The organism is Paeniglutamicibacter terrestris, assembly GCF_012271785.1.
GTDB lineage: Bacteria > Actinomycetota > Actinomycetes > Actinomycetales > Micrococcaceae > Paeniglutamicibacter > Paeniglutamicibacter terrestris.
In genome coordinates, this window is record NZ_JAAWVT010000003.1 from 1 (window position 1) to 56,599 (window position 56,599).

Below are 56,599 nucleotides of genomic sequence, written 5' to 3' on the forward strand. Positions count from 1 at the left end.
TGGGTAGATCCCACCAAAGCCCGAGGTTAAAGCAGTAGGCCGTGTGATTTTTACAAATCACACGGCCTGCAAATTGGAGTGGACAACGAGGTTCGAACTCGCGACCTCGACCTTGGCAAGGTCGCGCTCTACCAGCTGAGCTATGTCCACGTGAATAATCAATACCTAAGTATAGACTCTTCGTGGGCGATACTGGGTTCGAACCAGTGACCTCTTCCGTGTCAGGGAAGCGCGCTACCGCTGCGCCAATCGCCCATAAGGGGTACTACTTTATGCTTTCCAAAAGAAAACACAAGAATAAGGACCCCATTTCCATGGAATCGGGATCCATTTTCTAGAGTGGACAACGAGGTTCGAACTCGCGACCTCGACCTTGGCAAGGTCGCGCTCTACCAGCTGAGCTATGTCCACGTGAAAAGCTAATACCCATAGATACTAACCTATCGTGGGCGATACTGGGTTCGAACCAGTGACCTCTTCCGTGTCAGGGAAGCGCGCTACCGCTGCGCCAATCGCCCATACTTCTTACTACATTTACTACGAGGTGGGGACGGGATTCGAACCCGCGTAAACGGCTTTGCAGGCCGGTGCCTCGCCTCTCGGCCACCCCACCATAACCAAAAGGTAAAATACCTCTCGGATAGATCGGCAAGCCGATCCGGTGAATCTAATGCGAGTGGACAACGAGGTTCGAACTCGCGACCTCGACCTTGGCAAGGTCGCGCTCTACCAGCTGAGCTATGTCCACATATTAGAAGCGCAATCCCCGGAATGTTTTCGTTCCGTTTGTCTGCGTTCCAACGAGTAAAAACTCTATACGACGATTCCCCAAAGTTCCAAATCGGGGCGTTCTTTTATCCAAATTTGGCGTAGATCCTTGTGATCTCGCGGTTTTCGAAATGCTCACGGACAGCTAGAAGAGCCAAAACGTCGCTGGAACGTGGAAAAATCATGTTCATGACTTCACCAGCACTGGCCCATCAGACGGACTTTGGACGCATGTATGCCCGGAAAATCGGCGGACTTCCGCAGGTTCCATCCATTACCAACGTCATCGGACAGGAAAAAATGGACCTCGACGGTTGGGTAGGTCACATGGCCGCCACCGCCGTGGTGCAGGACCCGAGACTGAGCGAGGCTGTAGGAAACTCGGCAAAGCTCAAAGCCCTAGCCCGGCAATCATCAAAGGCCGCGGCTGATTACCGTGACGCGGCAGCCGCGCGGGGGGACCGCGTGCACCAGTACTGCGAACAAATTGCGCTGCGGGCCATGGGCAAGAATCATCAAGCGGCAGCTGCGCGTGAGGCATTGGTCAGCAACAACGAGGAAGGATTTGCCGGACGATTCGATGAGTGGTGGGACACCTACCAGGTTCAGCCACTCGCCGCTGAAGTCACCGTCTGGAACGAAAGTATTGGCTATGCCGGAACACTGGACCTCGTGGCCACGATTGGTGGTCGACTCTGTCTGATCGACTACAAAACCCGAGGCACCGGTCGAGACGGACGAGTGAAGCCGCTAGATCCGAAGGTCATTATGCAGCTGGCTGCCGGAGCCAAGGCCGAAGAAATGGTGGTTGACCCGGCCATTGGCACCTGGGAACCGTGGAAATACTCACAAGACCCGATGCTGTTGGGTGTGGCCATCGGTGAAACCGAGGTGCAGACCGTCATGGCGAATCCCGACGTGCTGCCCGCGTATTGGTCGAAGTTTTGGTCGCTGCGTCAGGTCTGGGGCGCCACCCTTAAGGTCGGTGAAGCAGGGGTTGCTCTGCGTGAGGTCGGCCCTCCACCGCCACTAGTGCCCTGAGCCGGTCGGTAGACTGGTAGTCAGGGGGCGCTGGTACACCGCTTTGGCGTACTTGACACCACACCTCCTCCATCCACAGCACATTGCCGGTACAGCAGCCGGCCGAAGGGAGAGCCGATCTCATGGCCGTCTTAGGTATTCGCATTGTTGGCGACCCAATCCTCCGAACCCGCGCAGACGAGGTCACTGATTTCGGTCCCGAACTGCGTAAGCTCGTCGCAGACATGGACGAAACAATGGAGAACGTAGAAGGTGCCGGTCTAGCAGCACCACAGGTCGGGGTCTCCCTACGGGTGTTCACCTACCAGATCGCTGGCGAACGAGGACACCTGATCAACCCGGTGCTCGAACTGGGCGATGAGTACCAAGACGACGTGAACGAAGGGTGCCTATCCATTCCGGGACTTGGCTACCCGGTACGCCGCCGCAGCTGGACCCGGGCCACCGGCGTAGACGTCGAAGGAAATCCCGTAGTGGTCGAGGGCGAAGGCTTCCTGGCTCGCTGCTTGCAGCACGAAACCGATCACCTTGACGGGATTCTGTACATCGATCGGCTCACCGGCGAAACTAAAAAAGACGCCTTCCGCAAGCTGCGCGACACCAGCTACAACTCCGTCGCCGCAAGCACCGTGTCCAAGCGCAGCGCTGCACTGGGATCCAGCTTCGGCGCCGGCGCCAGTTTTGGGCAGCAAGCATGAGAGTACTTTTCGCCGGAACCCCACAGGTTGCCGTTGCATCCCTCGATCAGCTCGTTAACGACGGATTTAACGTCGTGGCGGTCCTGACCCGTGAAGATGCCCCCATTGGACGCAAACGTGTGCTGACGCCTTCCCCGGTTGCCGCGCGTGCGGCAGAACTGGGGATCGAGATCATTCATGCCAACAAGATCGATGCACCAGTTCAAGAGAGAATCTCCGCACTGGAAACCGACATCGCAGCGATTGTTGCCTACGGTGGCCTCGTCCCCGAGAAAGCGCTGGGGATTCCCCGTCTGGGGTGGGTCAACCTGCACTTCTCGCTGCTTCCGGCGTGGCGCGGTGCCGCGCCCGTGCAGCATTCCATCATGGCCGGGGACGACATTACCGGCGCAGTGACCTTCCAATTGGAAAAAGGCCTAGACACCGGTCCCGTCTTTGGCACCTTGACCGAAACCATTGATCCTGCCGATACCGCCGGGGACCTTTTGGGCCGTCTCGCCGTCTCCGGATCCGTTTTGCTCTCGCAAACTCTTTCTGGCCTTGATGCCGGCGCCGTGGTTGGTCTCCCGCAAATGGGTGAAGGATCCTACGCTCACAAGTTGACCTTGGTTGACGGACGAATCGATTGGAACGCTCCTGCGTTAGCTATTCGCCGGCGCATTAATGGAACCACGCCCGATCCGGGAGCCTGGACCGAGTCGGAGGGGCAACGCTTTAAGATCGGCCCGCTGCTCCCGGCCGTTGATGTTATTGATTTGGCCCCGGGGCAGGTGATGATCACTGGCGGCAAGAAGCCACGGGTGGTCGTGGGCACCGGTTCTCACGGTGTGGAATTGGCCCTGGTGCAACCACCGGGCAAAAAAATGATGAATGCAGCAGATTGGGCGCGGGGGATTCTCGCGTCAGGAACCGTGGATGAGGTGAAATTCGCATGAGCGAATTTGGACAGGGACGTTCCGACCGTCCGCGACGCAATGAATCCAATCGGGGCGGTGAGTCGCCGCGCCGTAACGACGCGGGCCGTACTCGCAACCGCGGCGGCAGCGGAAATGGGGCACGCCAATTCAGCGCCTCCGCACCGTCAGCACGCAACCGACGTGCCGATCAGGCTCGGTTGACGGCATTTGAGGTACTCCGGGCGGTTGATGAGCACGACGCCTATGCCAACTTGGTACTTCCGGCTCGCATTCGTGAGCACCACTTGGACCGCCGAGATGCAGGTTTTGCTACGGAACTAACCTATGGGGCACTGCGCGGACAGGGGCTTTATGACGCGATCCTGGCTCGCTGCGTTGACCGTCCACTGGACCAGCTGGATCCGGCCGTTCTGGATGCACTGCGCTTGGGTGCCCACCAGCTGCTGGCCATGCGCGTTCCCAGCCATGCCGCCCTGGATGAGACAGTCTCGCTGGCCCGCATGGTCATCGGTGCAGGTGCCTCCGGGCTGATCAATGCTGTGCTGCGCAAGGTCTCACTCAAGGACATTGAGACCTGGAGCAGTGAACTGGTTGAAGGTATTGACGATGAAAACGCGGCGGCAGCGCTGGTCCACTCGCACCCCGAGTGGATTGTTCGCGCCTTGCGCCAGGCGTTGGTGGCCCACGGTCGTGACGCCTCGGAGCTCACCGATCTGCTGGCCGCGGATAACCTTGCTCCAGTCGTGAACCTGGTTGCTCTTCCGGGCGTCGGTTTTCTGGATGAAGCACTTGACCAAGGAGCCGAATACGGGACACTGGTTGCCGATTCTGCCTACTACCAGGGCGGGGACATCGCTCGACTGGCGTCCGTGCGCGAAGGTAGTACCCGAGTTCAAGATGCCGGCTCTCAACTGGTAGCCCGAGCCTTGGCGGGAATCGCGCTGCCCGATGGTGGGGAAGACAGCTACTGGCTGGATCTGTGTGCAGGTCCCGGTGGTAAGGCGGCTCTGCTGGCAGCATTGGCCACCATTCACGGAGCCCGGCTCACCGCCAACGAACCTGCTGAACACCGCGCCGAGCTGGTCTCCAAGGCATTAGTAGCAATCGATCCGGACACCTGGATGATCTCGGTGCGCGACGGCCGCGAATACGGAGACGAAGAATTCTCGGGCGGATATGACCGAGTCATGGTTGATGCCCCCTGTTCAGGTCTTGGCGCGCTGCGCCGGCGCCCCGAGTCCCGATGGCGCAAGACCCCCAAGGATGTTGCTGAACTGACCGTCTTGCAGGGTCAGCTGCTGGATGCTGCACTCAGCGCCGTGCGTGTTGGTGGGGTCGTTGCCTACGTGACCTGTTCACCGCACCCGGCCGAAACTGTTGCCGTGGTTGATGACCTGTTGGCCCGCAACAAGAACGCACGATTGCTTGATACCGGCGCAGCCCTCGAAGCGGCAGCGCTTCCCGGTCTTACCGGTGCCACTCGCACCGTGGGCACCGGCAGCACCATTCAGCTGTGGCCGCACATTCACCGCACCGATGCCATGTTTATGGCGCTCTTTACCCGCACCGCATAAGCCCGCCGTTCCCCAGCCAGGAGCAAGAAGATCACCATGCGTAACTGCCAAATCAACCCGTCAATCCTCTCGGCCGACTTCACTAATCTGGAGCGTGAACTCCATCGGATCCACACCGCCGATGCCGTACATGTGGATGTCATGGACAACCATTTTGTCCCGAACTTGACTATTGGGCTCCCGGTGGTCAAGCGGTTGGGCGAGGTTAGCGATTTGCCGCTGGATGTGCACCTGATGATTAACGATGTTGACCGTTGGGGACCCGACTATGCTCGGGCCGGTGCCGCCTCGGTGACCTTCCATGCCGAGGCATCGGCCGCGCCGATCAAGCTGGCTCGGGATCTGCGATCGGCCGGGGCGCGAGCCTCGATGGCGCTGCGTCCGGCGACGCCCATCGAGCCGTACCTGGATATGCTTCCGGAACTGGACATGGTGCTGCTGATGACGGTGGAACCTGGCTTCGGGGGACAAGCATTCTTGGACATTGTGCTTCCCAAGATTCGCCGGGCGCGGCGGGCCATCGACGGAACTGGTCTGCCCATCGCCTTGCAAGTTGATGGTGGGGTCACCAGCGAAACCATCTTGCGCGCCGCCGAGGCCGGCGCCGACGTCTTCGTGGCCGGGTCCTCCGTTTACGGAACCGAGGACCCCGCTGCGGCGGTAGTCACATTAAGAAATCTCGCAGCCCAGACACCACTTTCCGTGTAATACTGATAGCTACAACTACACAACGTGCTCCGGGGTCGGTGTAAGTCCGAACCGGCGGTTATAGTCCGCGACCCATGCCAAAGAGGCTTCTCACAAGAAGCCTTCGCCGCTTGGTTGAACTGGTGAAATTCCGGTACCGACAGTTAAAGTCTGGATGGGAGAAGCACGTACACGCAACACCAATGCCTTCGCTAGTATGCAAGGTCTAGGAACCGCGAATCCAAAAAATTCGCCATTGCCTAGTCCTCCAACTGCGAGCCGGCCATCAGGTGGAACCGTCGTATTGAACCCCCGGAGCCATCGCGGCTTGACAGGAGGACGATGGATTTTCTGCGGTGGCTCATTGAAGCTTTCAACTCTTACATCACGGTAGGCAGCAGCGCGCTGCTGGTACGTGAAGTGGTCGGCAACGTCTTTGGACTTGCCTCCGCCCTTGGCGGTATTCGTCGCAAGGTCTGGGCTTGGCCCGTTGGCATCATCGGCAATGCCCTGTTGCTCACGGTTTTCCTAGGCAGTATCTTCGGCAACGACCAAACCGCCAATCTGCTCGGCCAAGCAGGCCGGCAAATCATGTTCATAGCGGTGTCCTTCTATGGATGGCGCCGCTGGAAAGCTACCCAGCAATCCGGCGGAAGCGCCGTGACCCCACGCTGGGCCACGACCACCGAACGGCTGAGCTTGGCCGGCATCTTGATTGTCGGCACCGTCGCGCTCACCCCCCTCTTTGGTGCCCTAGGCTCCTACGCGCCGGTCTGGGCAGATGCCTGGACCTTCGTGGGTTCGCTGCTGGCCACCTACGGCATGGCCAAGGGGCTCGTCGAATTTTGGCTGATCTGGGTGCTCGTCGACATCGTCGGGGTTCCCCTGCTCTTTAGCGCCGGATACTACGCTAGCGCCTTTATGTATCTGTTCTATGGGTGCTTTACCCTGGTCGGATTCTTCATCTGGTGGAAAGCAAAAAACGGTTCGAAGCCAAGCATCGAAACCGAAATGCCTGATCCCACGGTGAAGGTGAGCAACTGATGCAAACAACACGCGAAACAGCCGCCATGCGTCTGTCCTTAGAACTGGCACGCCGAGGTATCCGCGGCGCCAACCCCTTGGTGGGTGCGGTCATCGTGGATGCCACCGGGGCCATTCTGTCCACCGGATACCACCGGGGAGCTGGCACCGCCCATGCCGAGGCCGACGCGCTGAATAGGCTCGGAAACATCGATGCCGCTGCCGCACGCTCTGCGACCATGCTGGTCACCTTGGAACCGTGTAACCACACCGGCCGCACCGGCCCCTGCTCGCAGGCCATCATCGATTCGGGAATCGGCAACGTCATTTACGCAGTAGCTGATGACGGTGAAGCCGCGTCCGGGGGAGGCGCAGCGCTACGCGCAGCGGGCGTGAATGTGTCCAATGGACTGCTGGAGGCCGAAGCCACCGAGCTGAACCACCGTTGGTTTGCCGCCCGTGCGGCGGGGCGTCCCTTCACCACCTTGCATCTGGCCCAAACCCTTGACGGGCGGATCGCCGCTGCCGATGGAACCAGCCAATGGATCACTTCCCCTCAGTCATTGCTCCATGCTCACGAGGTGCGTTCACGTGTCGGTGCAATCGTGGTGGGTACCGGAACCGTGAAGGCCGATAACCCACGGCTAAACGCCCGGGATGAGAACGGGGCACCCTTCGCCTCTCAGCCCCGTCGCATTGTGATGGGACACAGCGAAGTTCTAGCCAACGCCGCCTTGCGCGGTGATGGAAACTGGGAGCAAGTTTTTTCCCACGATCCACTCACGGTCCTCAAAACGATCACCGCCCGCGGCATCGATCATGTGCTCATCGAGGGTGGGGCCTCCATTGCCACGGCCTTCCTCGCCGCAGATCTTGTTGATGAGGTATTCCTTTACCAGGCGCCTATCTTCCTCGGCGCAGGCTGCGGATCCGTCGGAGAGCTAGGGATCGGAACCTTGGACGCGGCTCTGCGCTTCCGCCTGGATGCCGTCGATGGGGACGCAGTGCGCGTCATCGGTACGGACATTCTCACTCACCTTGAACCACTTCCGGCCTCCACCGGAATTTCCTAAGGAAACACATTATGTTTACCGGAATTATCAGCGGCATGGGCCGCATCGAAGGCATTGAAGCCACACCGGAAACGGACTCGGTGGTGTTGCGCATCAGCGCTCCAGAACACACCGAGAACCTCGAACTGGGTGGTTCCATCGCCGTGAACGGCGTCTGCCTCACGGCCACCAGCATCACCGGAGACATCCTGTCCCTCGATGTCATGGGTGAAACTCTGCGTCACACCACCATCGGCGAACTCGCCCTGGGTGAGGGCATCAACCTCGAACGCTGTGTTAAAGCCGGCGGGCGGCTTGATGGTCACGTGGTTCAGGGGCACGTTGATGGGGTCGGTCAGCTGCTCGAGCATGAATCACTCGGCGACTGGGACCGTTTCCGTTTTGCGATTCCTTTCGAATTGGCCAGGTACGTAGCGAAGAAGGGTTCCATTGCGATCGACGGGATTTCCCTGACGGTCACCGATGTTTCCGCAGCAACCGAAAAAACGCAGTGGTTTGAGGTCGGAATCATTCCGACCACTCTGCGCGAAACCACCTTGGGCCAACGCATTCCCGGCTCCTCGGTCAATCTTGAGGTGGACGTCATGGCGAAGTACGCCGAGCGTCTAGCATCCTTTGGCACCAGCGAAAGTAGCGCATCATGAATAACGAGCCCATCCGCTTAGACTCCATCGACGCTGCCATCAGCGCCATGGCAGCCGGCCAGGCCGTCGTGGTTGTTGATGATGCCGACCGCGAAAACGAAGGCGACATCATCTTTGCCGCGGAATTGGCCACTCCCGAACTCATGGGATGGACCATCCGACACTCCTCCGGCGTGGTGTGCACCCCGATGACGGGGGAGCGGGCAGATGCCATGGGTCTTCCTCCCATGGTGGAGAACAACCAGGACGCCAAGGGCACCGCTTACACGGTGTCCTGCGACGCCGCCCACGGCGTGAGCACCGGAATCAGCGCAGCTGACCGCGCCCTGACCTCGCGGATCTTGGCCGACCCGGCTTCGGGCCCGGACCTCATCACCCGTCCCGGACACATCTTCCCGCTACGCGCGGTCGACGGCGGGGTGCTGGTGCGCCGGGGACACACCGAAGCATCGGTGGACCTCTGTGTCGCAGCAGGCCTGGAACCTGTGGGTGTCATAGCCGAGCTCGTCCACGACGACGGCTCGATGATGCGCCTACCTGCCTTGCGCGAATTCGCCGATCTGTGGAATATCCCGCTGATCAGCATCGAGGACCTGGCCGCCTGGCGTGCAGCCTCGGATGCCGAACCAGTGGTGGGCACCAGCTCCGCCGCGGTGCAGGGAGGACCCGAGGTACGAGTGCCTACCCCGTACGGCGAGTTCAACGTCCGTGCCTGGCGCGAGCGTAATAGCGGAACCGAACACCTCTCACTCAGTGCACCAGGACCCGACGGCACCATGCCAGCCGAGCCGCTGGTGCGGGTGCACTCCGAATGCCTCACCGGCGACGTTTTCGGCTCATACCGCTGTGACTGCGGTGAACAACTGGCCGCCGGTCTAGAAGCCATCAACGAATTTGGTGGTGTGCTGATCTACCTGCGCGGCCATGAGGGTCGAGGCATCGGCCTGGCCAATAAGATTCGTGCCTATGCCCTGCAAGATGGTGGCGCCAATACCGTTGCCGCCAACGAGCAGCTGGGCCTGCCGGTTGATGCGCGCACCTACGATGGTGCAGCTGCCATCCTCCACGCCATGGCCATCGACACGATCCGGTTGATCACCAACAACCCGTTGAAGGAAGAATGGCTGGATCAGGCGGGCATCACCGTCGCTGAGCGTGTCCCCACGCGGGTTGCCGCGCGGCCGGAAAACCTTGAGTACCTTCGCACCAAGCAAGAGCTGTTGCATCACACCTTGCAGTTGCCAACAAATGAGACCACCACCAATCCAGGAGCACAATCATGAGCGGACACGGAGCACCGATCGTCGGAGCCAACGAACTAGCTGTAGCAGGCAAGACCGGTTTACGGGCAGTGATCGTCGCCGCCAGCTGGCACACGGAAATTATGAACGGACTCGTTGACGGAGCACTCCGGGCCGCAGCCGACGCTGGGATTGCCACGCCCGAGGTCATCCGCGTTCCCGGAACCTTTGAGCTGCCGGTCGCCGCGGCGCGTCTGGCGCATGCCTACGACACCGTCATCGCCTTGGGCGTGGTCATCCGCGGTGGTACCCCGCACTTCGACTTCGTCTGCCAAGGAGCGACCATGGGACTGACCGATGTTTCTGTGCGCACCGGTGTTCCTGTCGGATTCGGCGTCTTGACCTGTGACAACGAAGAACAAGCAATTGCTCGTGCGGGTCTCGAGGGCTCCGTTGAGGACAAGGGCTACGAGGCAATGAGCGCCGGTCTGCAGACCGCTGTTGCGCTGGCTCGCCGCTAGATCCCACCTGCATGATGCCGTGCGCATCCGTGCCCCAGACACTGGGGGCACGGATGCGCACGGCATTCTTGTTTGTTGACGATTCGCCTCGGTACTATGAGCACCCGATAACAAAGGAGTACCCCGTGGGCAAGGTGGTCATGTACGGTTCGGTGTCGGTGGACGGCTTCATCGCGGACGAGATCGACCAACCCGGACCGCTGTTCGACTTGTTGACCAGCGGGGATGTCCCGTTGGACGAGAGCGGCGTGCTGAAGGTGTCGCAGGGCTCCTACGATTACACCCGGGCGTACTGGGACCAGATCGGGGTGAGCATCGTCGGCCGCCACGTCTTCGACATGACGGACGGCTGGGACGGGATTCCTCCGAGCGGGGTTGAGCACGTCGGTGTCGTGACGCACCGGCCTCAACCGGCGGGCTGGGACCCCGAGGCGCCGTTTCACTTCGTTGACGGAATTGACGCAGCCGTGATCATGGCGCAGGAGCTCGCGGGGGAGCGCATCGTTGAGGTCGCCGCTGGCGAAGTTGGTGGCCAGGTGCTGGCCGCTGGCCTGGTCGATGAGGTGCGTATGGACGTCGCCCCCGTCGTGTTCGGATCCGGCAAGCGCTACTTCGGGTTGGTCCACGCACAGCACCTGTTGGAGGATCCCGACGTGGTGATTCAGGGCAACCGGGTGCTTCACCTGCGCTATCGGGTGCGCCGTTGAGCGGTCTTGGCCCCTTTGTATGGACGTCCGCTGCGAGCGGCAGGCACTGGGATCAAGTCGCCAACCACCATTGAGGCGGCGATTGCCCCTCTGACCTAAAGCGTGCAGGTAATGCCCTGAACTTCCCTGCCGTCTCCTGTCGGAGGATGAGCTGTGAGGGTTATTGCTGAATCAATCTAGATTTTCAGAAGGTGCATGGCGATCACCAGTAGTGTTGAGACGTGTTTAGATCTCGCCAGCTTAATGAAGAAGTTCACCTGCGCTTGCTGCGTCCACACGATTCCGCGATGCTTGCCGCCGCATACGTTCGCAATCGTGAGTATCTCTCGCCCTGGGAGCCGGTACGCCCCGAGGAGTACTACACCGAGAGCTGGCAGGCGGAAGACATCGTCAGGCGGCTTAAGATGACCGAATCCGGAGAAGGCTACCCACTGGGATTGTTTGCGGGGGACACTCTCGTGGGTCGTTTTAATCTGGCCGGCATCGTGCGTGGACCATTCCAAAGCGCGGGTCTGGGCTACTGGGTGGATGGTAAATACGCCGGCCGCGGACTGGCATCAGCCGCGGTCCGTCTGATCGTTGAGACGGCCCGTGTAGACCTCGGGTTACATCGCCTGGAAGCGAGTACTCTGCTGCACAATATTGGTTCCCAGCGAGTGTTGCTCAAGGCCGGATTCGAACACATTGGGGTGGCTCCACGTTACCTACATATCGCCGGTAAATGGCAGGACCATAATCTCTACCAGGTATTGCTGCACGATGAGGACTCATCAGAGGTTTTAGGCAACTAGCACCATGATTCAGGTTGCCTTGCGCCGTTGGGGGCGTTGTTAGCTGGCCTCATGCTGGTGCGGTCGCCGGGGTAGCCGAATCATCGGCGATTGCCTAGCGGAATGTTGTGAGCGACTGAGTCCGCATGATCGGGAGTGCTGCGGCACCGGCAAGTCCTGCCCAGGCAAAGAGCAGTGGCACCGGCCCGGTAAGTATCGCGAGGCCTCCGCCGAGTAGCGCAACGATGGGCATAATGCCTAGCGTGATGGTCCGTTGGGCCGATCCCACGGTCGCCAGTTCCTTCGGCGAAACACTACGTGGAAGGACTTCTGCCCCGGCGACGGAGGATATCGACACCAGGAAGCTCCAGCCCGCGGATTGGGCCGAGAGCCAGATCAGCTCGGGTCCCGGGAGTTCTTGACAGGCGATGGCCAGGGACACCGCTGGCACCGAGAGGATTGCCGCTGCACTTCGCAGGGACTTGAGCCCGAATTTCGCGGAAAGTCGCGGAGCGAGTCCCGCGCCAAGGATGGCGCCGATTGCCGAGATGATTCCTAGACCGGTGAACAAGGCCGGGGCAATGTCGAGATCACGCAGCAGGAAGACCGGCAAGACGGTGTTGCCCACCATGGCTCCGGCGTTAGTCAGTGCTGCGGACAGCGTCAGCGCCCGTAGGGCAGGAATGCGATACAAGGTATGGAAGCCGTCTCGACGTTTCCCCTTGGCACGGTTGGAAGGGCCGCGCGTGGGACGCTGTCGGTCGATCCTTATTCCTCGTTGGAACAAGAGTGATCCCGCGTAGGAACATACCGACGCCCACATCATGCCCGGCACACCGAGCCATCCCAGCATGAGGCTCCCCGTCGCTGCGGCAACGGTGGAGGCCGATTGGTTGACGATGGTTAGCCGGGAATACGCGATCTTCAGCCGCTCGTCTGGCGCGATCCTCGGGACAACGGTGCTTTGTGCGGTCGTGAAAGCGACATCGGCAAGACCGAGGACTACCGCGACGCCAATCAACACGTTCGCCGTGTCGCCTACGACGCGGGATTCCTTGATGGTTTCCCGGTGCGCCGGAGGACAGTCTGCAAGGTGCTTCACCTCATGGGTGAGACGTGCGTCTAAAACGGTGAGTTCGAATGTGGCCTGCGCCGGAATCGTGGGGCATCCCTGAATCTTAGAACCGGTGGTGAGGGCGGAGGGCGGTTGTCCCGCAGACCTGCATCAACGTGTAGGGCTGACGATCCACGTAACATCCGTGGCCGCTGGCAGGCTCCGCGGCAGGTCAATCAACGCATCGGGCCATATACAGGGTCATGAGTCGTAACCGCGTCACGTTCGGTACCCAGTCGATACCGTTCGTCACATTGGGGGTGCCGTTGCGAATGTCGACAATCGGCCAAGCTACCCTTAGTATGTGAAAACTTTTGACACTCTCTTCGAGGAGCTCTCCGCGAAGGCCAAGGCCCGTCCCGAAGGTTCGCGTACCATCACCGAACTGGATTCCGGCGTTCATGGCATCGGCAAGAAGGTCGTAGAGGAAGCCGCCGAAGTTTGGATGGCTGCCGAATACGAATCCGACGAGGCTACCTCCGAAGAAATCTCCCAGCTGCTCTACCACCTCCAGGTGATGATGATCGCCAAAGGTCTGACTCTGCAGGACGTTTACAAGCATCTCTAGCCGCCGCATTCGGGATGTTTTCCTCTCCCGTGCAGCGGTGGCCAACAAGCACCAATTTGTTGTCCTTATGCCGTAATACCCCCACACAGTCTGAAAAGAGAACCGCACTATGTTGCGAGTAGCACTTCCCAATAAGGGAGCCCTGTCCGAAATTGCCTCGACCATGTTGTCGGAGGCCGGATACGTCCAGCGCCGCGACAGCCGTGAATTGGTCATGGTTGATCCCGAGAACGAGGTGGAATTCTTCTACCTTCGCCCCCGTGACATCGCCGTGTATGTTGGCGGCGGCATCCTTGACGTTGGCATCACCGGTCGCGACCTGTACCTTGACGCCGAGGTTAATGACCACGTTGATGAGGTCCTGCCGTTGGGCATTGGTGCCTCCACATTCCGCTTTGCCGGTCCCGCAGGAACCTTCGCCTCCGCGCAGGAACTTTCGGGCAAGCGGATCGCCACCAGCTATGACGCGCTGCTGCGCGAGTACCTGGCCACAAACAACATCGATGCCTCGGTGGTCCGCCTTGACGGTGCCGTGGAATCCTCGGTGCGCCTTGGCGTGGCTGATGCCATCGCCGATGTGGTGGAAACCGGAAACACGCTGAAGGCAGCCGGCATGGAGGTCTTCGGAGCTCCCATCCTGAAGTCGGAAGCCGTCCTCATTGGCCGCACCGGTCGCACCCCCGCCGGACTTGAGGTTCTCAAGCGCCGTCTGATGGGTGTGCTGGTGGCACGCCGCTACGTCATGCTCGACTACGACGTGCGGAAGAACCTGGTTGAAGAGGCCACCGCCTTGACTCCGGGCCTGGAATCACCGACCGTCTCTCCGCTGCAGGACTCGGATTGGGTCGCCGTGCGTGCCATGGTGCTCAAGAACCAGACCAACAACATCATGGACGAGCTCTACGATCTGGGCGCTCGCGCGATCTTGGTCAGCCAAATCCACGCCTGCCGCATCTAGTGTGGTGGGGCTTTGCCTCGCGAAGCCCCACCATTCTCGGCACCAAACACCCCATCCTCTGTAGTGACATTTCCAGGAGTTGAGCACCTCTCATGACCGTTGCGATCCGCGTGATCCCCTGCCTCGATGTTGATGCCGGACGAGTCGTTAAAGGCGTGAACTTCGAGGGTCTTCGGGACGCCGGTGACCCCGTGGAACTGGCCAAGCGTTATAACGCCGCCGGCGCCGATGAAATCACCTTCCTCGATGTCACAGCGTCCTCGGGCAACCGCGAGACCACCTACGACGTGGTCGCCAAGACCGCCGAGGAAATTTTCATCCCACTCACCGTTGGTGGCGGTGTGCGTGCCGTAGAAGACGTGGATCGTCTGCTGCGTGCCGGAGCGGATAAGGCCTCCATTAACACCGCGGCCGTTGATCGCCCCGAGGTGATCAACGAAATCACTCAACGTTTCGGGTCCCAGGTGCTTGTGCTCTCCTTGGATGCCAAGCGCACCGATGACCCCAACGTTGCTTCCGGTTTTGAGGTCACCACCCATGGTGGCCGTAAGGGCACCGGCCGCTGTGCCGTGGCCTGGGCCAAGGAAGCGGCGGAGCGCGGTGTCGGGGAAATCCTGCTGAACTCCATCGACGCCGACGGCACGAAGGACGGCTTCGATCTGGAAATGATCCGTGCCGTCCGCGCCGCAGTGAGCGTCCCGTTGATCGCCTCCGGAGGTGCCGGTGGCCCCGAGCACTTCCCGCCGGCCATCGAAGCGGGCGCCAACGCCGTCCTAGCTGCCTCAATTTTCCACTTCGGCCCCGATGACATGATCAAGCAGGTCAAGGACGCCATCCGTGAAGCCGGTTTCCCGGTTCGCTAAACCTGCTGCCCTGGACGAGATCATGTCCAGGGGCTGGCGGGCGCTGGAAGAAGAAGCGCTTGACGGTTGGGTCGCCCGCTATTCCGGGGGAATGACCAAACGGGCTAACTCCGTATTACCGCTCCTGGCGCCCGAGGATACTCGGCTGGCCATCGAGGCCATCGAGGAACGTTACTCAAGCCGAGGCCTGCCCGCGATATTTCAAATCAGCCCGGATGCGAAGCCAGTGGACCTCGACCTGTTGCTCGCCGAGCTCGGCTATGTAAAAGATTCCCCCACGGTGGTCCAATACTTGGCACTTAGTGAGCCCGGCCCCGGTACGAGCTCAGAATCAGATCCTCGTATCCACCATGCCGATGAACCCAGCCAGCAATGGTTGGAGACCTTGTGGTCCGTCGAAGGACCGCACGACCTTGCCGGCCAGACGCTGAGCCGGAGCATCTTGGCCCGCACCCCGTCCAGTTACGTATCCCTAGTCGTCGCTGGCCGCATCGAAGCCGTTGCGCGGCTCGCTCGAGTCGGTACCATCGGCGGAATCTATGCGGTGGCCACCCGGGAAGAATCCCGATCCCGTGGCCACGGCCGGGCCATCGTTCAAGCCGTGCTGATCGAGGCCGCTGCTCGTGGGCTTGACGGTGTTTGGCTGCAGGTCGTTGAATCAAATGCCGTGGCGCGAAAACTTTATGAATCCTTGGGCTTCGAAACGATCTCTCGCTATCACTACCGGGTGGAGCCGCTCTCAGGCAGCTGAGTCAGGTTTTTGCTGTGATGGACCGGCCGTTGTGGCCGATTCAGTTCCTTGCGGGAGCGCCTCACGCTGAAACTCGCCAGCCTGTTGGCGAAAACCGCTCAATAGGATTTCCAGACCGTATTCGAAGGTTTTCTCCGCCCGGTTTTCTACTCCTTGTCCCGCATCGATGGCCGCACGCCAGGCCTCGGAACGTTCTTCGGTGGATTCCCACACCTGCGCAGGGGCGGCTGCATCCAGTGCGGAACCGAGGACAAAGGAATCCAGTACGGTGATGGCGGCCAAAGAATCTCCGGGAGTAAATCCACCGTTGCGGAAGGCCTCGGCCAGCAGGTCGTAGACCCGTAGGGTCCCTTCGTCACGTACGGTGTGGGCGGTCAGCAGGGGAATCAATTTCGGATGTTTGGCATACGACCGCATGTACCCCCGAGCGATTTGCCTCAGTGTGTCGATCCAATCGCCGTCGGACCCTGGCAGCTCGATTTCCCCCATGGCCCGGCCGCGCATCAATTCAACGATGTCGTCCTTGGACGAAACATGGTTGTAGAGCGAGGACGGGCTAACGGCCATGGCCTTAGCCAGAGCCGGAATGGTGAACTCGCCGTGAGTATCTACCAGCGCTAACGCTGATGCGGCAATGGCCGGCGCTGACAGTTTTGGAGTGCTGGGGCGTGCCATCTGATGCTGCTCCTAGAGTCAACGGGGAACTTACTGCGATTAGTCTAACGAATGAAATTCGGTTTACCCCTTGCGCCGCGTGATGCAAGACACCATAATAAAACGAACGACATTCATTTAATGTGACTACGGTCTCGCATCCACGTGTTCGAGGCCGCCTCATCGGCCCGGCCGAGAGTTTGTTAGCACATCACGAATTTGCAGGAGATCACTCCCATGAGCTGGATTATGCCCGCCGAAACCTCGGCACAGAAGCGTGTCTGGATGGCCTTTCCCCACGAGGGGTACACCCTAGGAACCACCGAAGACGCCGCCCATGCTGCCCGATCAACCTGGGCAAACGTGGCTCATGCTGTGGCAGAATTTGCACCCGTCACCATGGTGGTGGACCCGGCTGACACCCATATCGCAGCACGCTATCTGGATGACCGGATTACGCTCCGCAGCGCGGAGCTCAACGACGCTTGGATGCGTGACATCGGGCCCACCTTCGTCACTAACGATGCGGGGGAGCGTGGTGCGATCGACTGGGTGTTTAACGGTTGGGGTGCCCAGTCCTGGGCCACCTGGGACAAAGATGCTCAGATCGGGGCCGCCGTCGCCGCGTGGGCCGGAGTTGAACGCATCGAATCTTCGCTGGTCAACGAGGGAGGTGGTTTCCACGTCGACGGCGAAGGAACGGTGCTAGCGACCGAAACCGTTCAGCTGGATCCACGACGCAACCCCGGCATGACCAAGGCCGAGGTTGAAGCGGAATTCGCCCGCACCATCGGCGCCACGAAGGTTCATTGGCTCTCCCGCGGACTGACACGTGATGCGCAGGAATTTGGTACCCGCGGCCATGTGGACATCGTGGCAACGATTTGTTCCCCGGGCACCGTCTTGGTCCACTCCCAGCAGAACCCCGAACACCCGGACCACGCCATTAGTCAAGAAGTCATCGCCTCCTTGACCGGCGCCACCGATGCTAAGGGCAGGACCTTCACCGTGGTGGAGGTTCCCGCTCCGGTGGTTCTGCGAGATGAAGAAGGCTTCGTCGACTACAGCTACATCAACCACCTCGTTATCAACGATGGCGTGATCGCCTGCACGTTTAACGATCCCCATGACGAGGTGGCCCTTGGTGTCCTGGCCGACGCCTACCCGGGACGCAAGGTCGTTGGAGTCGACGCCCGCGAGCTCTTTGCTCGTGGTGGCGGCATCCACTGCATCACCCAGCAGGAACCTGTCATCAGGGACAACAAATCATGAACCTCCCATCGCTGAAGCAACGCCCGCGGATTGCTCAGATCCCCTCTGCGACCTCGGGATCGGTACGCGGCAAGGGACTGGCCTCCGGACAGCTGGGACTTTTTGCCGCCGTGATGATCGGCATTTCCACCATTGCCCCGGTTTACGTGTTGACCTCCTCACTGGGGCCCACGGTCCAAGCGATCGGCACGCAGCTGCCAGCCATCTTCATCATCGGGTTTATCCCGATGTTCCTAGTTGCGCTGGCCTACCGAGAACTCAACGCGGACACCCCCGACTCGGGGACCACCTTCACCTGGGTGAGCCAGGCCTTCGGCCCGGCCCTGGGCTGGCTGGGAGGTTGGGGGCTGCTGGCTGCCAACATCATTGTCCTCTCCAACCTCGCCGGCGTGGCGGTGGACTTCTTCTACCTGTTTCTGGCACAGGCCACGGGAAACCCGGCGCTGGCCGAACTGGCCGACAATAACGTGATCAACATTCTCACCTGCCTGATTTTTGTTGGTGCTGCGGTCTTCATTGCCTGCCGCGGGCTGAGCACCACCCGTTTGGTCCAGTACATCTTGGTGGGATTCCAGTTGCTGGTACTCGCCTGGTTTGCTTTCGGCGCCTTCTCCAAAGCGGCCAACCAGCCGGGCCACCTGGCCTTTGACGCCGCCTGGTTTAACCCGATGCATATCGATTCTTTCTCCGCCTTCGCGATTGGCCTGAGCCTGTCGATCTTTGCCTTCTGGGGCTGGGACGTGTGCCTGACCATGACCGAAGAAACCAAAAACGGTGAGAAGACCTCCGGCATGGCCGCGGCGCTGACGGCCATCGGAGTGTTGGCGATTTACCTAGTCGGCTCCATCGCCACGGTGATGTTTGCCGGTGTCGGTGACACCGGGCTGGGCCTAGGTAACCCGGAGAACTCCGCGAACGTCTTTACCTCCATCGCGACGCCCGTCATGGGCCCCTTCGCGATCCTGCTCTCGCTGGCGGTGCTGTCCTCCTGTGCCGCGTCGCTGCAGTCCACGATGATCTCTCCGGCCCGATCACTGCTGGCCATTGCGCATCATGGGGCGCTGCCGCAGAAATTTACCAAGATCAACCGGTTCAAATCACCGGCCTTCGCCACGCTCATCGCAGGCGGTGTCTCGGCCGGGTTCTACGCACTGATGCGAGTAGTGAGCAATAACGTCCTGAATGACACCATCCTGGCGTTAGGCATGATGATCTGCTTCTACTACGGCATGACGGCCCTTGCCTGCGTCTGGTACTTCAGGCGCACCGCGCTGGACTCGCTGCGCAACTTCCTGCTGCGCTTGCTGGCCCCGCTGCTGGGCGGCATCGCATTGGTGGCGGTCTTCATTCAGACCGCCATTGATTCCTGGGACCCGGCTTATGGGTCGGGATCCGAGATCTTTGGCGTGGGTCTGGTCTTTGTTATCGGTGTGGGAATCATTGCCCTGGGTGCGCTCTTGCTGGTGGGGGCCGCGGCACGTCGCCCCGCCTTCTTCTCCGGGCGTAGTCTGCCGCTGCGGGCACCCGCCTCCACCAAACAACGACCCTGAGCCCCAGTCATCGCTCCCACCCATCGGTCACGGCTCATCCTCCCGCCGGTGAAGCCTGCCCGCATATTTGAGAAAGACATCCTTCCCATGAGTCCACGCTTTAGCATCTATGAAGCCTCCATCGAGCAAACCCTGAAGGCACTGAACGACGGCAGTGTCAGTGCCGTGGAACTGGTGGCAGCCCACCTAGCCCGCATCGGGCGCTTCGACCGGTCATCGGTACGCCTGAACGCCATGGCAGTGCTGAATCCGAAGGTTTTTGTGGAAGCGGCGGCCGCCGATCGCCGGCGCAGCACCGCTGATGCCGGCTCCTTGGAGGGCGTGCCATTCACCGTGAAGGACAGCTACATGGTCACCGGGCTGACCGTAGCAGCCGGTTCGCCGGCCTTCAAAGATCTCGTGGCTCAGGTCGATGCCTTCACCGTGGCTCGACTGCGCGGCGCCGGGGCAGTGCTGTTGGGCAAAACTACGATGCCGCCCATGGCCGATGGCGGCATGCAACGTGGAGTGTATGGGCGAGCAGAAAGCCCCTACAACACCAACTATCTGGCGGCAGCCTACGCCTCGGGATCCTCCAACGGCTCGGGTGTCGCCACGGCAGCCAGCCTGGGCGTCTTCGGGATGGGGGAGGAGACGGTGTCTTCGGGCCGCAGCCCGGCCTCCAACAACGGTTTGTGCGCCTACACCCCCTCGCGCGGACTGATCTCCATCCGCGGCAACTGGCCACTTTTCCCCACCCGCGATGTGGTGGTCCCGCACACCCGTTCCATGGATGACATGTTCCGGGTGCTGGAGGTAATCGTCGCCGATGACCCGGAAACCACCGGGGACTTCTGGCGTGCACAAAAGGCCGTGCCGCTACCCGCTGCCTCCTCGGTCCGGCCCGAGGACTACGCCGCACTGGCGGACCCGGAGGCATTGGCAGGCAAGCGCTTCGGCGTACCGCGCATGTATCTGGGAGAAGATCCGGCCTTTCCGATCCAACTACGCCCCAGCGTGCGTAAGCTCTGGGCCGCTGCCCGGCACCGGATCGAAGCCCTGGGCGCCACGGTCCTGGAGGTCGATTTCCCGCTGATCGAAAAATACGAGGGCAACACCCCAGGTGGTGAGCAGCTAGAGGCCCTTGGGGTGCTGCCGCAAGATTGGTTGGAGCAAGAATTCAACCAGATCCTCGCCCACGGCTGGGATACCTTCCTGCGCGAAAACAACGACCCCAGATTAAACCGATTGGCCCAGGTTGACCATCTGCAGATCTTCCCGGCCCCTGTCGGTTCATTACCCGATCGCTACGACGAGGTCGCAGACTACGAAAACCGCTACCGTGATGTGGTGCAACAGGCCAAGGACGGACTACTTCCTCCGGAGCAATTACCTGATTTCGCGGCGGGGCTCAGCGCCTTAGAAACGCTGCGTGCCGAACTCTTCGAACGCTGGCTGCGAGAGCACGATCTCGATGGAGTGATCTTCCCAGCCAACGCCGATGTGGGGGCCGCCGATGCTGATACCAACCCGACCGCAGCCGACAGAGCGTGGGAAAACGGGCTCTTTTTCTCAAACGGTAACTACGCCATGCGTCATCTGGGCATCCCCTCCGTCACCGTGGCCATGGGGGTGATGGAAGACATCGGTATGCCGGTGGGGCTCACCTTTGCGGGACCGGCCTATGCCGACAGCGCGATCTTGGCCTGGGGCTGGGCGTTTGAGGCCGCCGGCACGCTGCGTGCGGCGCCTGTGCTGGCCCCCGAGCTACTCAGTGACCGTCACCTTGCGGGGTGCCGGAGCGCAGCGCCACGTGGTGGCGAAGAACCTCGGATCACCATCGGAGGCGAAGTGGATCCGCGAACCTACCACGAGGGCGCGAGCAGATTGCTGCTCTCCGGAGAGATTGCTGCTGCCGAGGTCGCAGCCATCGTCCTGACGGTTAATGGCGAACCGACGCTTGTGCGCCGGAGCGGAAACCGCTGGAACGCCACGGCGATCCTGCCCGCGGCGGTGGAGTCGGCGGCGCGTGGCTCAAATCCGCCCGCCCGCATCCTCGCGGTCATCCACGTGGTGAATCCGGGTGGTGCTGCGGCCGGTGACTTCACCGAAATTTAGACGCCGAAGTCTGTAGTGCTGAGTGCTTAGTTCGAAGCGAGCAGCAGGGCGATGGCTTCATTGGTACCTTCGAAGGTCACCAGCGCCTCATCGCGGCGCCCGGAAGCATGGAGCAGCAGTTCGCCGGGACGGCCGATGATGGCCACGGATGTTGCGCTCTTGCGCGCCACATGACGTTGGCCATCGGGGCGCACCAGAATGATCCCGACGTTCGAGCGGCGGTAGTGAAGCGTCGCCCGGCGCAACAGGTCCTTCCACAACAATTCCTCATACGTTGCATCAAGCATGCGTGGCGCCCAACGGTCGCTGGCCCGACGCACGTCCTCGGTGTGAATGAAGAACTCGGAGAGGTTGGCCGAACGGTCAACACCGGAATTAGCTAGCGGGGAGTACTTCGGGGCACCGGCCAGGAATTCGTGGACCAGCACGGCATACTCGTTGCGGTCTTGCGCGACATCGGCGCGCTTGGCCAGCTCAGCTTCCATGCGGTGGGTCAACGGCTTCAGCAGCAGGCCGGCGGCCAGCAGTGATCGTTCGCGCAGCACTAAATGGGCTGCGAGGTGACGGGTTTGCCACCCGGCACACAGGGTGGGGGCCGTGGGACCTGCCGCCAGCAGGACTTCGGCCAATACTTCACGCGAGGCTGGGACGAAATGCATCTCTTTGAAACTAACACGTTCTCAGCTCCTTGTGGCCCTTTCGAACCACCCTGTGGCGTAAGGTGTGGCCAAATCGTCACGGGGGTGGGGTCGCACGTGTTGGAAGAACAGTTTTGCGCCCATCGGGCACTAGACTGGTAGGGATGTCTCAGACCCCAGCCTTCGCCGCCCCCGCCTCAGTGAACGGGCAATTGTCCGCCGAGATTTCAGCCGCGCTGAAGAAGGATGGCGCCGGATTGGTGGCAGCCATCATTCAGCAGCATGGCACCAATGAGGTGTTGATGCTCGGCTGGATGAACGAGGAAGCGCTCCGCCGCACCCTGAGCACCGGACGAGTGACCTTCTGGTCCCGTTCGCGCAACGAATTCTGGCGCAAGGGAGACACCTCCGGGCACTCCCAAATGGTCAGATCGGTAGCCCTTGACTGCGACGGCGACGCCCTGCTGGTGGTTGTGGATCAGATCGGCGCCGCCTGCCACACCGGAACCCACACCTGCTTCGACGGCCGTGAACTCCCCGCCGTGGTGGGACGCAAAGTCTCCTAGCACCACGCGCACCACCCGGCACCACCCAATACCCAGCACACGCAAGGATCCTTCTCGCTCATGCAAGCTCTCGGCGCTCTGACCCCCACCCGCGAGCAGTTCCGCGCACTCGCCGCGGATCGCCGCGTCATTCCCGTTTCGATGCGGGTGCTTGCCGACGCACTCACCCCCATCTCCATCTACCGCAGGCTGGCAGGCGGACGCCCCGGCACCTTCCTGATGGAATCGGCCGCGGCCGGGGGAGTGTGGTCACGCTACTCCTTCATCGGCGTGAACTCCCCCGCCACCCTGACCACGCTGGATGGAAAAGCGCATTGGCAGGGCACCCCACCTCAGGGCCTGCCCTGTGAAGGAAACCCGGTTGAAGTTTTGCGTGACACCGTGCGGGCACTGCGCACCGTACCGCTGGACGGGCTGCCACCGCTGACCAGCGGCATGGTGGGCTTCATCGGCTGGGAAGCGGTACGTCATTGGGAAAAGCTTCCCAACCCACCGGTTGATGACCTGCACCTGCCCGAGCTGGCCATGAACCTCGTGGGGGACATGGCCGTGCACGATAACACCGACGGCACCCTGACGTTGATCGCCAACGCCATCAACTTCAACGGAACCTCCGAAGGTGTTGACGGCGCCTACGACCACGCGGTTCAGCGCCTCTCGGAGATGCTTGACGCGCTCAGTGTTGCCGCCGAAAACCCGGTCTCGGTACTCTCGGGCACAGACGTGCCGGCCGATGAACTCATGAAGGCCGTCACCCACTCCTGGGATGAGGATTCCTACCGCAGCGCGGTCCTGCGCGGCAAGGAAGCCATCGTGGAGGGCGAGGTATTCCAGGTGGTGATCTCCCGCCGCTTTGAGCTCGAATCCCATGCCGACCCACTGGATGTCTACCGGATCCTGCGCGGCACCAACCCGAGCCCCTACATGTACCTGTTTAACCTGCGCGACGCCCACGACAAGCCCTATTCCATCGTGGGCTCCTCACCCGAGGCGTTGGTGACCGTCAACGATGACCACGTGGTGACGCACCCGATCGCCGGCTCACGCCCGCGCGGGGCGAACTACGAAGATGATCAGCAGCATGAGAAGAACCTGCTGAACGATGAGAAGGAACGCGCCGAGCACCTGATGCTCGTTGATCTCTCGCGCAACGATCTCTCCAAGGTCTGCGTGCCGGGCTCGGTGGAAGTCACCCAGTTCATGGAGGTCGAACGCTTCAGCCACATCATGCACCTGGTCTCCAACGTGGTGGGCAAGCTAGCCCCGGGACACGACGGCTACGACGTGCTCGCTGCCACCTTCCCCGCCGGCACCCTCTCCGGGGCACCCAAACCACGCGCCCTGTCGCTACTGGATGAACTTGAGCCGTACCGCCGCGGCATTTATGGCGGAGTCGTGGGCTACCTGGACTTCACCGGAGACATGGACATGGCCATCGCCATCCGCTCCGCGCTGATCAAGGGAAACCGGGCCTACGTCCAGGCAGGTGGCGGCATCGTCGCCGACTCCAACCTCGACGCCGAGGCCCTGGAAACCATCAACAAATCGGCCGCGCCCTTGCGGGCCGTGTGGGCCGCCGGAACCATGGCACCGGCACAAGTGGACGGCAACAACGCATGAGCAACAAAAAAACCGGGCGCCTCGGCACCAAGCGCAATGTGATGCTGTTGGGATTGCTCGGTGCCGTTATTGCGCTGGCCACCAGCACCCGGACCTGGATCACGGTGCAGCCGCAAATGGGCAATGTGAAGATCCCGCTGATCGAGGTGGCGGGATCCGACGCCGCCACGGCCGTCGCGGCATTAGCCGTGGTGGCGCTGGCCGGATCGCTGGCCGCGATGATCGCTGGCAAGGTGGCGCGGTACATCATCGCGGTGATCCTGCTGTTGGTTGGCGCGGGCATCATCGCCTCGGCCGTTTCGGTGCTGGTTGACCCCGTCGCCGCCGCTTCCACCAAGGTGGGTGAGGCCACCGGGCTTAACGCCGCGGGCGCCGACTACGCGCTGAGTATCTGGCCATACGTGGCGGTGCTCGGCGGCATCATTCTGATCATCAACGCCGCGGTACTGGCGGTGGCCGGACGGCACTGGGCAGGTTCGCGGAAGTACGCCCGGGACGCCCAGGCCGTGCGCGATCAGGCGGCAGCACCCAGCGGTAACGGACAAATTGATGAAATTTCCGGTTGGGACTCGCTCTCACGCGGGGATGACCCCACCGGCTAAGCGCGCACACGCTTCGCAACATGGCATGCCATCGCCCGAAAGAATGGCAGAATAGAAGACAAGAAAATTATCGGGAATCTTCCCGATTCGCACGAGGTGAGCAGGAGTATCCCACCATGGCAAACGCCAACACTCAGATCGATCCGATGCACGGCGAAGAAATTGGCCACGGCAACTCGAAGGCGGCCTGGGCCGCTATCGCCGTGATGATGATCGGCTTTATTGTCGGTTGCATCGCCTTCGCCGGGCACAACCCCACAGTCGTTTACATCGGCATCGGCATCGTCTTCCTTGGCCTGATCGTCGGCTGGATCATGAAGAAGGCAGGCTACGGCGTGAACGGCGCCAAGTCGGGTTCCGCGCACTAGCCGTGAGTGTACTGAGCGATATCATCGCGGGCGTTCGGATTGATCTGGACGCCCGTCGGTCCATCCTCGACCAGAGCGGTATCGAGGCGGACGCCGCTGCCGCGGCCCCGGCCCTGGATGCTTACGCGGCACTGGGTGGACACCTTGATCCGACCCAACGCGATACCACCCTGCGGGTGATCTCCGAGGTGAAGCGCAAATCCCCGTCCAAGGGTGCGCTGGCCCAGATCGCAGAACCCGCCGTCCTGGCCGCTTCCTATGAGGCTGGAGGCGCATCGGTGATCTCCGTGCTGACCGAGCAGCGTCGTTTTGGCGGCTCACTGGCCGACCTTGATGCGGTTCGCAGCGCGGTGAAGATCCCGGTGCTACGCAAGGACTTCACGGTTGATGCCTACCAAATTTATGAGGCTCGCGCGCACGGAGCGGATTTGGTGCTGCTCATTGTTGCGGCCCTTGACGATGCCACGATGCGCGAATTTTTGGAGCTCACCCATGCACTGGGCATGAATGCCCTGGTGGAAACGCACACGCCGGAAGAAATCGCCCGGGCGATTAACCTCGGTGCGCGAATCATCGGGGTCAACGTGCGCAACCTCAAGACCCTGGAGGTTGACCGTGAGAACTTCGGCCGCCTCATCGAGCTGATCCCCACCGATGTTGTCATCGTGGCGGAATCCGGCGTGCAGGACGTTTCCGATGTGCAGTACTACGCGCAGCTGGGAGCCGACGCCATCCTCGTGGGAGAAGCCCTGGTGAAGGATGCAGATCCGCGCGCGGCAGTGGAACACTTCATCACCGCAGGCACGGCAGCCAAACCGGCTCGCGCCAGCTGAACGACCCTGAGAACCCCCCTTTCAAGAATTCCTGAGCTAGAGAAGGATGCGACAGATGACCCCGATGACCGGTGAACCAGAGGTGGGCAAGAACCAGCCCGCCACCGATCCCTCGCATTCGCTGCGGCACGCAGCCGGACCCTACTTCGGCGCCTACGGCGGACGCTGGATGCCCGAATCCCTGATCGCCGCCATGGACCAGCTCAACGACACGTTTGAGGCTGCCAAGGCCGACCCGTCGTTCATCGCCGAGGTCAAGGAACTGAACAAGAACTACTCGGGCCGTCCCTCGCTGCTGACAGAGGCCAAGCGCTTGTCCGAGGTTGCCTGCGGCGGGGTGCGAGTCTTCCTCAAGCGCGAGGACTTGAACCACACCGGTAGCCACAAGATCAACAATGTGCTCGGTCAGGCATTGCTGGCCAAGCGCATGGGCAAAACCCGGATCATCGCCGAGACCGGTGCCGGACAGCACGGTGTTGCCTCGGCCACCGCTGCGGCCCTGATGGGCCTCGAATGTGTGGTCTACATGGGTGCCGAAGACACCCGTCGGCAGTCGCTGAACGTCGCGCGCATGCAGCTGCTCGGTGCCACGGTCATCCCCGTGACCGCCGGATCCCAGACGCTGAAGGACGCCATCAACGAGGCCCTGCGTGATTGGGTCGCCAACGTGGAGAACACCCACTACCTCTTGGGTACCGCAGCCGGCGGACACCCGTTCCCGGCCATGGTGCGCTACTTCCACGAAGTCATCGGCGAAGAGGCCCGCGAACAGATTTTGGCTCAGGTGGGCCGGCTTCCAGACGCCGTGGCTGCCTGCATTGGCGGTGGATCCAACGCGATTGGCATCTTCCACGGTTTCCTTGACGATCCCGAGGTGCAGCTGTTCGGCTTCGAGGCCGGTGGCGATGGTGTTGATACACCTCGCCACGCAGCAACCATCACGCTGGGACGCCCCGGTGTGCTGCACGGTGCCAAGAGCTACCTGATGCAGGACGAGGACGGGCAGACCATCGAGTCGCACTCGATCTCCGCCGGCCTGGATTACCCGGGTGTTGGCCCCGAACATGCTTACCTCTCGGACATTGGCCGGGTGCACTACGAACCCATCACCGACACCGAGGCCATGGACGCGTTCTCGCTGCTGTGCCGCACCGAGGGCATCATTCCCGCCATCGAGTCCTCCCACGCGCTGGCCGGTGTGCTGAAGATTGCCGCACGCAAGATTGCCGACGGCGCCGTTCCGGAAGAGACCATTATCATCGCTAACCTTTCGGGGCGTGGCGATAAGGACGTCGGCACTGCCGCCGAATGGTTTAACCTCATCGACACCGACGCTAAGGACGCCAAGTGAGCATCGTATCCAAGAGCGCCGCGGCCATTGCCGCCGCCCGTGCCGAGGGTCGTCCGGCCCTGATCTGTTACCTGCCCGCAGGGTTCCCCGATGTTCAGGGCACCATCGATGCGGCCGTCGCGATGGCGGAAAACGGTGCCGATATCATCGAGGTCGGCATCCCCTATTCCGACCCCGTCATGGACGGATCGGTCATTCAGGCTGCCACGGTGCAAGCGCTGGAGCAGGGCTTTAAGGTGTCTCAGGTCTTTGATGTCATCAAGGGCATCACGGCGCGTTGTTCTGCCACCGTCATGGTGATGACCTACTGGAACCCGGTACTGCGCATGGGCGTGGACGAGTTCTCCCGCCGCCTGGCCGAGGCCGGTGGCGCCGGGCTGATCACCCCGGACCTGGTCCCGGACGAGGCTGCCGAATGGATTGAGGCCTCGGATAGGTACGGACTAGATCGAGTCTTCCTGGTGGCACCGTCCTCCACCGAAGCACGCATGAAGGCCACCGTCGCGGCAAGCCGCGGCTTTGTCTACTGCGTTTCGATCATGGGTGTTACCGGTGCCCGTGACACGGTCTCCGACGCAGCGGCAGCAGTTGTGGCGGCTGCTCACGCAGCCGGCGCAGAAAACGCCTGCGTCGGCCTGGGTGTCTCGGCGCGCAAGCACGTTGAAGAAATCGGGGCCTACTCCGATGGCGTCATCGTGGGTACCGCCCTGGTGGCAGCACTGCGAGATGGTGGCAGTGAAGCCGTGGGCAGGCTCACCGCGGAACTCAGCGGCAAGAGCGTCTCGGCGTGATGTTTCAGCTAGCTGCGGGAACCCAGATCCTCGCCTCCATTCCCAGCCCGCCGGCGGAATTTTCGAAGTTCTCGCTCGGACCGCTGACCATCCACGCCTACGCTCTGTGCATCATGCTCGGCATCGTGGTGGCCATGTGGATGACCGCGCGGCGCTGGCGTGCCAAGGGTGGACCGGAGGAAGTGGTCTGGGACATTTGCATCTGGGCCATCCCCTTCGGGATCGTCGGCGGACGGTTGTACCACGTGCTGTTCACCGACCCGGAGTACTACTTCGGGCTTAACGGGCAGCTGGCACACTTTTCGGAGATCCCACAGATCTGGGCCGGCGGCCTGGGCATCATGGGTGCCATCTCGCTGGGTACCCTCGGTGCCTGGATCGCCTGTCGCCGGGCTGGCGTTCGCCTGACGGCGTTCCTCGACGCGGCGGTTCCCGGGGTGCTGCTCGCGCAGGCCTTTGGCCGCTGGGGCAACTGGTTTAACCAGGAACTCTTTGGTGCGCCCACCACACTTCCGTGGGGCCTGGAGATCGATCCGAACAGCTATAACTTCCCGGCCGGGGTTCCCGCCGGAACGCTCTTCCACCCCACGTTCCTCTATGAATCGTTGTGGAACGTTGCCGGTGTGTTGTTGCTGCTGGCCCTTGATCGCAAGTTTAAGCTGCGCCGCGGTGCCATGTTCTTCAGCTACTTGATTTGGTACGGCATTGGCCGCAGCTTCATGGAGACCTTGCGTATCGACGCCGTGGATGTCATCACCATCATCGGCATCGGGCTTCGGGTCCACATGTGGTTGGCCATCGCGATGGTCATCTTCGCTGCTGTGGGACTGATTTTTGTGCTCACCCGGCTGCGGCCGCTGGGAGACCCGGGGGTCTACCTTCCCGGGCGTGCTCCGGCCGAGGAGTCGGTTGAATCGGGTACCAAGGACAAGGACTTACCGACCACTGAGCAGCAAGCCGGCGAGCCAACGGATCCCCAAGTTCCCAAGGATCGCGGAAAACACTAGCCCGCTCGACATAAATTACTCTCACGAACCCCTTCCCTCTCCGCAGCTCATGCGGAAAGATGAAGGGGTTCGTGCGTTGTGCTACGAAACTTTGTGGAAACTTAAAACTTCCTAGTCAACAGCTGGTTCGTGAGACGTACGAAAACTGTTGGAAACAAAACCATGCGTAAAACTGAAACATGTCGGTGTTACTCTTTTTCTCACCGTGACAGTACGGCCGGGCGCGAAATACCCACCAACCGCACCGGGAGCTGTCGGCAACCACAATGACGTGGAAGCACAGGATCTGTTTCATGACCATTACAAGGTTGTTCAGTTTCTGCCTACGCATCGCTGGTGTCACCCCCTTCACAGCACGGCCCCTCTTGAAAAGAGGGTGCCGATTTGCGACCCTGCAATCACCTCGGTCACTGTCGCCCGACGAATACCGCCCGCTGTCAACACACTGAGAAAGGGACAACTCATGAGCATGACCGGAGTCCAACTCAACGCCTCACCGCATCGTGGCGAGGATGCCACCTCGCCCTTTACCCGGTTTGCCGATATCCCGATAGCTCAGGGACTATACGATCCGGCCAACGAAAAAGACGCCTGTGGCCTGGCCCTGATTGCCACACTGACGAAAAAGGGCAGCCACGAGATCGTGGAACAGGCCCTCGAAGCCTTGCGTCGACTTGAGCACCGCGGTGCCGTCGGCGCCGATGCTGGAACCGGTGACGGCGCAGGTATCCTGACCCAGCTTCCCGACAGCTTCTTCCGTGCCGTCACCGACCTTGAGCTGCCCGAAGCCGGCCGCTACGCAGCAGGCACCGCCTTCCTTCCGCAGGAACCCGCGCAGCGTGCATCAACCATTACCGCACTTGAAGAGCTAGCACTCGAAGAGGGCCTCACCGTCCTGGGCTGGCGCGACGTGCCGGTGAACACCGAGTCCATCGGAGCCACCGCGCTGGGCAGCATGCCCTACTTCTCGCAGCTCTTCCTGGGGGCCGCCCCCGAGCACGAAGCAGACCTTGACGCCCGGGTCTTCCGTATTCGCAAGCGTGCGCAGAACAAATTCGGGGTGTACTTCCCCTCGCTCTCCTCCGCCACCATGGTCTACAAGGGCATGCTCTCCACCGAGCAGCTCACCGAGTTCTACCCGGATCTGACCGATGAGCGCTTTGAATCGCGCTTCGGCATCGTGCACTCGCGCTTCTCCACCAATACCTTCCCCTCCTGGCCGCTGGCCCAGCCCTTCCGTACCATCGCCCACAACGGCGAAATCAACACGGTCAAGGGCAACCGCAACTGGATGCGCGCCCGCCAATCGCAGCTCGCCTCCGACCTGCTCGGCGAGGTACCCGAAGAACTCTTCCCGATCTGCTCCGCCGGGGCCTCGGACTCCGCCTCCTTTGACGAGGTTGCCGAGCTCTTGATGCTCTCCGGTCGCCCGATCGCCCAGGCGATCATGATGATGATTCCCGAGGCTTGGGAAAACCATGCCTCGATGGACGCGGACCGCCGCGCCTTCTACGAATACAACTCGATGCTGATGGAACCGTGGGACGGACCTGCCGCGGTGTCCTTCACCGACGGCAAGCAGGTAGGTGCGGTGCTCGACCGCAACGGTCTGCGCCCGGCACGCTACTGGGTCACCACCGACGGATTGGTGGTGCTGGCCTCGGAGGTTGGCGTCATCGATCTGGATCCCTCGCTAATCGCCGCCAAGGGCCGCGTTGCCCCGGGCAAGATGTTCCTGGTGGACACCGAGGCCGGACGCATCATCAGTGATGAGGAAGTTAAGTCTCAGGTGGCCGCGTCGGCTCCGTGGGCCCAGTGGGTCAATCAGAACAAGATCAACCTGGCGACCCTGCCGGATCTGTTGCACGTCAAGCACAACTCGGCCTCCGTGCAGATTCGCCAGCGGACCTTCGGTTACACCACGGAGGAACTGCGGATCCTGCTGGCCCCGATGGCTACCGCCGGCGCCGAGCCGCTGGGCGCCATGGGCTCGGACACCCCGGTGGCGGTGCTCTCGGATCGCTCCCGTCTGCTCTTTGACTACTTCACCCAGTCCTTCGCCCAGGTGACCAACCCGCCGTTGGACTCCATCCGTGAAGAACTTGTCACCTCCATGCTCACCAGCATCGGCCCGGCCGGAAACCTCTTGGCCACCGGTCCGGTCAGCGCCGAACAGGTGTCCCTTGATTACCCGGTGATCACCAACGACGAGCTGGCCAAGATCGCGAACATCCGCGGTGATGCTGGCGTGAAGTTGGCACTGAAGGTTCGTGGACTCTACCGTCCCGGAGGCGGTGAGGGAGAACTGCGCGCCCGCTTGCAGGAAATCTGCGAAAAGGTCTCCGCAGCGGTAAACCGTGGCATCAAATTCATCGTGCTCTCGGATAGGGATTCAAACGCTCAGTGGGCACCGATCCCGTCGTTGCTGCTCACCAGTGCCGTGCACCACCACCTGCTCAAGAGTGCTAATCGCACCAAGACCTCACTGATCATCGAGGCCGGTGACGTTCGCGAGGTTCACCACGTAGCGGTGCTCGTGGGCTACGGTGCCTCGGCGATCAACCCCTACCTGGCGCTGGAATCCGTCGAAGAGATGGCCCTGCAGGGCGAACTCGGCGACGTGAGTCCCGCCAAGGCTCAGGCCAATATGATCAAGGCGCTGGGCAAGGGTCTGCTGAAGATCATGTCCAAGATGGGTATCTCCACCGTGGCCTCCTACTGCGGAGCCCAGACCTTTGAGGCCCTGGGCCTGTCCCAGCGCGTGGTTGACCAGTACTTCACCGGGACCTCCTCGCAGCTTGGCGGCGTTGGTCTTGACATCATCGCCACCGAAACCGCGATGCGTCATGCCGGTGCCTACCCCTCGGATCTGAATCCCGATGCGCACCGCGTGTTGGAAACCGGTGGGGAATACCAGTGGCGCCGTGAGGGCCCGCCGCACCTGTTCAACCCCGAAACGGTGTTCCGGCTGCAGCATGCCACCCGCGAACGTCGTTATGACATCTTCAAGAAGTACACCCAGGGCGTGGATGATCAGGCCAAGGGCCTGATGACCCTGCGCGGGCTGTTGGACTTCAAATATTCCGAGCGCACCCCCATCAATATCGACGCGGTGGAACCCGTGTCTGAGATTGTGAAGCGTTTTGCTACCGGCGCGATGAGCTACGGCTCGATCTCCGCCGAGGCTCACGAGACCCTCGCTATCGCGATGAACCGCCTGGGCGGTAAGTCCAACACCGGTGAGGGCGGCGAGGACGTTGATCGTCTGCTGGATCCCACCCGCCGCTCGGCCGTGAAGCAGATCGCCTCGGGGCGCTTCGGTGTCACCAGCATGTACCTGACCCATGCCGATGACATCCAGATCAAGATGGCGCAGGGCGCCAAGCCCGGCGAGGGTGGCCAGCTGATGGCCAACAAGGTCTACCCATGGGTGGCTCGTACGCGCCACTCGACCCCCGGCGTGGGCCTCATTTCGCCGCCGCCGCACCACGATATCTACTCCATCGAGGACTTGGCTCAGCTAATCCACGATGCCAAGTGCTCTAACCCGAGCGCCCGCGTGCACGTGAAGCTGGTCTCCGAGGTTGGCATCGGAACCGTAGCCGCCGGAGTCACCAAGGCCAAGGCCGACGTGGTTTTGGTGTCGGGTCACGATGGTGGCACCGGTGCCTCGCCGCTGAACTCGCTGAAGCATGCCGGTGTTCCGTGGGAATTGGGCCTGGCCGAGACCCAGCAGACGCTGATGCTCAACGGGCTGCGCGAACGTGTCACGGTGCAGGTTGATGGTCAGCTCAAGACCGGACGCGACGTGGTCATCGCCGCGCTGCTGGGTGCCGAAGAATTCGGCTTTGCCACGGCCCCGTTGGTGGTTGCCGGCTGCATCATGATGCGCGTCTGCCACCTGGACACCTGCCCGGTGGGTGTGGCAACACAGAACCCGGAGCTGCGTTCGCGTTTCACCGGACAGGCAGATCACGTGGTGAACTTCTTCGAGTTCCTGGCCCAGGAAGTCCGCGAACTCTTGGCGGATCTTGGTTTTGCCACCCTCGAAGAGGCCATTGGCCAGGCGGAGCTGCTCGATACGCGCGCCGCCGTGGGCCACTGGAAGACCGCCGGGTTGCACCTGGATAAGATCTTCACCACCGCGGGCTCCAAGCCCGGGGCAGCGCGCTCACGCACCACCACGCAGGACCACGGTCTGGGCAAACACTTTGACATGGCTCTGATCGAGGCCGCGGCCCCGGCGCTCGAACGCCGCGAGAAGGTAGTTCTTGACCTCCCAATCAAGAACACCGACCGCTCGGTGGGCACCATGCTCGGTCACCACGTCACGCGAACCTTCGGGGTCAATGAACTGGACGCCGGCACCATCGACGTGACGCTGCGCGGACACGCGGGGCAGTCACTTGGTGCCTTCCTCCCGGCAGGTATTTCACTCAAGCTCATCGGAGACTCCAACGATTACGTCGGCAAGGGCCTCTCCGGTGGACGCATCACGGTGCGGGCCGATGAGCGAAGCACCTTTAACGCTGCCGAGCAGGTCATCGCCGGAAACGTGATCGGTTACGGTGCCACCAGCGGCGAGCTGTTCATTGGCGGCATGGTGGGCGAACGCTTCGCCGTACGTAACTCCGGTGCCACGGCAGTGGTTGAAGGCATTGGTGACCATGGTTGTGAGTACATGACCGGTGGTACCACGCTGATCCTGGGTGCCACGGGCCGCAACTTTGCCGCCGGCATGTCCGGGGGAGTGGCCTACGTCCTGGATTTGGACATCGCGAAGTTGAACCCGCTGGCCGTGGCCAACGACGATCTTTTGCTCACGGGTCCCGACGCCGAAGATTGCACACTGATCAAGAACCTGCTGACCGAACACGTGGCACACACCGGTTCGGCCTTGGCCGCAAGCCTGCTGGCCGACTGGCCGCTGGCCGCGGCACGCATCACCAAGGTACTGCCACGTGACTACGCAGCAGTACAACAGGCACGCACCGTTGCCGCTCATGAAGGATTCGACCCCGATTCAGCAACCGTCTGGAACCGGATTTTGGAGGTGACCCGTGGCTAATCCACGTGGATTCATGGAGGTGCGCGACCGCGTTACCCCGCCCAAGCGTCCCGTTTCGGTGCGCATCATGGACTTCAAGGAGGTCACCGAGCGCCAAGATGCTCAGGTGCTCACCCAGCAGGCCGGCCGCTGCATGGACTGTGGCATTGCCTTCTGCCACAACGGCTGCCCGTTGGGCAACCTGATTCCGGAATGGAATTCCCTGGTTCACCAGGGTCGAATGACCGACGCTTCCGAGCGTTTGCATGCGACAAATAACTTCCCGGAATTCACCGGCCGGCTCTGCCCGGCTCCGTGTGAGTCCTCTTGCGTGCTGGGCATCAATCAGCCCGCCGTAACAATTAAGCAGATTGAAGTCGAAATCGCCGACACCCTGCTGGCCGCAGGTCCGCTGGAGCCGCTGTTGGCCGTGCGCCACACCGACCGCCGCATCGCGGTGGTTGGTTCGGGTCCGGCGGGGCTGGCGGCAGCTCAGCAGCTGACCCGCGCCGGACATACCGTTGCGGTCTATGAGCGCGACGATAAGCCCGGTGGGCTGCTGCGTTATGGCATCCCCGACTTCAAGATGGGCAAGGATGTCCTGGACACCCGTCTGGCCCAGATGGAAGCCGAGGGCACGGTGTTCCGCAGCGGCGTGGCAGTGGGCACCGACATCGCCTTCGATCAGCTTAATCGGCTGTATGACGCGGTCATCGTGGCCACAGGTGCCACGGTTCCGCGCGATCTTCCGATCCCCGGGCGTGAGCTTGATGGGGTGCACTACGCCATGGAATACCTCGTTCAATCCAACGAGGTGGTTGCCGGTGAGCGCGAAGCGTTGGCTATCGACGCCAAGGGAAAGCACGTGGTGATCCTCGGCGGCGGCGACACCGGTGCCGACTGCTTGGGTACCGCCATTCGCCAGGGAGCTGCCAGCGTGACGACCCTGGCGATCGGCGCTCAGCCGGCGTTGGAGCGTCCCGCGCACCAGCCGTGGCCCATGGCACCGACCCTCTTTGAGGTTCAGTCGGCTCACGAAGAAGGCGGTGAGCGGTCCTATTTGGCCGCAACAGTCAACTTCTCCGGCGAGCATGGAAGCGTGATGGGTGTTACAGTTGCAGAGACCGAGTTTGTAAATGGTCAGCGCCTTCCAAAACCAGGTACCGAGCGAGTTATTCCCGCCGACCTCGTCTTCCTGGCTCTCGGGTTCACCGGACCGGAGACCACAGGACTCATGGAACAGGCCAACACCGAGTTTGATGACCGGGGCAGCGTCGCCCGTGATGGTTACTACATGACCAACACCCCGGGGGTGTTTGTGGCTGGCGACGCCGGACGCGGACAATCCCTGATCGTGTGGGCCATAGCCGAGGGACGTTCCTGTGCCGCGGCCGTGGACAAATACCTGATGGGCGAAACCCGCCTTCCGGCCCCCGTTGCACCAACGGATCGGGCCATCAGCATGTTGTGAGTCGGATGCACCACCTATGCGGTGTTGTCCTGACCTGAGAGATGGAAAGGCAGATAGGCTGACCGTATGAGACGCGCAAAAATCGTGGCCACTTGGGGCCCGGCGATCGGTACCTACGACAAGACACTGGCAGTACTTAAGGCGGGTGTTGACGTAGCTCGTTTGAATATGAGCCACGGCGACCACTCGATGCACGCCGAGAACTTGGGCAATGTGCGGGCCGCGGCCCAGGAACTCGGCCGGCCGGTCGGCATCTTTGCCGACCTGCAGGGTCCGAAGATTCGCCTGGGCCGGTTTGTAGATGACGCCAAGCACATGCTGCACGTCGGTGACACGTTCACCATCGTGATTGCCGATGTGCTCGGCGATGCAACGTTCTGCTCCACCACGTTTAAGGGACTTCCGCAGGACGTCAACGTCGGTGACACCCTCTTGATCAACGACGGCAAGGTTGCCCTGCGCGCCACCGCCGTTGATGACGAGAAGGTTGTCACCGAGGTTGTTGTCGGCGGAGAGGTGTCCAACAACAAGGGCATCAACCTTCCCGGCGTTGCCGTCAACGTTCCGGCGTTGAGCCAAAAGGACGAGGACGATCTGCGTTGGGCCATCCGGGCCGGCGTTGACATGGTCGCACTTTCCTTCGTTCGCAACGCCAGCGACATCACCCGCGTGCACGAGATCATGGACGAGGAGGGTCGCCGCCTGCCGGTGATCGCCAAGGTCGAGAAGCCGCAGGCAGTGGACGCCATCGAGGAAATCATCGATGCGTTCGACGCCATCATGGTCGCCCGTGGTGACCTGGGTGTGGAGCTTCCGCTCGAAGAGGTTCCGCTGGTTCAGAAGCGCGCCATCGAATTGGCTCGCCGTTGGGCCAAGCCGGTCATCGTGGCCACCCAGGTGCTTGAATCCATGATCGAGTCCCCGACGCCTACCCGCGCCGAGGCCTCGGACTGCGCCAACGCCGTTCTTGACGGTGCCGACGCTGTCATGCTTTCGGGGGAGACCTCGGTGGGCGAATATCCCATCGAAACCGTCGAAACCATGGCCCGGATTATTTCCTCCACCGAAAAGCACGGTCTGGACCGTATCCCGCGTCTGGGCTCCAAGCCCAAGACCCGTGGTGGCGCCATCACCCGTGCCGCCGTGGAAATCGCCGACCAGTTGGATGCCAAATACATCGTGGCCTTCACCCAGTCCGGCGATTCGGCGCGCAGGCTCTCCCGCTTGCGCCCCAAGCGTCCGGTGCTGGCCTTCACGCCGTTGCCGCAGACCTACAACATCATGACGTTGATGTGGGGCATCCAGCCGCGCTTGGTCGAGTACGCGGACCACACCGACAAGATGACCGCACAGGTTGACCGCGCGCTATTGGATGAAGGACTGGCCGAGGTCAACGACATCGTTTGCATCGCTGCCGGTTCCCCTCCAGGGCAAGCAGGTTCCACCAACTCGCTGCGCATCCACAAGGTCGGAGACCTTGCCGATGCCGGCCAGCTGGGCGACGGCAAGCCGATGCCGGCTCGCGAAAAGGTTGGTCCCTGGGCCACCGAGAACGTTGTAGGCGAAAACGCCCGCACGATCTAGTCGCTAAGCGGCAAAAGGCCGAATCATCGTGATGAATCCCGCACAGGGAAACACCGCGATGATTCGGCCTTTGCTATTTCTGCGTTGGATCAGTCAACGGTATTGGATCAGTCAACAATCGCAGCAATGGCTTCGATCTCAACAAGTTGGTTTTCATAACCGAGCACCGTGGTGCCTAAGAGCGTGCTGGGGACGTCGTGGGAGCCGAAGGCTGCGTGAACCTCATTCCACGCCGTGACCAGCTCCTTCTGGTTGGTGGAAGCCACCAGAACGCGCGTGGAGATAACGTCCTCGATGCTGGCGCCGGCAGCCTCTAGGGCAATCACCATATTGCCGATGCAGGCTCGGGCTTGGTGAGCAAAGTCGCCGATGCCCACCGTCTTCCCATTTTCATCCAGGGGGCACGAGCCTGCTAGAAAGATCAGTCGGGCGTTGGCCGGCGCGGTTGCCGCATAGGCGTACTCGGCGGTGTTGCTGAGCTTGGTTGAGCGTATGAGTGAAACGGCGCTTGGCATGGGGGAGCGTCCTATCGGAGTTCTCAAAAATGGGGGTGGGCGTGCCTTCAGCCTAATCAATGCGTGTTCGCAGGTGTGGGTATCAGCGGCCCAGTGTCACACTTCTGGCGTGGTAGCTACCATCGTCTCGGGGGTGCCCCCGCTAGGTGCGCCCGGTGCTGAGCGCAAGCTTCCACGCACGGTGAGGCATGATTGATAGCCGATGTTCCGCGGCGACGTGCAACCTCGTTCAGCTTCGATGGATCAGCTACTCGCGAATCTAAGGCTGCAAAGTGGAGCCCATGTGCCCGATTTTACGGGTGGAATATTGCTACGGGTTGGGCGCGTAATAAAGGCGATAGAAAATGACTTTGTTTCAAAGCCATCGGCGAGAACCTGGCGGAAACGTCGACGCAAAAGAAAAGCTCCGATCCCTTATCAGATAAGGGATCGGAGCCTATTTGTGCCCGAGGTGGGACTCGAACCCACACACCTTGCGATACTGCATTTTGAGTGCAGCGCGTCTACCATTCCGCCACTCGGGCGAGCACTATTTGAAGCAGCGAGAATAAGCATAACCGATAATTGCTTTGGTTCGAAATCCTCGCGTCCTTGCGGTTATCCACTGTACATGCAGATAGGCTTATCTGTGAAACTGAGTATTGATGATGTCCCCGGTCACCCCGGGATTGAAGGAGCAACATGAGCGACCTGCCCGAAGTTACCCGTATTGAGGCCGAACCGCACAGCGCACCCCGCCGTGTCATTGTCGCTGAAGATGAAACACTGATCCGTCTTGACATCGTCGAGATCCTGCGCGGCGAAGGCTATGACGTGGTCGCCGAGGCCGACAACGGCGAAAAGGCCATCGAGCTGGCTCGTGAACACAAGCCCGACCTGGTGCTTATGGACGTCAAGATGCCGGTCATGGACGGAATTACCGCCGCCGAGACCATCGTCAAGGAACGCATCGCACCGGTGGTCCTGCTGACAGCCTTCAGCCAGAAAGAATTGGTGGAGCGAGCCCGCGAGGCCGGTGCCATGGCCTACGTTGTGAAGCCCTTCACCCCAGCAGACCTGATTCCCGCGATTGAAATCGCCATTTCGCGCCACGAGGAGATCACCGCCCTCGAAAAGGAAGTGGGGGACCTGACCGAACAGTTCGCCACTCGCAAGCTTGTTGAGCGGGCCAAGTCCCTTTTGACGACCAAGATGGGGCTGACTGAGCCAGAGGCCTTCCGCTGGATTCAGAAGACGTCCATGGATCGTCGCCTATCCATGCGTGAAGTCGCAGAGACAGTGATCGACCAGGTTAAGTAACACCGCACAAAACTCATTGCCCAACGTGGGGCCGCAGGAATCGTTGATCGGTTCGTGCGGCCCCATTCTTGTCCGCAGCGCTACTGACTAGCGGTTATGGCAGTGAGAATTGTTCGGCAGGCCACAACGAAAGGTCCAGCGTGACGCATGCTTCAACGCCCATGGGGGAGCAGTTTGAGCTGTCCGCCAGCATCAATGGCGCCCGTCAATTTGCCGTGGTCAGCCAGGTCGGTGCCGCCTTGCGGCGGCTGTCCATCGATGATGTGGAGCTGGTTCAGGACTACCCCGCAACCATTGCTGCGCCCTCCTGCGCCGGTGTGGTGCTCGTGCCGTGGCCCAATAGGGTGGCGGGAGGCAAATGGAAGAACCAGGGCCGTGAAGAGCAGCTGCTGATCACCGAACCCAAGCTCAACAACGCCATCCACGGGCTGTTGCGGCATCACGCGTACAGCAGGGTTGCCAGCACCGACTCCAGTGTCACTTTGGCCGCGAACATCTCCCCGGCGCCTGGCTACCCCTTCGAGCTCGCCACTACGGTGCACTACCAATTGCTGGCCGAGGGACTCAGCGTGACCCATCGCCTGCAGAACCTGGGAACCGATACGGCTCCGGTGGCCATTGGTGCCCACCCGTATCTTCGGCTGGGGGAGGTTCCCATCGCTGAGTTGGAATTGGAGGTCAACGCCGAGGTTCGGCTTGGCCTCGACTCCTCGATGATCCCCACCGGTGAGGCAATCCCCGTGGCTGGGACGGCATTCGACTACCGGGAAGGGCAGCTTTTGGGGCAGGTAGCCCTCGATGATGTGTGGGCGCAACTCATCCGGGACGCTGATGGCGGCTCTCGCCACTATTTGCGGGCAGCCGACGGCAGGCATGTGGAGCTGCGGATGGATGCGAACTTCGGATTCCTCCAGGCTTACACGACCGCAAGTTTCCCCGGCACTAATGGACCGGTGCATGCCATCGCACTTGAACCCATGACGGCACCGGCCAATGCCTTTAATAGCGGGCAGGGCCTGCATCAACTTCAATCGGGCCAGGTGTGGGAAGCCTCGTGGGGGATCGGCTACAGTTCGGGAGGTGGCGCACAATAGGATGAATTGCACCCGTGGATGGCACGAAAGGAAGAATGATCTGATGAAAACCCAAGGCGTTGTTCTCACTCTGGCGGTTCGAGATGCCGAACGTTCCCTGGCCTTTTATCGCGATGCCGTGGGCTTCGAGGAGGCCACCCTCGCCATGGGTTTGGTCTGCCTGGAGCTGCCGGGGATGACCATCTTCCTTGCGGAGCACGAGGCCTTCACCAAGTACTCGCGGGAGGCCAAGCGCACGCCGCTGCTGCCGGTGCCCGCCACCGATGCCATTCTGAGCTGTGCCGTCGCATCGGTTTCAGAGCTCGATCAAGTGTTAAGCGCCATCGCAGACTCCGCGGGTAAGGCATTTGAGGCGCACGAGATCGAGCACGTCAGCGGGCGCCTTCAGTACATCGGTACCTTCGCGGATCCCGATGGCCATCTCTGGCAACTAGTGTGCAACCTGGAGAACTCACAGGGCTAAAAGGATCTGAAGGAGCCCGCTGGTGTGTCTTTATTCGAAGCGGGACGGATCGCCTAGGCCAACGCGCGTAATCACTGCTTCGCCACTCGAGTAGTCAACGACCGTGGTGGGTTCGATGCCACACTCGCCGGAATCGATGACACCTTCGACCACGTGGTCAAGCGCCTCCTTGATTTCCCAACCCTGCGTCATCGGATCCTCCTCGCCCGGCAAAAGCAAGGTGCTGGAAAGAATCGGTTCACCCAGTTCTTCCAACAAAGCGCGAACCACAGCGTTATCGGGGATGCGCACACCAATCGTCTTCTTCTTGGCCTGCATCAGGCGCCGCGGTACTTCCTTGGTCGCCGGCAGGATGAAGGTGTAGCTGCCCGGTGTGACGGCCTTGATGTCGCGGAACACTTGATTGCTTACCTCAACATATTGACCCAGTTGGGCGAAGTCCTTGCAGACCAGGGTGAAGTGGTGTTTGTCCCCAACTTCACGAATGCGCCGAATCCTATCCAAGGCGTCGTGGTTTCCGATCTGGGCACCGAGCGCGTAACAAGAATCGGTGGGAAAAGCGATCAGACCGCCGTTGCGAATCATTTCCACTGCCTGAGCAATGGCACGCGGCTGCGGGTTTTCCGGATGAACATCTAAGAATCTAGCCATTGCACGAGCTTACTTCTCCGCCACGATTCACGCACCTGAATCACCCCAATCGGCCCTTGAGCCGCGGCTTGACGGTCAGCTTTGGTCGGGAGCAACGGCGCGTGAAGTCGCTCACGTTGTTTGGCAGCGGTGCCCGCCCATCCCTACCAAAGTGGGTTCGAGGCATGATTTGACGCCTGCGGCGAATTGACTCATGCCGGGCAAGCCATATGATGAATTTGCGACTTAGGTGAACGGAACCCCTACATTGGGTTAACAATGGGGGAACTCGGAGTAGCCCAACGCAACTCGGCCCTTGCCCGTAACCCCACGATTGGTTCATACATGGATCTGACGCTCATCGTCGTCCTGGTCATTGCCCTTGCCTTGTTCTTTGATTTCACCAACGGCTTCCACGACACCGCCAATGCGATGGCAACGCCCATCGCCACCGGTGCCATTAAGCCCAAAGCTGCTGTCGCGCTTGCCGCGGTCCTCAACCTTGTTGGTGCTTTCCTTTCAACGGAGGTAGCTAAGACCATCTCCGGTGGCATCATCAAGGAAGGTGGGGACTCTGGCGTGCAAATCATGCCGGCGATGATCTTCGCCGGACTAATGGGTGCCGTCGTCTGGAACATGCTCACCTGGCTGCTCGGCCTTCCCTCAAGTTCCTCGCACGCACTCTTTGGTGGTCTGATCGGTGCTGCCATCGTTGGTGCCGGATTTGGCGTCATTGACTACGGCGTATTGATGTCAAAGGTTCTGCTTCCCGCTCTAGTGGCCCCGGTGATTGCCGGAACGTCCGCTTATCTGTGTACCAAGCTCGCGTACTCGGTGACCAAGCGCCAAGCTGGGCTTTCCTCACCAAAGCGCGGCGGATTCCGCTACGGCCAGATCTTCTCTTCCTCGCTTGTGGCGCTGGCTCACGGCACCAACGACGCGCAGAAGACCATGGGTGTCATCACCCTGACGCTCGTGGCGTCGGGCCTGCAGGACGCCGGTACCGGACCGCACTTCTGGGTCATCGCAGCGTGTGCCCTGGCCATTGCCCTGGGTACCTACACCGGTGGGTGGCGCATCATCCGAACCATGGGATCGGGCCTGACCGACGTGAAGCCCGCTCAGGGCTTCGCAGCGGAGACGTCCACGGCTGCCGCTATTCTTGCCTCTTCGCACCTTGGCTTCGCCCTGTCGACCACCCAGGTGGCGTCGGGTTCAGTCATTGGTTCGGGACTCGGTCGCAAGGGCGCGGAAGTTCGCTGGGGAACCGCCGGTCGGATCGCGCTCGGCTGGCTCTTCACTCTCCCCGCCGCGGGACTGATCGGAGCCGCAGCTGCGGCTCTGGCTCACTTCGGCAATATTGGGCTGGGCATCGTCGCCGTTCTGGGCATCGGATCCTTGCTGGTCATTTGGGTGCTCTCCCGCCGCGAACTGGTGGGTCATGCCAATGCCATTAGTGACGTTGATGTTTCCGGCGCCGCAGTAAATATCCCCACCAAGAAGCAACGTCGCAAGGCTGCACGAGCCAAGGCCAACGAGGCCGCCAAGGCCAACAAGGTCAGCCAGGCCGCCCCTGTCAACGAGGCCAACGAGGAGGTCAAATAATGACTATTCACTGGGATTCATTCCTGATTGTGGCCGTCGTGACCTGGGCCGCCTCATTGTTCATCGTTGGCGCCTATTCCTTGGGCGTTCGCCTGCTAGCCGTCGGCGAGGACTCCCGGGGCGCAGAAGCCAAGGGATCGCCGCTGCCGGCACGGGCAGCAGCATACGGTTGCTTCGCCATGTGCGGAATCGTGGTTCTTTTTGGCATCATCCTCATCGTTCCGGCTCTGAGCGAAAGAATTCTCGGAGCCTAACAACAGCTTCAGTAGTAATCTTCGCCCGCCCGGATCAGCGCATCCGGGCGGGCGAACGACGTTAACGCCAAAGAAAGCGATTCGGTGTCCCGCGGCGTTGATTCCATGGCTAGGATGGGCAGCATGACGCAATTCAGGTATTTTGTGGCGGCCTCCACCGACGGCTACATTGCAGACGAAAACGAACGACTCGACTGGCTGATGGAGTTCGACGGGTTTGAGGGTCAAGCCGAAAGCTATGACGAATTCATGAACGACATCGGTGCCATCGCCATGGGTGCTGACACCTACGCGTGGATGCGCACCGAGATGGGCGACAAATGGCCCTATCCCGGACTCCCCACGTGGGTCTACACCCACCGGGAACTCGCCCCCATTCCCGGCGCAGACCTGACCTTCGTTCGCGGGGACGTGACCGAATGGGCGCAGGACATCGCACGCAGTGCCAAGGGCAAGGATGTCTGGGTCGTGGGCGGCGGATCGCTGGCTGGACAATTTGTTGACGAGGGACTGCTCGACGAGGTGTTGCTCTATTCCATTCCGGTCCTGCTCGGTGGCGGCCGGCCCCTCTTTGCGATGCGCGGGCAAGCGAAACTTACCCCGACGTACACCCGCGAATACGAAGGAGGAATCCGCGAAACCCGCTACACCGTGAACAAAGCACCGGGCCAAACTCGCGAATACTAAGAGTCGATGCCCTGTTGGCTTGCCGCCAATTCGGCGAGCCAACGTTTGGTGTCTCGTGGTCGGACAAATCGTTTCACCCGATCGGTACCCAACCGATTTTCAAGCTCCAACATGCTCCGGCGCTTGGCAGCAAAGCTCTTGAAATGCCAGAGCAGAATGGACTCTTTGCCAACGGTCCTTTTCCACGTTTCAATGTTTCCGTTGCACACCAACTCGCGTCTCATGATCCGTTTGACGGTGCGCAACAGAAGTCGAAACAGCGAGATCGCACGAGGGTAGTCAAGACAGATCACCAGATCGCTCCGCTCAACGATGTCCCGCCGATAGGGTCCGTAGGCCGAATCAAAAACCCACACCGGCGCCGCTGCCGCCGCCACGGCTAGGGCCTTCTGCTCGGTGACATCACGTTGCACCCAGCCCGGTAGCCAGCCAAACTCGTCATCCACCAAGTGCACCGGGTAGTGCAGAATGCTCCCCAGCTCGCGCGCGAGAGTCGATTTTCCGCTGCCGGTGACGCCATGGCAGAGAATGCGTTGTACGGGCTTAGCCATCGAGCAGCATGTTGGTGATCCGCGAGGTGCACAGCCGACGGCCGGCTTCGTCAATGATCACGATCTCGTGTGTGGTGAGAGTGCGTCCCAAATGAATCGGCGTGCACACCCCTGTCACTAATCCGGTAACTCCTGCACGATGATGGGTCGCCGAGATGTCAACGCCCACCGGCTTTCTGGCGCCCTTGCCATGCACCGCCGCAGCAAATGATCCCAGCGTTTCTGCCAGCGCCACGGAGGCGCCACCATGCAGGATGCCAGCGACCTGTTGATTGCCTTCCACCGGCATGGTGGCCACCACCCGGTCTACGGAAATTTCCGAGAAGATGATGCCCAGCTTCTCGACCAGTGTGCCTACTCCGTGGCTGGCCAACATCGGCCACATGGTCGTGGGAACACCGTGGGCAGCCAGCTGCTGGGCAAATGGATTGCCATCGGCCGCCTGCTCGGAGGCAAAGGTGCCTGATATCTCGATGCTCGATGCGTTGTCTTCAGTGAAATTATTGCTCATGCCAACTAGGCTGGCATCTGTGAGCGAATCAACCAAAATTGTGGCAACCGATCCCCAGCGTTTACTCGTCATTGACGGGCACTCCATGGCCTTCCGGGCCTTCTATGCACTACCGGCAGAAAACTTTGCCACCGACACCGGGCAGTACACCAATGCCGTGCACGGATTCGTGTCGATGTTGCTAACCATGATCCGGCAGCAGAAGCCTACCCACGTGGCCGTGGCCTTCGACCTGGATACCCCAACGTTCCGCTCACTGGAATACACCGAGTACAAGGGCGGCCGTAATAAGACCCCCGAGGAATTCCACGGCCAGATCGATTTGATCCGCAAGGTCATGGAAGCGATGAATATCCCCTCGATCTCCATGGAGGGCTACGAGGCCGACGATATCTTGGCCACCTTGGCTGCCAAGGGCGAAGCTGCTGGATTCAACGTGCTGGTGGTTTCGGGCGACCGAGATGCCTTCCAAATGATCACGGAAAAGACCCTGGTGCTGTACCCCAAGAAGGGTATCTCGGACATTCCACCGATGGACGGGGATGCCGTCGAGGCCAAGTACTTCGTGCGTCCCGAACAGTATTCGGACCTTGCAGCACTCGTGGGTGAAACCGCCGATAACCTTCCCGGTGTCCCGGGCGTCGGCCCGAAGACCGCTGCCAAGTGGATCAACCTTTATGGAGGCCTTCCCGGCATCCTGGAGAACATTGATGCCATCAAGGGCAAGGTCGGCGATTCGCTGCGCGAACACGTGGACAACGTGACCCGCAACCGCCGCCTGAACCACCTGCTTCGCGATTTGGACTTGCCGGTCGAATTCGAGGCAATGACCTTAGAGCGCCCGAATCGCGAGGCCATCGAGGAGCTCTTTGACGCATTGCAGTTCAATACGCTGCGCAAGCGACTCTTTGACCTCTTCGGAGATGAGCCACAAGACGCCGCCGAGGAAGTCGAAATCCCCGCGGCCGAAACACTCGGTGACGCGGCGAGCCTAGACGCTTGGTTCGCTGCCCACGGCGCGCAACTGCTGGGCATGCACCCTGCCACGGTTCCCGTCACGGGTGGCACCGACGTTGTCGGCTTGGCCTTCGCCTCGGCAGATGCCACCGCCTTCATTTCCCTCGAGGAAATTGACGCGGAGACCGAAAAGTCCTTAGCGACGATTCTGGCCTCGGTGAGCTACACGAAGGCTCTGCACGACTTCAAGGACACCTACAAGCTGTTGAAAAACCGTGGGCTTGAGCTCGCTGGGGTCGTTGATGACACCATGATCACCGCCTACCTGATTCAGCCCGATCGCCGCAGCCACGAACTGCACGATATTGCCCAGCAGCACCTGCGCTTCGCGCTTGATACCACCGAGGCTCCTGCCAACGGTCAGCTCGCCCTGGATCTTGAGGGCCCGGATGTGGCGACCCCCGCGGTTCGCGGTGCCTACGCAGTGCGTGAACTGAGCCTGTACCTGGCCGGCATGTTGGTAGAGCGTGGGGGAGCGCAACTGCTCACCGAGCTGGAAATGCCGCTTTCGCTGATTCTGGCGCGGATGGAAATGGCGGGCATCGCCGTGGATACCGCCAAGCTTGACGGACTCTACGAGGATTTCACCACCACCATCAACCGAGCCACCGAAGAAGCATTTGCTGCCATTGGCCACGAGGTTAATCTCTCCAGCCCCAAGCAGCTGCAGGTGGTGCTCTTTGAAGAACTGGATCTGCCCAAGACCAAGAAAATCAAGACCGGATTCACCACCGATGCCGAGTCACTGGCCGATCTTCTGGTCAAGACCGGACACCCGTTCCTGGTTGCCTTGATGGCCTACCGCGACGCAACCAAGCTGCGCCAAACCGTCGAAGGCCTGCGCAAGGCTACTGCCTCCGATTCACGCATTCACACCACCTACGCGCAGACCGTCGCAGCTACCGGACGGCTGTCCTCGCTGAACCCCAACCTGCAGAACATCCCCGTTCGTTCGGAAGAAGGCCGGCGCATCCGCGAGGTCTTCGTGGTGGGCGAGGGCTACGAAACGCTGCTCACCGCCGACTACTCGCAGATCGAAATGCGCATCATGGCGCACCTATCCGGCGACGAGGGCTTGATCCAGGCCTACAAGGACGGCGAGGACCTGCACCGTTTTGTCGGTTCACACGTCTTCGGCGTTGAACCAGCGGAGGTCACCTCCGAGATGCGATCCAAGGTCAAGGCCATGAGCTACGGTCTGGCCTATGGACTGAGTTCCTTCGGGCTTTCCAAGCAGCTGAAGATCTCCGTCGATGAGGCCAGGACCTTGATGAAGGACTACTTCTCGCGGTTTGGCGCGGTGCGTGATTACCTGCGCGCGGTAGTCGATCAGGCTCGCAAGGATGGTTACACCGAGACGATCTTTGGCCGCCGACGCTACCTGCCGGAACTCGCCAGCGACAACCGCCAGCTGCGTGACATCGCCGAACGTGCGGCTCTCAACGCCCCCATCCAGGGGTCCGCAGCCGACATCATCAAACGCGCCATGCTTGGCGTCGAAGAAGGATTGGCTTCGGCCGGTCTGAAATCTCGCATGCTTTTGCAGGTCCATGACGAACTCGTCCTCGAAGTGGCGCCGGGTGAACTGGAGACCGTGGAAAAGATCGTGCGCGACAAGATGGGTGCGGCCGCAGACCTAGCCGTTCCGCTGGATGTCCACGTGGGTATCGGAACGTCCTGGCAGGACGCCGGACACTAATGCCACGGCAGCTGCGCGGCAATACGGACTCCCGTCGCCTTCGGTGGCAAAGTCCGGAGCCCCACGCCGCGATCGCTGCCGAGGTTTTTACCAGTCGTAGTATCCTGCCGATGCTGAGGGGAAGACACCTCAGCATCGGTCAAGCCGTGGGGTCATGCGCGGTGCCAACAACGAACATCGAGGGCACCGCGCACCATTTTTACCCCCACCCGTATCGATCGGAAAGCGTCAATAACTATGAGTGAAGAGAACACGATCCGCATTAATCGATTCGAACCCACACTTATCGACGGTGCCCCGGACGCACAAACGTCCTTGATGCTCTCGTCCATCAGCCGTGGATTCCACGAACTCGAGCTTGACGACGATGACCTGAAGACTCTGGCTCAGATCAATGCGAACGAGAACACCACGTTCACGGCGGCCTACGATGAGGCGGCAGTTCAGCCGTCGCTGCATGCAGATGCCCCCGTTGCGACCTACGCCTCGTTGCCCGGGACACTGAATATCGGCGGCGGAAATCTCATGCCGGTCCACCAGATCACCGCGGTGACCGTCAGCCCCACCCACCGCCGCCGCGGCCTGCTGCGGCAAATCATCACCGAGGACCTGCGCTTGGCGCGTGATGCCGGGGTGGCGTTCGCCGCGCTGACCGCATCGGAAGCCACCATTTATGGACGCTTCGGCTTCGGGCGGGTCACCCAACGCGCCAGGTTCACGCTCAAGGTCTCCGGCGGGCTGCCCCTGCGCGGCACCAGCGAGGGCACCGTGGTGGCCATCAAACCCCAAGAGCTGAGCAAGTATGCCCCGGCCATCTTCGCCGCCGCTCACGCACGGACACTTGGCTCGGTCAGTGCCACACAATTCGACGTGGGTCAGGCAGCGGGTCTCTGGGAAAACCACGATTCGCCCAAGCCGGCAAAAAACCTCCGTGCGGCGCTGCATCTAGATGCCCAGGGGCGCCCCGACGGCTTCATGAGTTATAAGTTCTCCGGCTGGCAGGTTGTCCCTCCCACCATGGAAATTGGCCAGATGTGCGCCGTGACGGGTGCCGGACGCCGAGATCTGATGGCTTACCTCGCATCTCACGACCTGGTGGAAAAGATCACCGGCCGCGGGCCCATCGACGACATCCTGCCTTCCGCGCTTCACAATCCCCGGGACTACAAGGTCACCGCCCAGGGGGACCACCTGTGGTTGCGCATTCTGGATATCAAAACCGCGCTCACGGCACGGACGTACAACGGTGAGGGAAGCATCCGCTTGCGGGTCATCGACGATCTGGGATTGACCTCCGGCGATTGGGAATTGAGTGTGCAAGATTCCGTCGCCCGAGTGCACCCCGCCATGGCCGGTAGTGAGCCGGATGTCACGATCGATATCCGCGATCTGGCTTCGCTCTACCTCGGTGGTTTCCGGGCCACCCATCTGGCTCAGGCCGGAGTATTGATCGTTCACCAGGCAGCGGCACTGGCCACCCTCGATGCGCTCTTTGCCACCAATACCGTCCCCTACTGCCAGGCGGACTTCTAGGATCATGACCAGTACTGCACCACGATCCACCCTGACCGGACGCCGCTCCGTGCTCGCTGCCCTGCTGGGAGCCAGTGCAACCCTTCTTGGTGCCTGCGCCGCTGACCCGGCATCACCCACGGCCCCGGTGAGCACCCCGCCGCCAACTCCGAGACCAACCGCGACCGCGGTCAGCTCTGCGCCATCGTCGTCCACGGCCTCGGCGGCGGCTCCTCAAAAGAGTATTCCCAGCCGCCAGACCGTGGTGGCCGCTCACGCCGGGAAACCTGCCGGCGCCTTTGGTCTGGAAATTCCCGGCATCAAACTGGGTCTACCGCCCGGTGCGCGCGGTGCAGCCCTGACCTTTGATGCTTGTGGGGGAAAACACGGTGCGGGTTATGACGCGAAATTGATCGCCGCGCTGCGCAAGCACCAGGCTCCAGCCACCTTGTTTATCAATAGTCGCTGGGCACAAACCAATGCCTCACTGCTGCGCGATTTGATTGCCGACCCGCTCTTTGAGATCGCCAATCACGGCACCTCGCACGCACCGCTCACCAGTCGGGGGCAAGCAGCCTATGGCATCCCGGGCACCAAAACGGTGGGGGAAGCCTACGACGAGGTCGTGGGAAACCAACACTATTTGGCCGACGAATTTGGTGTTGAGGCGAAGTTCTTCCGTTCCGGCACCGCGCACATGGATGAACTCGGTGCCGCAATATGCCGGGACGTGGGGCTCATTCCGATGAACTTCACCATCAATCTGGACGCCGGAGCGACGTTCCCGCTCGCTACCGTGGCGGCCCAAACCATGCAGCTAGGCGCCGCTGACGTGGGAATTGCGCACTTTAATCAACCGTCTTCGGCTACCTCGGCCGGAGTAGCCCGGGCGCTTCCGGGGCTGATCGAAAAGCTCGAGTCCAAAAATCTACGCCTGCTCACACTTTCGGCGGCCTTCGCCTGAGTTATCGTGCTTTTTGGGTTGACAAGATTCGGATTTGACGTTTTGACCCGGCAGGGTGTGGGGGAATAGACTAGGTGAGCGTGTTCCGGCTACTGCCGTGCCCGCACTCAAGCTAAATTCGGAATATGCCGGGGCTTCCGGCTGACCGACTCATACAGACTATCCACATCGGAGTCCCTACTACATGACCATCACCTCCAACGAGAAGACCAGCGCACCGGTCGTTGCAATCAACGACATCGGATCTGCTGAAGACTTCCTCGCTGCCGTCGACGCCACCATCAAGTACTTCAACGATGGCGACCTCGTCGAAGGCACCGTCGTCAAGGTTGACCGCGACGAAGTCCTGCTCGACATCGGTTACAAGACCGAAGGTGTCATTCCTTCCCGCGAACTTTCCATCAAGCACGACGTAGATCCGGGCGACGTTGTCGCCGTCGGTGACCTCGTCGAGGCCCTCGTCCTCACCAAAGAGGACAAGGAAGGTCGTTTGATCCTGTCCAAGAAGCGTGCTCAGTACGAGCGTGCTTGGGGCGACATCGAAAAGATCAAGGAAGAAGACGGAGTCGTTACCGGCACCGTCATCGAGGTGGTCAAGGGCGGCCTTATCCTCGACATCGGCCTGCGCGGCTTCTTGCCGGCATCGCTCGTCGAAATGCGCCGTGTGCGCGATCTGGCTCCGTACATCGGCCAGGAAATCGAAGCCAAGATCATCGAGCTGGACAAGAACCGCAACAACGTTGTTCTTTCCCGCCGTGCATGGCTCGAGCAGACTCAGTCCGAGGTTCGCTCCACGTTCCTCAACAAGCTGGAAAAGGGCCAGGTTCGTCCCGGCGTTGTTTCCTCCATCGTCAACTTCGGTGCATTCGTGGACCTTGGCGGCGTAGACGGTCTCGTCCACGTTTCCGAGCTGTCCTGGAAGCACATCGACCACCCGTCCGAGGTTGTCGAAGTTGGCCAGGAAGTCACCGTCGAGGTTCTCGAGGTCGACCTGGACCGCGAGCGTGTTTCGCTCTCGCTCAAGGCCACCCAGGAAGATCCTTGGCAGACCTTCGCCCGCACCCACGCCCTCGGGCAGGTTGTTCCGGGTAAGGTCACCAAGCTGGTTCCGTTCGGTGCATTCGTTCGCGTCGAAGACGGAATCGAAGGCCTCGTACACATCTCCGAGCTGGCCGTGCGCCACGTGGAGCTGGCCGAGCAGGTTGTCTCCGTTGGCGACGAACTGTTTGTCAAGGTCATCGACATCGACCTCGAGCGTCGTCGTATCTCGCTGTCCCTCAAGCAGGCTAACGAGGGCGTAGATCCCGAAGGCACCGAATTCGATCCGGCACTCTACGGCATGGCCGCAGAGTACGACGAAGAGGGCAACTACAAGTACCCGGAGGGCTTCGATCCGGAGTCCAACGAGTGGCTTGAAGGCTTCGAGACCCAGCGCGCAGCTTGGGAGCAGCAGTACGCTGACGCCCAGACTCGCTGGGAAGCTCACAAGAAGCAGGTTGCTCAGCACGTTGCTGACGACGCAGCAGCAGATTCGGCTCCGGCCGAGTCCGCTACCTCGTCCTACTCCTCGGATGCTCCGGCAACCGAGGCCGGCACCCTGGCATCCGACGAAGCACTCGCAGCACTGCGCGAGAAGCTTGCCGGCGCCTAAGCCACACACTTTTGATGAATCACTGATTCACCCGAAGTAACCTAGCGAAGGGCCCCTTCCGCCACTGGCGGAAGGGGCCCTTCGTCGTACCCGGGATGTTTAGGCGACGGCTCAACCGCGACAAAACAACCATGGCGGCCCCGCGCCGAGAAGCTGCGAAACCGCCATGGATGCTCTTCTGTGTTGAAAGAAGGTAGGAGTCGATCAGTCGATGACGGCCACGGCGCGGAAGATGACCTCATCGGCACGCCGCAGCGAGAAGTCCTGATTGGGATAGTCGAGCGTGGCAAAGTACGCGTTGGTATGAGCGATGATCTGATCCCCGGTTAACGACTGCCCCTCGAAGGTGGCAGCCCCGGTGGTGTGGGCATCACGGACGACCGTGACGTCATAGCCCATCGAAGCGGCGCGACCGGCGGCGGTACGCACACAATAATCCGACTGTGCACCGCAGATCACCAGGTTCCCGATGTCCTCGGCGATCAACGAGGCGTGTAGTCCCGTCCCGGTAAAGGCATCGCGGTAAGACTTGTGGATTCGGTGTTCGGAATCTTGTGGCTGAAGTGGGGAGACCAATCGCCACGCGGTGGAGTGGCGTTCGAATTCGCGTTCATCCTGCACCCAGTAGATGGGTGTGCCGGTGTCGCGAGCGCGGGACACGAGGTCCTGTACGCGGGCGATGACCTTCTTGGGATGCACACAGTATTCCAATACGCCGTTCTGCATGTCGATGATGACCAGTGCCGTTTTTGTGCCTGCGAGTTGCTCGTCCATGGAAGCAGTATTGCATCACTTGGACTCCGGCAGTACGAACCTCGCCCGTGGCGTCGCAGGAGACTAAAATGTGGCCATGAATGAGCCGCATTCCATCGCGGTCATTGTCGCGCATCCCGACGATGACGCCTACGGGTGCGCCGGATCCATTGCCCTGCACGAGGATGATCCCGGGTTCCGCTTTATCCTGGTGCTGGCCACCGATGGGGCAGCGGGTCAAATTTCCGCCGGTGTCCAAGCCACCGCCGACACTCTCGGAGCCGTCCGGCGGATGGAAAGTGCCAACGCGTGGCGTGCCCACGGCACCATCCCGGCGCGCCACGAATGGCTCGGTTACGACGACGGAGAGCTCGCTCGGGTGGACTTCGAAGAATTGGTGCAGCGCGTGATGGACATCCTGCTGGCGGAACGGCCGCAAGTGGTCGCGACGTTCGGACCGGACGGAATCACCGGACACCGTGACCACATCATGATCGGGCGCGCCACCGATGAGGCCTTTGATCGGGCCCGCCGGATACCCGGACCGGGGCTGCGGCGCCTGGTCCACGGGGCGATCAGGGCCTCCACGCTGGAACGCTGGAACGTGGTGCGCCAGCGGTCGGGACTTCCCGGTTGGGACCCGGAGAAGGAGTACCAGCTGCGCCCGGTTCCCGATGAGCTCATCGACATTGAGGTCGATACTTCCGCGGTGAGTTCACGCATTGTGGCCGGATTGCTGGAGCACCGTAGCCAGCGCGATGTGCTCTTGGAGTCGGTCAACACGGTGTCTCGCTGGGAACGGGTGGTCTCACGTGAACCGGCGGTGCTCAGCTGGCCGCCGCGGGCCGCCGGGCAGCCACTGCTGCGAGATCTCTTCGAGGGACTCTGAAACACCAACAATCTCCTCCCATCGAGCACACGGAATCACCCCCATTGATGATGCTTGCGCGCGATGCACCGACATATCCTTATAAAAACTCATCAAGGGGACATGACATGGGCCGCAAGATCCGGGACGACGCGATGGTGGTGCTGCCGCGGCACGTAGTGTCGGACGAGCAGTGGGCTGCGGTGCCGCGCACCGTGCCAAACCGCCTGCTGCGTTGGGGATCCATCCTTCCCTACTACGCGCTCATCGCCTGGTGGATCATCGCAGACGAGCCGACCGAATTTGTTGTTGCACTCATCTTTTGGGGATTCTTCACCGTCTTCTCGGCACGGATGACACCGTGGCTGGCCCTGAGTGGGGTCTGTGGACTGTATCTGAGTGCGGATCTGGGCCCGCTGGCCACCGCTTTGCTGGTGGCCAGCGCCGCATGGTTCCTCGGGCTGGGCCTCGGAGCGGCGGTGAGCGGGCTACGCCTGTCACTGGCGATCCGGCGCTGGCGGTTGATAGCGGCCGGGAGCCTCACGGTGTCTCGTTCTCTGCTCGCTGGCCCGGGTACGCTCATCACGTCGCGCGGCCGGGTGGGGTATTTCTTCGTCGTGATTATTGCCCTGATCCTGTTCAGGTTCGGCGCGATGTTCGTGCGCGATCCAGAAAGCAACTTCCGCTCGCTTGCCGAGACCTTCACCTTTGCCGACGGTGGGTTGGTCATCCCGCTGCTGGGAATACTGTTTTGGCTCAGTGTTTCGCTGGTGGCGTGGATCGTTGAACGCATCGCCGGTGATGTGGTGCTCCAGATTCCGGTGGATCCGACGCACGGACCGCTAACCCTAGGCCGGGTGCTCAATGCGGTGCCGCGCACCGAGGCTCTTCGCCCCGGATGTACCTGTGGGGCGAGGCAGTCCGACGCCGGTGGCGATATGCCGCAGGTCCTGGTCTTGGACGATGTCTGCCCGATCCATGGGATCGATGCGGTTAATGCGCTGGAACCGCAGGAGTTTTTGCGCGTAGCCAACGAGCCCTGGGTGTGGGGAGAAAACGCTGCGGCCCTGCCCGTACGTGCCAACGAACGCCTGGAGATCGTGGGACTTTACGGCTGGGGGAGTCGTCCTGCGGTGGTGGCAACCCCCGCTCCGGGGAAAAACGCCGAGGCACCCACGCACACCGGCTACCGGCCATGGCGCACCGCAGAGGTCTTCAATCGCGCCAAACGCAAGATCCGCTGGCGCGACTCAGCTGACTCGGATCCAAACTTCCTCGCCGAGGAAAAGACCGCTGCGCCGATCACCGACCACATCCGCCTGCACGGCGTCGGCCTTCCGGGCTACGCGGTGCGCAGCACCGGGCAGCGGCCACGCTTTGAAACCAACCCGGCACCACTGGCACGCAGCTACGCCACGCGGCCGGAGATTAGCGACGCGTCGACACCGTCACGGTGAACTTCGGGTTTTTGGCCACCTGACGCGTGGGACCCACCAACTTTTCTAGCTGCCCGCGGTAACCCAAATGCGAATTCCATACGCACCACAGCTCCCCGCCCGGGGCCAGTACGCGGGCGACATCGGTGAACAACTTCAACGCGATCCCGGCATGGACGGTATTGCCCATGTGGAAGGGCGGATTGAGGATCACCACCGACTCCGAGCCGTCACCGCGCGCGGCCAGCGCATCATCTTGTACGGCGGTGATGCGCTCACCCACACCGTTGGCCGCGGCCGTGGCGTCGGTGGAGGCCACGGCGGAGGCCGACTGGTCGCTGGCTAGCACCCGAACGCCGGGGTATTTCAGCGCGACGAAGGTAGCAATTGACCCATTGCCGCAGCCCAGATCCACCACATGCTGTGCATCGCCGGGTAGCTCAAGGTGTTCCAGCAGGAAGCGGGTGCCCGGATCCAACTTGGCGCCACCAAAGGTCTGCGCGAAGGCGCGCAGGGCCAGTGGTTCGGCCAAGGCGAGCTCGTGGGAGGAACGCAAGGGGAAACGCGGAGCGGGGCGTGCGGTTTTCTCGCGCAGTCCCACGGCGGTGAGCACGCGGGACTTTTGGCGTCCCAGCGAGGCTGTCACGGATTCAAAGTAACTGCCCAGCACCTCATTCATGCTGTGATTCATGTGCTTGATGCGCCCGGTGGCCATGACCTTGACCCTGGGATCGGCATGTTCGGCGATGAACCCGAGCATTTCCTCCAGGGCGTCCAGCGAACGCGGCAACACCAGCAGCACCAGCGTGGCTGAGTGCAACAGTTCGGCGCCGAGGGGTAGTAAGCGGAATTCGTCACTGAGTTCCGGAAGTAGTCTCTGCGCATTGGCGGTGATGGCGCGGGATCCGGAGAGTGTGTCTTGGTGCACCCGCACGCCGTGCACACCGGAAGCAAGGACCCCGAGCGTTAGCGCGCCATAGTGATCACCCAAAATCACGACCTGGCCCGGTGCGCTCGGCCAACCCGCCGCCGCGCCAAGATCTAGCAGCAGACGATCCGCCGCATCAACCGCGGCAAGGTTTTGTGCCTCAACATCTGGCCACCGCCGCAATAATTCAAAATTCAGACTCATCGTGCATCCACCCATTCGGTTCCCAAATCTTCTGCGCTGCTTGCGCCGGCGCTGAGTGTTGCCAGCCGGTCGTAAAACGTCGTCAAAATACTGCCCTCATCGTTCAGCCCCACCCGCAGGGTGGCCAGTGCCGGCCCATAATCGGTGCCCAGTACCCGCACCCCGGCGGCGCGCAGGTCATTTTCCAGCCGTCCGACCGCAGCATAATCGGAGTTGATCCCTAGGATGCGCAGGCGCTGGCGGCGCAATAACGGTGCGGTATCCAGCGCGCTGGACACCGATTCGGAGTAGGCGCGCACCAGACCCCCGGCGCCCAGTAGGATACCGCCGAAGTAGCGCACCACCACCGCCACCACATCGGAGAGGTCGGTTCTTCCCGCACTCGTCTCGCGTTTGGCCAGGGCGTCGAGCATCGGGATGCCGGCGGTGCCCGAAGGTTCACCGTCATCGTTGCTGCGCATCGCGGTACGGTCCGGCCCCAGCAGGAAGGCACTGCAATGGTGGCGGGCGTCAAAGTGCTTTTTGCGTAATTCGCTGATCAGTGCGCGAGCCTCTGGCTCGGATTCAACCCGGCGCAGGTAGGTGATGA

General features: G+C 61.4%; 52 protein-coding genes, 7 tRNA genes and 1 riboswitch (1 of these 60 cut by a window edge). Of the genes, 42 read left to right on the plus strand and 17 right to left on the minus strand.

The features are described from left to right. Positions 1 to 74 precede the first annotated feature (74 nt). The 6 genes from HED64_RS07705 to HED64_RS07730 form a co-directional block, all read right to left on the minus strand. Positions 75 to 150 (minus strand) — tRNA-Gly (locus HED64_RS07705). Between the two features lie 33 nt (positions 151 to 183). Further along, positions 184 to 255: transfer RNA gene (locus tag HED64_RS07710), tRNA-Val, on the minus strand. 83 nt (positions 256 to 338) lie between these two features. Further along, positions 339 to 411, minus strand: a tRNA-Gly gene (locus HED64_RS07715). Positions 412 to 446: 35 nt separating this feature from the next. Beyond that, positions 447 to 518 (minus strand) — tRNA-Val (locus tag HED64_RS07720). Between the two features lie 24 nt (positions 519 to 542). Continuing rightward, positions 543 to 613 (minus strand) — tRNA-Cys (locus tag HED64_RS07725). A gap of 62 nt (positions 614 to 675) precedes the next feature. Beyond that, positions 676 to 748 (minus strand) — tRNA-Gly (locus HED64_RS07730). A gap of 209 nt (positions 749 to 957) precedes the next feature. Here HED64_RS07730 and HED64_RS07735 point away from each other — a divergent pair. From HED64_RS07735 to HED64_RS07790, 12 genes are all read left to right on the plus strand, one after another. Continuing rightward, entirely contained in the window at positions 958 to 1,809 is an 852-nt protein-coding gene (locus HED64_RS07735) for a cytochrome (RefSeq protein WP_168151490.1), read from the plus strand. 122 nt (positions 1,810 to 1,931) lie between these two features. Next, positions 1,932 to 2,507, plus strand: a complete 576-nt coding sequence (gene def, locus HED64_RS07740; RefSeq protein WP_168151491.1) for a peptide deformylase — start codon at positions 1,932 to 1,934, stop codon at positions 2,505 to 2,507. Beyond that, a complete protein-coding gene (gene fmt, locus HED64_RS07745) occupies positions 2,504 to 3,442 on the plus strand; it encodes a methionyl-tRNA formyltransferase (RefSeq protein WP_168151492.1) in 939 nt (312 codons plus the stop codon). The genes def and fmt overlap by 4 nt, the downstream gene beginning before the upstream one ends. Further along, complete coding sequence (locus HED64_RS07750) at positions 3,439 to 4,998, plus strand: RsmB/NOP family class I SAM-dependent RNA methyltransferase (protein ID WP_168151493.1); 1,560 nt, start codon at positions 3,439 to 3,441, stop codon at positions 4,996 to 4,998. The genes fmt and HED64_RS07750 overlap by 4 nt, the downstream gene beginning before the upstream one ends. A gap of 36 nt (positions 4,999 to 5,034) precedes the next feature. Further along, entirely contained in the window at positions 5,035 to 5,706 is a 672-nt protein-coding gene (gene rpe, locus HED64_RS07755) for a ribulose-phosphate 3-epimerase (RefSeq protein ID WP_168151494.1), read from the plus strand. 21 nt (positions 5,707 to 5,727) lie between these two features. Then, a riboswitch (FMN riboswitch) is annotated at positions 5,728 to 5,876 on the plus strand. Positions 5,877 to 6,027: 151 nt separating this feature from the next. Further along, positions 6,028 to 6,729, plus strand: a complete 702-nt coding sequence (gene pnuC / locus HED64_RS07760) for a nicotinamide riboside transporter PnuC (RefSeq protein ID WP_132364944.1) — start codon at positions 6,028 to 6,030, stop codon at positions 6,727 to 6,729. Then, complete coding sequence (gene ribD, locus HED64_RS07765; protein ID WP_168151495.1) at positions 6,729 to 7,781, plus strand: bifunctional diaminohydroxyphosphoribosylaminopyrimidine deaminase/5-amino-6-(5-phosphoribosylamino)uracil reductase RibD; 1,053 nt, start codon at positions 6,729 to 6,731, stop codon at positions 7,779 to 7,781. Before pnuC ends, ribD begins: the two co-directional genes overlap by 1 nt. 11 nt (positions 7,782 to 7,792) lie before the next feature. Beyond that, a complete protein-coding gene (locus HED64_RS07770) occupies positions 7,793 to 8,425 on the plus strand; it encodes a riboflavin synthase (protein ID WP_168151496.1) in 633 nt (210 codons plus the stop codon). Then, the gene (gene ribB / locus HED64_RS07775) at positions 8,422 to 9,708 is read left to right on the plus strand and encodes a 3,4-dihydroxy-2-butanone-4-phosphate synthase (RefSeq protein WP_168151497.1); all 1,287 of its coding nucleotides are present in this window, start codon (positions 8,422 to 8,424) and stop codon (positions 9,706 to 9,708) included. The genes HED64_RS07770 and ribB overlap by 4 nt, the downstream gene beginning before the upstream one ends. After that, complete coding sequence (gene ribH / locus HED64_RS07780) at positions 9,705 to 10,187, plus strand: 6,7-dimethyl-8-ribityllumazine synthase (RefSeq protein WP_132364948.1); 483 nt, start codon at positions 9,705 to 9,707, stop codon at positions 10,185 to 10,187. Before ribB ends, ribH begins: the two co-directional genes overlap by 4 nt. A gap of 125 nt (positions 10,188 to 10,312) precedes the next feature. Beyond that, entirely contained in the window at positions 10,313 to 10,894 is a 582-nt protein-coding gene (locus HED64_RS07785) for a dihydrofolate reductase family protein (protein WP_168151498.1), read from the plus strand. Positions 10,895 to 11,115: 221 nt separating this feature from the next. Next, complete coding sequence (locus HED64_RS07790; RefSeq protein ID WP_342590680.1) at positions 11,116 to 11,685, plus strand: GNAT family N-acetyltransferase; 570 nt, start codon at positions 11,116 to 11,118, stop codon at positions 11,683 to 11,685. A gap of 94 nt (positions 11,686 to 11,779) precedes the next feature. Here the strand turns inward: HED64_RS07790 and HED64_RS07795 are convergent, their stop codons facing one another. Continuing rightward, a complete protein-coding gene (locus tag HED64_RS07795; protein WP_168151499.1) occupies positions 11,780 to 12,766 on the minus strand; it encodes an MFS transporter in 987 nt (328 codons plus the stop codon). A 316-nt stretch (positions 12,767 to 13,082) separates the two neighbouring features. Here HED64_RS07795 and HED64_RS07800 point away from each other — a divergent pair, with 316 nt between their 5' ends. The 4 genes from HED64_RS07800 (at position 13,083) to HED64_RS07815 (ending at position 15,918) form a co-directional block, all read left to right on the plus strand. Next, positions 13,083 to 13,346 (plus strand): phosphoribosyl-ATP diphosphatase, encoded by a 264-nt coding sequence (locus tag HED64_RS07800; RefSeq protein WP_132364953.1) that lies wholly within the window; start codon positions 13,083 to 13,085, stop codon positions 13,344 to 13,346. Positions 13,347 to 13,455: 109 nt separating this feature from the next. Next, a complete protein-coding gene (gene hisG / locus HED64_RS07805) occupies positions 13,456 to 14,304 on the plus strand; it encodes an ATP phosphoribosyltransferase (RefSeq protein WP_132364954.1) in 849 nt (282 codons plus the stop codon). A gap of 92 nt (positions 14,305 to 14,396) precedes the next feature. Further along, positions 14,397 to 15,167, plus strand: a complete 771-nt coding sequence (gene hisF / locus HED64_RS07810; RefSeq protein ID WP_132364955.1) for an imidazole glycerol phosphate synthase subunit HisF — start codon at positions 14,397 to 14,399, stop codon at positions 15,165 to 15,167. Next, positions 15,142 to 15,918 (plus strand): GNAT family N-acetyltransferase, encoded by a 777-nt coding sequence (locus tag HED64_RS07815; RefSeq protein ID WP_168151500.1) that lies wholly within the window; start codon positions 15,142 to 15,144, stop codon positions 15,916 to 15,918. Before hisF ends, HED64_RS07815 begins: the two co-directional genes overlap by 26 nt. Here the strand turns inward: HED64_RS07815 and HED64_RS07820 are convergent. Continuing rightward, entirely contained in the window at positions 15,907 to 16,593 is a 687-nt protein-coding gene (locus HED64_RS07820; protein ID WP_168151501.1) for a TetR/AcrR family transcriptional regulator, read from the minus strand. The two genes, HED64_RS07815 and HED64_RS07820, sit on opposite strands and share 12 nt — an antisense overlap. A 216-nt stretch (positions 16,594 to 16,809) precedes the next feature. Here HED64_RS07820 and HED64_RS07825 point away from each other — a divergent pair, with 216 nt between their 5' ends. The 3 genes from HED64_RS07825 to HED64_RS07835 all read left to right on the plus strand — a co-directional run bounded on the left by HED64_RS07825 (position 16,810) and on the right by HED64_RS07835 (position 21,491). After that, on the plus strand, positions 16,810 to 17,844 hold the full coding sequence (locus HED64_RS07825; protein ID WP_168151502.1) for an agmatine deiminase family protein: 1,035 nt from the start codon (positions 16,810 to 16,812) through the stop codon (positions 17,842 to 17,844). Then, positions 17,841 to 19,394 (plus strand): APC family permease, encoded by a 1,554-nt coding sequence (locus HED64_RS07830; RefSeq protein ID WP_168151503.1) that lies wholly within the window; start codon positions 17,841 to 17,843, stop codon positions 19,392 to 19,394. Before HED64_RS07825 ends, HED64_RS07830 begins: the two co-directional genes overlap by 4 nt. Positions 19,395 to 19,481: 87 nt before the next feature. Then, positions 19,482 to 21,491: an amidase gene (locus tag HED64_RS07835; RefSeq protein WP_168151504.1), complete on the plus strand. Its 2,010-nt coding sequence runs from the start codon at positions 19,482 to 19,484 to the stop codon at positions 21,489 to 21,491. Between the two features lie 26 nt (positions 21,492 to 21,517). Here the strand turns inward: HED64_RS07835 and HED64_RS07840 are convergent, their stop codons facing one another. Next, complete coding sequence (locus HED64_RS07840; RefSeq protein ID WP_132364959.1) at positions 21,518 to 22,150, minus strand: TIGR03085 family metal-binding protein; 633 nt, start codon at positions 22,148 to 22,150, stop codon at positions 21,518 to 21,520. A gap of 143 nt (positions 22,151 to 22,293) precedes the next feature. On the opposite strand from HED64_RS07840, the gene hisI reads away from it, so the two are divergent. The 11 genes from hisI to pyk all read left to right on the plus strand — a co-directional run bounded on the left by hisI (position 22,294) and on the right by pyk (position 37,369). Continuing rightward, positions 22,294 to 22,695: a phosphoribosyl-AMP cyclohydrolase gene (gene hisI, locus HED64_RS07845; RefSeq protein WP_132364960.1), complete on the plus strand. Its 402-nt coding sequence runs from the start codon at positions 22,294 to 22,296 to the stop codon at positions 22,693 to 22,695. 60 nt (positions 22,696 to 22,755) lie between these two features. Further along, positions 22,756 to 24,315, plus strand: coding sequence for an anthranilate synthase component I (locus HED64_RS07850; RefSeq protein ID WP_168151505.1), 1,560 nt, complete (start codon positions 22,756 to 22,758; stop codon positions 24,313 to 24,315). Further along, the gene (locus HED64_RS07855) at positions 24,312 to 24,917 is read left to right on the plus strand and encodes a Trp biosynthesis-associated membrane protein (protein ID WP_168151506.1); all 606 of its coding nucleotides are present in this window, start codon (positions 24,312 to 24,314) and stop codon (positions 24,915 to 24,917) included. The genes HED64_RS07850 and HED64_RS07855 overlap by 4 nt, the downstream gene beginning before the upstream one ends. A gap of 116 nt (positions 24,918 to 25,033) precedes the next feature. Next, complete coding sequence (locus tag HED64_RS07860; RefSeq protein WP_168151507.1) at positions 25,034 to 25,285, plus strand: HGxxPAAW family protein; 252 nt, start codon at positions 25,034 to 25,036, stop codon at positions 25,283 to 25,285. Between the two features lie 2 nt (positions 25,286 to 25,287). Then, a complete protein-coding gene (trpC, locus tag HED64_RS07865) occupies positions 25,288 to 26,118 on the plus strand; it encodes an indole-3-glycerol phosphate synthase TrpC (protein WP_168151508.1) in 831 nt (276 codons plus the stop codon). Positions 26,119 to 26,182: 64 nt separating this feature from the next. Beyond that, complete coding sequence (gene trpB / locus HED64_RS07870; RefSeq protein ID WP_245325839.1) at positions 26,183 to 27,469, plus strand: tryptophan synthase subunit beta; 1,287 nt, start codon at positions 26,183 to 26,185, stop codon at positions 27,467 to 27,469. Beyond that, the gene (gene trpA, locus HED64_RS07875) at positions 27,466 to 28,260 is read left to right on the plus strand and encodes a tryptophan synthase subunit alpha (protein ID WP_168151510.1); all 795 of its coding nucleotides are present in this window, start codon (positions 27,466 to 27,468) and stop codon (positions 28,258 to 28,260) included. Before trpB ends, trpA begins: the two co-directional genes overlap by 4 nt. After that, complete coding sequence (gene lgt, locus HED64_RS07880) at positions 28,260 to 29,267, plus strand: prolipoprotein diacylglyceryl transferase (protein WP_168151786.1); 1,008 nt, start codon at positions 28,260 to 28,262, stop codon at positions 29,265 to 29,267. The genes trpA and lgt overlap by 1 nt, the downstream gene beginning before the upstream one ends. Positions 29,268 to 29,730: 463 nt before the next feature. Beyond that, the gene (gltB, locus tag HED64_RS07885; RefSeq protein ID WP_168151511.1) at positions 29,731 to 34,335 is read left to right on the plus strand and encodes a glutamate synthase large subunit; all 4,605 of its coding nucleotides are present in this window, start codon (positions 29,731 to 29,733) and stop codon (positions 34,333 to 34,335) included. Continuing rightward, the gene (locus HED64_RS07890; RefSeq protein ID WP_168151512.1) at positions 34,328 to 35,785 is read left to right on the plus strand and encodes a glutamate synthase subunit beta; all 1,458 of its coding nucleotides are present in this window, start codon (positions 34,328 to 34,330) and stop codon (positions 35,783 to 35,785) included. The genes gltB and HED64_RS07890 overlap by 8 nt, the downstream gene beginning before the upstream one ends. A gap of 66 nt (positions 35,786 to 35,851) precedes the next feature. Next, a complete protein-coding gene (gene pyk / locus HED64_RS07895; protein ID WP_132364968.1) occupies positions 35,852 to 37,369 on the plus strand; it encodes a pyruvate kinase in 1,518 nt (505 codons plus the stop codon). Between the two features lie 107 nt (positions 37,370 to 37,476). On the opposite strand, the gene HED64_RS07900 is transcribed toward pyk, so the two are convergent. Beyond that, positions 37,477 to 37,884, minus strand: a complete 408-nt coding sequence (locus tag HED64_RS07900; RefSeq protein ID WP_168151513.1) for a RidA family protein — start codon at positions 37,882 to 37,884, stop codon at positions 37,477 to 37,479. A gap of 443 nt (positions 37,885 to 38,327) precedes the next feature. Then, positions 38,328 to 38,408: transfer RNA gene (locus HED64_RS07905), tRNA-Leu, on the minus strand. A gap of 157 nt (positions 38,409 to 38,565) precedes the next feature. Here HED64_RS07905 and HED64_RS07910 point away from each other — a divergent pair. The 3 genes from HED64_RS07910 to HED64_RS07920 all read left to right on the plus strand — a co-directional run bounded on the left by HED64_RS07910 (position 38,566) and on the right by HED64_RS07920 (position 40,740). Next, positions 38,566 to 39,183, plus strand: a complete 618-nt coding sequence (locus HED64_RS07910) for an ANTAR domain-containing response regulator (RefSeq protein ID WP_132364970.1) — start codon at positions 38,566 to 38,568, stop codon at positions 39,181 to 39,183. A gap of 140 nt (positions 39,184 to 39,323) precedes the next feature. Further along, entirely contained in the window at positions 39,324 to 40,277 is a 954-nt protein-coding gene (locus HED64_RS07915) for an aldose 1-epimerase family protein (protein WP_210149443.1), read from the plus strand. Positions 40,278 to 40,320: 43 nt separating this feature from the next. Then, positions 40,321 to 40,740, plus strand: coding sequence for a VOC family protein (locus HED64_RS07920; protein ID WP_168151514.1), 420 nt, complete (start codon positions 40,321 to 40,323; stop codon positions 40,738 to 40,740). Positions 40,741 to 40,770: 30 nt separating this feature from the next. Here the strand turns inward: HED64_RS07920 and HED64_RS07925 are convergent, their stop codons facing one another. Next, on the minus strand, positions 40,771 to 41,391 hold the full coding sequence (locus HED64_RS07925) for an L-threonylcarbamoyladenylate synthase (RefSeq protein WP_168151515.1): 621 nt from the start codon (positions 41,389 to 41,391) through the stop codon (positions 40,771 to 40,773). A gap of 324 nt (positions 41,392 to 41,715) precedes the next feature. On the opposite strand from HED64_RS07925, the gene HED64_RS07930 reads away from it, so the two are divergent. The 3 genes from HED64_RS07930 to HED64_RS07940 all read left to right on the plus strand — a co-directional run bounded on the left by HED64_RS07930 (position 41,716) and on the right by HED64_RS07940 (position 43,916). Continuing rightward, positions 41,716 to 42,975, plus strand: coding sequence for an inorganic phosphate transporter (locus tag HED64_RS07930; protein ID WP_168151788.1), 1,260 nt, complete (start codon positions 41,716 to 41,718; stop codon positions 42,973 to 42,975). Further along, the gene (locus HED64_RS07935; protein ID WP_168151516.1) at positions 42,975 to 43,229 is read left to right on the plus strand and encodes a hypothetical protein; all 255 of its coding nucleotides are present in this window, start codon (positions 42,975 to 42,977) and stop codon (positions 43,227 to 43,229) included. Before HED64_RS07930 ends, HED64_RS07935 begins: the two co-directional genes overlap by 1 nt. Before the next feature lie 123 nt (positions 43,230 to 43,352). After that, a complete protein-coding gene (locus HED64_RS07940; protein WP_168151517.1) occupies positions 43,353 to 43,916 on the plus strand; it encodes a dihydrofolate reductase family protein in 564 nt (187 codons plus the stop codon). On the opposite strand, the gene HED64_RS07945 is transcribed toward HED64_RS07940, so the two are convergent. Together HED64_RS07945 and HED64_RS07950 are read right to left on the minus strand one after the other, a co-directional pair. Next, a complete protein-coding gene (locus HED64_RS07945; RefSeq protein WP_168151518.1) occupies positions 43,913 to 44,467 on the minus strand; it encodes a P-loop NTPase family protein in 555 nt (184 codons plus the stop codon). The genes HED64_RS07940 and HED64_RS07945 overlap by 4 nt on opposite strands. Further along, positions 44,460 to 44,978, minus strand: coding sequence for a hotdog fold thioesterase (locus tag HED64_RS07950; protein ID WP_342590681.1), 519 nt, complete (start codon positions 44,976 to 44,978; stop codon positions 44,460 to 44,462). Before HED64_RS07950 ends, HED64_RS07945 begins: the two co-directional genes overlap by 8 nt. 85 nt (positions 44,979 to 45,063) lie before the next feature. Here HED64_RS07950 and polA point away from each other — a divergent pair, with 85 nt between their 5' ends. The 4 genes from polA to rpsA all read left to right on the plus strand — a co-directional run bounded on the left by polA (position 45,064) and on the right by rpsA (position 51,821). Continuing rightward, positions 45,064 to 47,694: a DNA polymerase I gene (polA, locus tag HED64_RS07955; protein ID WP_245325841.1), complete on the plus strand. Its 2,631-nt coding sequence runs from the start codon at positions 45,064 to 45,066 to the stop codon at positions 47,692 to 47,694. A 237-nt stretch (positions 47,695 to 47,931) separates the two neighbouring features. Next, the gene (locus tag HED64_RS07960) at positions 47,932 to 49,227 is read left to right on the plus strand and encodes a GNAT family N-acetyltransferase (RefSeq protein WP_168151521.1); all 1,296 of its coding nucleotides are present in this window, start codon (positions 47,932 to 47,934) and stop codon (positions 49,225 to 49,227) included. Positions 49,228 to 49,231: 4 nt separating this feature from the next. Beyond that, positions 49,232 to 50,170 (plus strand): polysaccharide deacetylase family protein, encoded by a 939-nt coding sequence (locus HED64_RS07965; RefSeq protein WP_168151522.1) that lies wholly within the window; start codon positions 49,232 to 49,234, stop codon positions 50,168 to 50,170. A 184-nt stretch (positions 50,171 to 50,354) separates the two neighbouring features. Beyond that, the gene (gene rpsA / locus HED64_RS07970) at positions 50,355 to 51,821 is read left to right on the plus strand and encodes a 30S ribosomal protein S1 (protein WP_132364981.1); all 1,467 of its coding nucleotides are present in this window, start codon (positions 50,355 to 50,357) and stop codon (positions 51,819 to 51,821) included. A gap of 204 nt (positions 51,822 to 52,025) precedes the next feature. Here the strand turns inward: rpsA and HED64_RS07975 are convergent, their stop codons facing one another. Further along, a complete protein-coding gene (locus HED64_RS07975; protein ID WP_168151523.1) occupies positions 52,026 to 52,595 on the minus strand; it encodes an isochorismatase family protein in 570 nt (189 codons plus the stop codon). A 76-nt stretch (positions 52,596 to 52,671) separates the two neighbouring features. Between HED64_RS07975 and HED64_RS07980 the strand changes: the two genes are divergently transcribed. Further along, positions 52,672 to 53,463: a PIG-L deacetylase family protein gene (locus tag HED64_RS07980; RefSeq protein ID WP_168151524.1), complete on the plus strand. Its 792-nt coding sequence runs from the start codon at positions 52,672 to 52,674 to the stop codon at positions 53,461 to 53,463. A 107-nt stretch (positions 53,464 to 53,570) separates the two neighbouring features. Next, positions 53,571 to 54,899 carry a hypothetical protein gene (locus HED64_RS07985; protein WP_168151525.1) on the plus strand — a complete coding sequence of 443 codons (1,329 nt, stop codon included), beginning with the start codon at positions 53,571 to 53,573 and terminating at the stop codon, positions 54,897 to 54,899. On the opposite strand, the gene HED64_RS07990 is transcribed toward HED64_RS07985, so the two are convergent. Both HED64_RS07990 and HED64_RS07995 read right to left on the minus strand, forming a co-directional pair. Next, on the minus strand, positions 54,871 to 56,010 hold the full coding sequence (locus tag HED64_RS07990; RefSeq protein ID WP_168151526.1) for a class I SAM-dependent methyltransferase: 1,140 nt from the start codon (positions 56,008 to 56,010) through the stop codon (positions 54,871 to 54,873). The two genes, HED64_RS07985 and HED64_RS07990, sit on opposite strands and share 29 nt — an antisense overlap. After that, on the minus strand, positions 56,007 to 56,599 hold the 3' portion of the coding sequence (locus HED64_RS07995; protein ID WP_168151527.1) for a YigZ family protein. Its footprint extends 82 nt past the window's final position; the window shows 593 of its 675 coding nt (coding positions 83–675); its start codon lies beyond the right edge, outside the window — the gene reads right to left on this strand; the stop codon is at positions 56,007 to 56,009. The genes HED64_RS07990 and HED64_RS07995 overlap by 4 nt, the downstream gene beginning before the upstream one ends.

Excerpts from the sequence above, each read along its gene's own strand:
- HED64_RS07820 (WP_168151501.1), bottom strand. The coding sequence starts at position 16,593 with ATGGCACGCCCCAGCACTCCAAAACTGTCAGCGCCGGCCATTGCCGCA.
- HED64_RS07830 (WP_168151503.1), top strand. The coding sequence starts at position 17,841 with ATGAACCTCCCATCGCTGAAGCAACGCCCGCGGATTGCTCAGATCCCC.
- rpsA (WP_132364981.1), top strand. The coding sequence starts at position 50,355 with ATGACCATCACCTCCAACGAGAAGACCAGCGCACCGGTCGTTGCAATC.
- def (WP_168151491.1), top strand. The coding sequence starts at position 1,932 with ATGGCCGTCTTAGGTATTCGCATTGTTGGCGACCCAATCCTCCGAACC.
- HED64_RS07920 (WP_168151514.1), top strand. The coding sequence starts at position 40,321 with ATGAAAACCCAAGGCGTTGTTCTCACTCTGGCGGTTCGAGATGCCGAA.
- HED64_RS07910 (WP_132364970.1), top strand. The coding sequence starts at position 38,566 with ATGAGCGACCTGCCCGAAGTTACCCGTATTGAGGCCGAACCGCACAGC.
- ribH (WP_132364948.1), top strand. The coding sequence starts at position 9,705 with ATGAGCGGACACGGAGCACCGATCGTCGGAGCCAACGAACTAGCTGTA.
- hisG (WP_132364954.1), top strand. The coding sequence starts at position 13,456 with ATGTTGCGAGTAGCACTTCCCAATAAGGGAGCCCTGTCCGAAATTGCC.
- fmt (WP_168151492.1), top strand. The coding sequence starts at position 2,504 with ATGAGAGTACTTTTCGCCGGAACCCCACAGGTTGCCGTTGCATCCCTC.
- pnuC (WP_132364944.1), top strand. The coding sequence starts at position 6,028 with ATGGATTTTCTGCGGTGGCTCATTGAAGCTTTCAACTCTTACATCACG.
- HED64_RS07990 (WP_168151526.1), bottom strand. The coding sequence starts at position 56,010 with ATGAGTCTGAATTTTGAATTATTGCGGCGGTGGCCAGATGTTGAGGCA.
- rpe (WP_168151494.1), top strand. The coding sequence starts at position 5,035 with ATGCGTAACTGCCAAATCAACCCGTCAATCCTCTCGGCCGACTTCACT.
- HED64_RS07860 (WP_168151507.1), top strand. The coding sequence starts at position 25,034 with ATGGCAAACGCCAACACTCAGATCGATCCGATGCACGGCGAAGAAATT.
- HED64_RS07735 (WP_168151490.1), top strand. The coding sequence starts at position 958 with ATGACTTCACCAGCACTGGCCCATCAGACGGACTTTGGACGCATGTAT.
- HED64_RS07950 (WP_342590681.1), bottom strand. The coding sequence starts at position 44,978 with ATGAGCAATAATTTCACTGAAGACAACGCATCGAGCATCGAGATATCA.
- ribB (WP_168151497.1), top strand. The coding sequence starts at position 8,422 with ATGAATAACGAGCCCATCCGCTTAGACTCCATCGACGCTGCCATCAGC.
- HED64_RS07930 (WP_168151788.1), top strand. The coding sequence starts at position 41,716 with ATGGATCTGACGCTCATCGTCGTCCTGGTCATTGCCCTTGCCTTGTTC.
- HED64_RS07770 (WP_168151496.1), top strand. The coding sequence starts at position 7,793 with ATGTTTACCGGAATTATCAGCGGCATGGGCCGCATCGAAGGCATTGAA.
- gltB (WP_168151511.1), top strand. The coding sequence starts at position 29,731 with ATGAGCATGACCGGAGTCCAACTCAACGCCTCACCGCATCGTGGCGAG.
- HED64_RS07960 (WP_168151521.1), top strand. The coding sequence starts at position 47,932 with ATGAGTGAAGAGAACACGATCCGCATTAATCGATTCGAACCCACACTT.
- HED64_RS07985 (WP_168151525.1), top strand. The coding sequence starts at position 53,571 with ATGGGCCGCAAGATCCGGGACGACGCGATGGTGGTGCTGCCGCGGCAC.
- lgt (WP_168151786.1), top strand. The coding sequence starts at position 28,260 with ATGTTTCAGCTAGCTGCGGGAACCCAGATCCTCGCCTCCATTCCCAGC.
- HED64_RS07965 (WP_168151522.1), top strand. The coding sequence starts at position 49,232 with ATGACCAGTACTGCACCACGATCCACCCTGACCGGACGCCGCTCCGTG.
- HED64_RS07925 (WP_168151515.1), bottom strand. The coding sequence starts at position 41,391 with ATGGCTAGATTCTTAGATGTTCATCCGGAAAACCCGCAGCCGCGTGCC.
- HED64_RS07935 (WP_168151516.1), top strand. The coding sequence starts at position 42,975 with ATGACTATTCACTGGGATTCATTCCTGATTGTGGCCGTCGTGACCTGG.
- HED64_RS07855 (WP_168151506.1), top strand. The coding sequence starts at position 24,312 with ATGAGCAACAAAAAAACCGGGCGCCTCGGCACCAAGCGCAATGTGATG.
- HED64_RS07945 (WP_168151518.1), bottom strand. The coding sequence starts at position 44,467 with ATGGCTAAGCCCGTACAACGCATTCTCTGCCATGGCGTCACCGGCAGC.
- HED64_RS07850 (WP_168151505.1), top strand. The coding sequence starts at position 22,756 with ATGCAAGCTCTCGGCGCTCTGACCCCCACCCGCGAGCAGTTCCGCGCA.
- HED64_RS07835 (WP_168151504.1), top strand. The coding sequence starts at position 19,482 with ATGAGTCCACGCTTTAGCATCTATGAAGCCTCCATCGAGCAAACCCTG.
- trpB (WP_245325839.1), top strand. The coding sequence starts at position 26,183 with ATGACCGGTGAACCAGAGGTGGGCAAGAACCAGCCCGCCACCGATCCC.
- hisF (WP_132364955.1), top strand. The coding sequence starts at position 14,397 with ATGACCGTTGCGATCCGCGTGATCCCCTGCCTCGATGTTGATGCCGGA.
- HED64_RS07980 (WP_168151524.1), top strand. The coding sequence starts at position 52,672 with ATGAATGAGCCGCATTCCATCGCGGTCATTGTCGCGCATCCCGACGAT.
- hisI (WP_132364960.1), top strand. The coding sequence starts at position 22,294 with ATGTCTCAGACCCCAGCCTTCGCCGCCCCCGCCTCAGTGAACGGGCAA.
- HED64_RS07750 (WP_168151493.1), top strand. The coding sequence starts at position 3,439 with ATGAGCGAATTTGGACAGGGACGTTCCGACCGTCCGCGACGCAATGAA.
- polA (WP_245325841.1), top strand. The coding sequence starts at position 45,064 with ATGGCCTTCCGGGCCTTCTATGCACTACCGGCAGAAAACTTTGCCACC.
- HED64_RS07940 (WP_168151517.1), top strand. The coding sequence starts at position 43,353 with ATGACGCAATTCAGGTATTTTGTGGCGGCCTCCACCGACGGCTACATT.
- HED64_RS07825 (WP_168151502.1), top strand. The coding sequence starts at position 16,810 with ATGAGCTGGATTATGCCCGCCGAAACCTCGGCACAGAAGCGTGTCTGG.
- HED64_RS07975 (WP_168151523.1), bottom strand. The coding sequence starts at position 52,595 with ATGGACGAGCAACTCGCAGGCACAAAAACGGCACTGGTCATCATCGAC.
- HED64_RS07840 (WP_132364959.1), bottom strand. The coding sequence starts at position 22,150 with ATGCATTTCGTCCCAGCCTCGCGTGAAGTATTGGCCGAAGTCCTGCTG.
- ribD (WP_168151495.1), top strand. The coding sequence starts at position 6,729 with ATGCAAACAACACGCGAAACAGCCGCCATGCGTCTGTCCTTAGAACTG.
- HED64_RS07900 (WP_168151513.1), bottom strand. The coding sequence starts at position 37,884 with ATGCCAAGCGCCGTTTCACTCATACGCTCAACCAAGCTCAGCAACACC.
- pyk (WP_132364968.1), top strand. The coding sequence starts at position 35,852 with ATGAGACGCGCAAAAATCGTGGCCACTTGGGGCCCGGCGATCGGTACC.